This window comes from Pseudomonas sp. TWR3-1-1 (genome assembly GCF_049896545.1).
Lineage (GTDB): Bacteria > Pseudomonadota > Gammaproteobacteria > Pseudomonadales > Pseudomonadaceae > Aquipseudomonas > Aquipseudomonas weihenstephanensis.
Window position 1 is genome coordinate 228,467 of record NZ_JAFCUO010000003.1, and the last position, 56,371, is coordinate 284,837.

Here is a 56,371-nt window from a genome sequence, read left to right on the forward strand (position 1 = left end):
ACAACACTCGCTCAGCCTCTTTTGCTGAGGACGGCTATGACCGCACCAACGGCCACCGTTTGGGCTGATGCCCCCTGTGACTTAACGCCCGGTTTCGGCCGGGCTTAGTCCACCCCAGACACCCCCCGCCTCCTTCTGCACCGCAGGTCACTCGACCGCTTAGCCATGCTGCAAAATAAATCCTCGCAGACAAACCCGCGCCCCGCCTAACCCAAGCGCAAGTCCAGGCCAAATTTAGGGCATTTCGTCGCATCGTCCGAAAAAAAACTGGCTGAAATACCCGGTACAAAACCCGTATACTGCGGCCGTCAAACGGGCTTGATATATCCCCTCTCTGGGCTATAAACCCACGCTGCTCCGGCTCCTCGGCCAGGTTGAGATGCACAAACCACTGCATCCCCTCAGCGACAGCGGGCCAACCCTACGAATACATTCATGTTTTTGCGTGCGCTTACCGCTGCTGCAAGCAACATTCCTTAGATCCAAGCGGCCTATGGCTGTGAAACAACCTGACCATAAGCGTTGTTACACGGGCATTGGCCCTCACGCAGGAGACGACACGTCATGCTGAGCTGGGACGAATTCGACAAAGAAGATGAAGGCGAAGCCGCCGTCAAAGGCGCCAACGCAGGCCACGCAACCGAAGCCAACATGGACCGGCTAGACACCGCCGGTGGCGTTGCAGCTCAGGAAGCGCGTGCCGTCACGGCCAACGACTCCGAAGCCATCAAGCGCGCCAAGGCCGCGCTGGACAACCTCGACATCGCAGAAGGCCTGGCCGAACTCGAAGGCGCCAGCGCCCGCGTCGCGGTTGACGAAAAGATGATGATCAACTGCCGCGCCGACCTTAACCAGCTCGTACCGTTCAAGTACGACTGGGCGTGGCAGAAGTACCTGGACGGTTGCGCAAACCACTGGATGCCGCAAGAAGTCAACATGACTGCCGACATCGCCCTCTGGAAAAACCCCGAAGGCCTGACCGACGACGAGCGCCGCATCGTCATGCGCAACCTGGGCTTCTTCTCCACCGCCGACTCCCTGGTTGCCAACAACCTGGTACTGGCCGTGTACCGCCTGATCACCAACCCCGAGTGCCGCCAGTACATCCTGCGCCAGGCTTTCGAAGAGGCGATCCACACCCACGCGTACCAGTACTGCATCGAATCGCTGGCCATGGATGAAGGCGAGATCTTCAACATGTACCACGAGATCCCGTCGGTCGCTAAAAAGGCCACGTGGGGCTTGAAGTACACCCGTTCGATCTCCGATCCGAAGTTCGAAACCGGCACTGTTGAAACCGACAAAGAACTGCTGCGCAACCTGATCGCTTATTACTGCGTGCTTGAAGGCATCTTCTTCTACTGCGGCTTCACCCAGATCCTGTCGATGGGCCGCCGCAACAAGATGACTGGCGTTGCCGAGCAGTTCCAGTACATCCTGCGCGACGAATCCATGCACCTGAACTTCGGCATCGATGTGATCAACCAGATCAAAATCGAAAACCCGCACTTGTGGGATGCCGACATGAAGGAAGAAGCGTCGCAGATGATCCTGCAAGGCACTCAGCTGGAAATCGAATACGCGCGTGACACCATGCCGCGCGGCGTATTGGGCATGAACGCGGCGATGATGGAGGATTACCTCAAGTTCATCGCTAACCGCCGTCTGTCGCAGATCGGCCTGAAAGAAGAGTACCCGGGCACCACTAACCCATTCCCATGGATGAGCGAAATCATGGACTTGAAGAAAGAGAAGAACTTCTTCGAGACACGGGTCATTGAGTACCAAACGGGCGGCGCACTGAGCTGGGATTGATTCCAGAGGTGATGATTCGCTAATCAAAAAGGCTGCCTGCGGGCGGCCTTTTTGTTGGCCAGCTTTTTTTGCGCAGCGTTTATATCGAAATTTTCGACGTATCACCTCTGCGCTAGGCAGCTGAATGGGTGGGCTGGGAGCGCTGCTGCACGAAGGCACAGATCAAAAAAATGGATTTGATCGCCCTTGAAAACAACTGTATAAAAACACAGTATTTTTTAAGCGACGAATCAACCACGGAGAATCCTCATGCCCAAATCAGCGATGCGCAGTACGCTTGAGCAAGTCATCATTCATCAATTCACCCCGGCCCACTGCACACAAGCCCGTCAAATGCTGGGCTGGAGCTTTGATCAACTCAGCCACGCCTCCAAGGTTTCAGTACCTGCCATTCAACGCTTTGAAGCGGGCGAGCCGATCAGGGATGTAACCCTGCTAGCGCTTGCGCACCGGCTCGAAGCTGAAGGCCTGGTGTTATTTCCGGGGTTTGCCCCCAGCAGAGGCGGGAACATTCGCGGCACAACACCGGACCCTGTAGGTCGCGAAGATTTCGCCATGATCGAATGAGTGTCAGCCTTTCTCAGCGCACCCGCTCAATACGCCTTGCATCAAACTTCAAACACCGCCCCATGTGAGACCGCATCAGGTTAAACGTCCCGCCCCTCTGTGGCGTTGTGATGAGCACGCTGTTGTGCTCGGCCAACGCCACAATGCGATCAAACGGCTCCAGCCGGCCATCGAAGGCCAGCTCTAAAGCGCCATCACCAAACGTGATAATTACGGCCGTTTTAAGAGCGATAGAAGGTCAATCGTCATTTTCCAGTCACGAAATCAAAACAGCGGCGCATTAGCGACTCCAACCCCCTCTGTTGATGGGTGCCCAGCAGCTACGCTTGAGCACAATGGCTGCAAATGCTTAAATTTTTGCTGAATATTACACACGTCATAATCGACAATGCCCGCTGAATAAAACAACACACGGCCGTGCCTCAAAACCCGCAGGCATGCACCGAACCCTTCCTTTAATGCAGACCCTTATGGACAATCAACGCGGCAAAGGCCTGTCATTCGCCAGACGTATCTACGTGCCGCGCACCGTGGGCCTGGGAATTGGTTGTTTCAGCGTCATGGCGGCTCTCTACCCGCTCGATATGCCCCTCTGGATCTGGGGGCTGTTGCTGTTCAATGGTTTTGTCTGGCCGCACGTGGCCCTCAAAATATCGACCCGCTCGGCTTATCCATTCCAGACCGAACGTCGCAACATGCTCATCGACTCGCTTTTCGGTGGTTTTTGGGCTGCCAGCTTTCAGTTCAACCCGCTGCCCACCGTGACGATTCTGTCGATGATGACCATGAATAATGTCGCCGCGGGCGGGCAAAAGATGCTGCTTCGCGGAGCGTTGGCACAAATAGCCGGTGTGCTGATCGCGTGGACGTTACTGGGCATCGACTTCACCCCGCACACAACGCCTCTGCAAATCTACGCCTGCTTGCCCATGCTGGCGCTCTACCCATTCGCAGTGGGCATGGTGTGCTATCGACTGGCCATCAAACTGGCAGAACACAAACGCACACTGCGCGCGTTAAGCCGCACTGACAGCCTGACGGGCCTGCTCAACCACGGATCATGGAAAGACCTGCTGCAACTAAGCTTCCACCAGTGTCAGCAAACAGGCGCAACAGCAACCTTGGCACTGATTGATATCGACCACTTCAAACGTATCAATGACACCTACGGCCATATCGTGGGCGACAGCGTACTGCGCAAACTCAGCAAACAGCTTAAAGACAACCTGCGCGCTGAAGACTTGGCCGGACGTTATGGCGGCGATGAGTTTTGTGTGATTGTGCCCAATCGCTCCCTGGAGCAAACGCAAGACATCATGGAACGCCTGCGTCAGGTCTTTAGCCAAGTGCTGGATGGCGATGAACCCGGCTTGCAGGTCAGCCTCAGCATCGGGCTGGCCTCGTACCGCCCCGACTTCGATGATGCTTCACAGTGGCTTAACGAAGCGGACAAGGCGCTGTACATCGCGAAAAATACCGGGCGCAACAAAATCAGCGTTGCCGCGGCCGACCTGCTTCCAGGCTCGGCCTTAAGTAACCCCGGCTAAGACACCCGAACGTCATGCATAAGGCGTCTTAGCTGTTGACGCAACGTCGGACGGCGCAGATTTCGGGCAACTCCCCGCGATTCATGTAAACGCGCAAAGGCTCGGTGATGTTCAAACGGTCATCGATATTTTGATCCAGCAATAACTGAATCAACGCCCGTTTAAGGGTCATGGTGTCGCCATCGCTTGCCTGCCAGACAAACTCGCACGTGGGCGTGATGTTGTCGTCGGCGACGTCCATTCCGAAAGAATCTTCACTGAAGCGGACAATGTGCTGGCCTGTCTTACGATTGAAACCAACAAAGCCGTTAAGTAGATCAGCGGCCTGACAGATGAGTTCTGAAGTGATGCGCATGGTAAACCCCACTAACGAGCCGGCAAGGCTCAAAGGACGATGGTTTACACACAAGGTTGAAGGCTGTTCCCTCTGCTGGGGACGCTCTAGAGCGCAAGAATACTGCGCCCAGGCCTAAAAAGCGCAGCAAATTAAACACGACGCACGTTTATGTCGGGTTCTCGATAGCCGCAATGGCTGACAGTTGTTAAAAAGACGTCCTTATTTTTCTGATCGAAAGGAATTCATCCCATGCCTGATATTTTTGGCAAAAGCGCCCTGCTCCTCAGCTTGCTACTGAGCACGAGTGGCGCACATGCCGCCAGCGCGTCGGACTCCGCACAAACGGTTCTGGCCAATGCTCATGGCATCCCGCACCCGGCGGTGATCGCCCACCGCGGTGCCTCTTTCGATGCCCCTGAATCAACAGCTGCGTCTTACACTCTGGCTCGCGACCTGGGCGCTGATTATCTGGAAATGGACTTGCAGCGCAGTAAAGACGGCGTGCTGTTTGCCTTGCATGACAACAGCCTGCTGCGCACCACAGACGTGGCTAAAAAATTCCCGGCGCGCAAAGACAGCCCGGCCAACGCCTTCACTATGGCGGAATTGAAAACCCTGGATGCCGGCAGCTGGTTCAATGAAGCGTACCCACAGCGCGCACGTCCTTCCTACAAAGGGCTGCAAATCCTCACGCTGGACGAAATCATTGATATCGCCCAAGCCAGCCCGCAGCACAAACCGGGCCTGTACATTGAAACCAAAGAGCCCAAGCAATTCCCGGGGCTTGAGCACGACCTGAAAAACAACCTGAGCAAACGTGGCTGGCTGCAACCTGCCACCGTCACCACTGGCGAACCGCAAGTAGGCCAGGGCAAAGGCCGAGTCGTGCTGCAAACCTTTGAAAAAAGCAGCCTGGAACTGCTGCAAAAAGAAATGCCCGACACACCTAAAATCCTCCTGCTGTGGGTCGGCGAAGGCGGCATGACCCCCAACAGCCAAGTGAGCTTCGCCGATTCGGGCGAGAAGGACAAAGCCGCTTACTACGCCAAACAGCAACCCAAAGACCACGCCGAGTTCCTGCAATGGCTGGACTTTGCCAAAGCCCACGGCGCAATGGGTACAGGGCCGTCAGCCGCACTGACACACGGCGGCGACCAAAGTTACTTCGACCTCGTGCAGCCCTGGATGAACAAGGCCACTCACGACAAAGGCATGCTGGTGCACGTATACACCATCGACGAGCCGGTGGACTTCACGAAAGTCATGGCGGCCGGGGTAGACGGCATCTTCACCAACCGCGCCTCTGAACTACTCAAGTACTATCAGCGCCCTGCACCTTTCACCGTCAATCAGCTCCTGGAAAAGAACGGCTACTGAGCGATTACACGTCTGTTTAAGCGTAAGGCCGAAAATTAAGCGTGAATTAAGTTGTAATGGTTAATCTGGCCCCACTTAAACAGCTCACCCCAGAGGAATTAATCATGAAAGCACTTAACGTATTGTTCGCTGCCACTGCTTTGACACTGACTGCCGGTCTGGCTCAAGCCGATGTTCGCCCGGACCATATTCAAGGCTTGCTGAACTCGGGTGAAATCACCTCGTTTGAAAAGCTCAACCAAGCGGCCCTGGACAAACATCCCGGCGCCACAATTCAAGACACTGAGCTGGATCACAAACTGGGCAAACTGGTTTATGAAGTTGAGCTGACCGATGCCAAAGGTGTTCAGTGGGATGTAGAGCTGGATGCTAAAACTGGCGCAGTATTGCAAGACAAACAAGACACCTGAGTTGTAACGCACCTCTAAAAGCCGCGCCCTTTATCAGACAGGGCGCGGCTTTTTTGTGCGTGCTACCGGTCTGGGGAATTCAACAATTTGTATACGGTTATGTACCACGCAGAGGGGTTCTCGCTAGAATTGCACCCATACCGACCACCCGAGACCCCGATCCATGACGCAAGGCGTAGAAACTGACATCGCGACGATCAATCGCATCAGTGCAGTTCCAGCTATTTTGCAAGTCATCAGCGAAATGACCGGGATGCGTTTTGCCGCAGTCGCGCGCGTCACGCCCACCAGTTGGACAGCGTGCGCAGTGCTGGACAATTTGGGGTTTGGACTCAAGCCAGGCGGCGAGCTGGATCTGGTCAGCACCTTGTGCTTTGAAACCTTGGGCTCGCATCAGCCGATCATCATCGACAACGTGAGTGAAGACCCGCTCTACCACGACCATCACACGCCAAAAATCTATCATTTCGAAAGCTACATCACGATCCCGGTGTTTCGCACCGACGGCAGTTTTTTCGGCACTATTTGTGCGCTCGACCCCGAGCCGGCCCAACTCAAAAGCAGCACCATCCAAACCACGATGGAGTCCTTTGCCCGCTTGCTGTCGCTGCAACTGGACGCCGAAGAAAACTTGCAACGCACTGAAACCGCCTTACTGCTGGAACGTGAAACCGCCGAGCTGCGCGAACAATTCATTGCCGTATTGGGCCACGACCTGCGTAACCCGCTGTTCGCCATCACCACCGCCTCGCAGCGGTTATTGCGTAAACACCCCAACCCGGACACTGAAACGCTGGTGCAGCACATATTCAGCTGTGGGCAGCGCGCTTCGCGACTGGTCGAAGACGTGCTGGACTTTGCTCGCGGGCGTTTGGGCGCCGGTATTCCGCTGACGCGGCACGCCGCCTGCGATCTGGACAAGGTGTTCACGCATGTGATCAGCGAAGTCCAACATGTACACCCCGAGCGCGTGATCAATGCGCAGATAGGGGTAATAAACGACGTCTATTGCGACAGCGGGCGGCTTGCGCAGCTGCTCTCCAACCTGCTCGCCAATGCCATTGCCCACGGTGCAAAAACCGGCGCGGTTGACGTCCAGGTGCAAGTGATCGAACAGGTATTCAGCCTCACCGTCACCAACCAGGGCCAAGCCATCCCTCTTAAGGTGCAGGCTCAGCTGTTCCAGCCCTACTCACGGCCCGCCAATGACACGCCGCAAGCCGGACTGGGGCTGGGTCTCTACATTGCCAGCCAGATTGCCAAGTCCCACGGCGGCAACATTGAAGTGGCCTCGTGCGAACAGCACGGCACCGTGTTTACCTTTCGCATGCCCATGCCCCAAGAGCATCAGATCTGACGCCAAACGTCGTCTCTCTCACCTCCTGATGTATGAAGCACGACATTTTTTCGAACTGACCATCGGCAATGGCCGCTCACTCTTTGTGGGCTAATGTGAGTATTGAAAGCGCTAACATTGCGACTTTGCCATGTTCGAAAGGAGTCGATCATGCACACCAAAACGCACCTTAAACCTGCCACTACCCGCCTGCCCGGCAAACTCGCCTGTTTGGCGTACAGCGTGCTTTGTTACCTCTTCTTTTTGCTGGTGTTTGCGTACCTCATAGGCTTTGTCGGCACTATCGGCGTTCCCAAAGGGATTGATACAGGCATCAGCCCGCTGCCTTGGGCGTGGGCTGCGTTCGTCGATGTGCTGCTCATTAGCCTGTTTGCCGTGCAACACAGCGGCATGGCGCGCAGGTCTTTCAAGGCGTGGCTGCTCAATTACGTGCCAGCGCCGATTGAACGCGCCACGTATGTCCTCTTGAGCAGCCTCGTGTTGGTACTGATGTTCTGGCTATGGCAGCCCATTGGCACCACCGTCTGGAATGTTGAGTCGCCCATCGGCCGAACAGCGCTGACAGGGGTGTATTGGCTGGGATGGGGAATGATTTTGCTGGCTACTTTCCTGATCAGCCACTTTGAATTATTCGGCCTCAAACAAGCGCTGGAACCTATCAGACCGGGCAAACCGGGCAACCACTCATTCAGAACCCCGCTGCTCTATAGATTCGTACGCCACCCCATGTACCTCGGGTTTCTGCTGGCCTTCTGGGCAACCCCGCACATGACTGTCGGGCATTTGGTGTTCGCACTGATGAGCACGCTGTACATCATCATCGGCACGCAGTTTGAAGAGAAGGATTTGGTCGCAGTGTTTGGTGACCACTACCGCCATTACCAAAAACGGGTCGGCATGCTGGTGCCTTTTATCGGACGCAAAAAAGAACCGCGCAAATGAGCACGCGAAAACGATGTATTTGACGCAAGGATGAGTAGAAACTGGCGCACTGCTTCAGGGTTGCAGGCACAGATTGCCTGCGAACCCTCCGATCGCGCCACGACAGACACTCCACATGCTCTATCGCCTTTGTACTTATCACGACCTGACGCCTGGCCAAAACCGGCAACTGCGTGACCTTCAGGTTCATCCTGAGCAGATCGCCTTTTGTGGCGACATTGAGTCGGCACTCTATTCCCTGCCCGCTCAACCAGTTGCCGGGGTAAAAGGCTTCGTCATGCTCAGCGATGAAGTGCCCGTGGCATTTTTGCTGCTAAAGCGTGAGCCGCTGTTGGCACACTGGGCTGAACCTCAAAGCGCCACATTGCATGCCTTGCAGGTCGACAAGCGCGTTCAGGGCCAAGGCGTAGGCAAGCAGTGCTTGCAGTTGCTCGCGCAACAACTCAACGAGCACTGGCCTGACATTCATCAAATCATGCTCTCGGTCAGCCCCTTCAACGCCTCTGCCCTGGCGTTTTACCTGAGCCAGGGCTGGGTTGAGAGTGGCGAAGCGTATCGAGGCGAACGCCGCTTGATACGGTCGTTGGCGTGCTCACAGCCCGCGCGACACGCCTGCTGAGTCACCCTACCGCGGCTTTTTAATCGGCAACCAAATCTCCAGCACACCTGTGCCGGTGCCTGGATTAAAGTCGGCGCTGTAGCGCTCGAACTCCGGAGCATCGGCCGCACTGTAGCCTGAGGCTGGCAGCCACTGCTGCCAAATGGCTTGAAAGGTTTGGCTCAAACTGGCCAGCGCGCCACGATGTTCAAAAATCGCGTACTCCTGAGGTTGCAGCTCCACCCAGCGAAAACGCTCGGGCAAGTCGTCCAGCTTGCTGATGGCCACCCCGGCGATATATTCGAAACCACCCTGACCATCCGGGTTGCAACACACACCGTAGGTTTCTTCACCCTCCTGGTTCGCGATACCGCCCATGTCGCGGATAAACCGTTCCCACAGTTCAGGGATGTTGCCTGAGGTGTCCTGGTTAAAACGGCCGCCTAAACCTGCGATCAATTGAAATTGACCCTTGGCAAAACGGGGTGCTGTCAGGGTGAAAGTCTGTGCTTCGTTCATGGCGCGTGCTCGTCAAGTCAGTAGGCAACGTCGCGATGCAGTATAGGAACAAATACAAAACCAGCCTGTTTTGCCCAAAAATAGCGACTAACTGTAACTGGACACACCGCCCTCATCGCCCGTATTGTTTCGCCCAGACCACCGCAGTGGTCAACGTCGCTCGGACGGTTCCGGGCGCTTACGTTCCAGAGGCATACATGGCAGACCAAGGTTCGCCGCGCCGCTTTGCGCGCATAGATCGACTCCCCCCTTATGTTTTCAACATCACCGCCGAGCTGAAAATGGCCGCGCGGCGTCGTGGCGAAGACATCATCGACTTCAGCATGGGCAACCCTGACGGCCCGACACCCCCGCATATTGTCGAAAAACTGTGCACCGTCGCACAGCGTGAAGACACCCACGGCTACTCCACTTCACGCGGTATCCCGCGCCTGCGGCGGGCAATTTCTCGTTGGTACGCTGATCGCTACAACGTCGAAATCGACCCCGAAGAAGAAGCCATCGTTACCATCGGCTCCAAAGAAGGCTTGGCGCACTTGATGCTCGCCACCCTGGATCAGGGCGACACGGTGCTGGTGCCCAACCCCAGCTACCCGATTCATATCTACGGTGCCGTGATTGCCGGTGCTCAAGTACGCTCAGTGCCGTTGATTCCCGGCGTGGACTTTTTTGCAGAACTGGAAAAAGCCATCCGCGGGTCAATTCCCAAGCCAAAAATGATGATTTTGGGCTTTCCGTCCAATCCGACGGCGCAATGCGTTGAGCTGGATTTCTTCGAGCGCGTGGTGGCGCTGGCCAAACAGTACGACGTGCTGGTGGTACACGATTTGGCATACGCCGACATCGTCTACGACGGCTGGAAAGCGCCTTCGATCATGCAAGTGCCGGGGGCCAAAGACATCGCCGTGGAGTTTTTCACCCTGTCCAAAAGCTACAACATGGCTGGCTGGCGCATTGGCTTTATGGTGGGCAATCCCGAATTGGTCAACGCGCTGGCACGGATCAAGAGCTACCACGACTACGGCACCTTCACGCCCCTGCAAGTGGCGGCCATTGCCGCTCTTGAAGGCGATCAGCAGTGCGTAAAAGACATTGCAGAGCAGTACCGTCAACGCCGTAACGTCTTGGTCAAAGGCTTGCATGAACTGGGCTGGATGGTCGAGAACCCGAAGGCTTCGATGTATGTGTGGGCGAAAATCCCTGAAGCGTACGCCCACTTGGGGTCGCTGGAATTTGCCAAAAAACTGCTGGCCGACGCCAAAGTCTGTGTGTCACCGGGCGTTGGCTTTGGTGAATACGGCGACGACCATGTGCGCTTTGCCCTGATCGAAAATCAGGACCGTATCCGACAGGCCCTGCGCGGCATTCGCGCGATGTTCCGCGCAGATGGCTTGAACGCCAGTTAAAACACCTCATCCATCGGTGGGGGCGAGTTAGCTCACGCCCACCGATGGATGTGGTTTAGACCACCAACGACAGCAGCAAGATAAAGATCAAACCGACGACCGACAGGATGGTTTCCATCGCAGTCCAGGTTTTGAACGTTTCGGCCACGGTCATGTTGAAGTACTGCTTGACCAGCCAGAAACCGGCGTCGTTGACGTGGGACAGGATCAACGAACCCGCACCGGTCGCCAGCACCAGCAACTCGCGATTCACGCCCGGAATCAAGTCCACCACCGGCAACACAATCCCCGCCCCGGTAATCGTTGCAACGGTCGCAGAACCGGTGGCGATACGAATCACTGCCGCCACCAGCCACGCCAACAGAATCGGCGAAATCTGCGCGTTGACCGCCATATGCCCGATCACGTCACCCACACCACTGGCCACCAGCATTTGCTTGAAGCCACCACCGGCACCGATGATCAGAATGATCGCCGCCGTAGGCGCCAGGCTGGCGTCGAGCAGTTTAAGGATGCGTTTGGAGTCGATGCCCTGACGCGTACCAAAGGTGTACAGCGACAACAACAGCGCCAACAACAGGGCGGTGATCGGGTGACCGATCATGTCCATCCAGCCGCGGAAGAAGTTGCCATCCGGCAGCGCCACATCGGCAAAGGTCTTGAGCAGCATCAGGAACACCGGCAACAGCACAGTGGCCAAGGTGATGCCAAAACTCGGCAAACTGCTGGATTCCGGCTCACTGGCCAGTTGGTCTACCAGCTCCTGCGACGGGTTGCCGGGGATGTATTTGGAGATAAAGGTGCCGTAAATCGGCCCTGCAATAATCGCTGTCGGCAGCGCCACGATCAGACCATACAGAATGGTTTTGCCAATATCGGCACCAAACACGCCAATCGCCAGCAGCGGGCCAGGATGCGGCGGCACCAGACCGTGAACGGCGGACAAACCGGCCAGTAACGGAATGCCGATTTTAATCAGCGACACACCTGTGCGACGCGCCACGATGAACACCAGCGGGATCAGCAACACAAAACCGATCTCGAAAAACAGCGGGATGCCCACCAGGAACGCCGCGAACATCATCGCCCACTGCACGCGTTCTTTACCGAATGCCCGAATCAACGTGCGGGCAATTTGATCTGCACCGCCGGAGTCGGCCATCATTTTGCCAAGCATGGTGCCCAGCGCCAGGATGATGCCGACAAAGCCCAACACCCCCCCAAAACCGTCCTGAAACGATTTGATGATCTTGTCAGTCGGCATGCCCGAGGTCAGCCCCAGGAAAGCCGAGGCAATGATCAGTGCGATAAACGGATGCAACTTGAAACGGGTGATCAGCACGATCAGCCCGATGATGGTCACCACTGCGTCAATCAGCAGAAAGGTATTTTGCGACATGCCTAGCATGGGGCGTCTCCTGGCTTGTTTTTGTTATGACATGCGAATGTGCAGCCGAGGCTGGTGCGGATAGCGCTATCTGTTTCAAGAAAAATCATGAGGTTGCCAGCAAAGAATGAGCGTGCCACCAATCGCGGGCCTGGTTGGCCAACTGCTGGATGTCATGGGTTGCCGCATCGAGCGTCAGCACCAACGCTTCCGCTTCGGGTGATTCAAGGGCCGCGAACTGGCTGTCGATCAGCGTTTTAGGCATAAAGTGCCCTGGACGATGCGCCACACGGTCAGCGGCCACCTCAGGCGTTAACTCAAGAAACACGAAGCCTAGACCGTCGACCGCACTGCGCAAGCGCTCGCGATAGCGCAACTTGAGGGCTGAGCAGGTCAATACCGGTCGTTGACCCCGCTCAACGGCAAGCCGCAATTCGTTAGCCAGGCTGTCTAACCAGCCAGCACGGTCGTCATCGGTCAGGGGAATACCGGCGCTCATCTTGGCGATATTAGCCGCGGGGTGAAACGCGTCGCCCTCAATCGGGGTCGCGCCATTAAGCTGGCACAACGCCTGGCTCACGCTGGATTTGCCGCAGCCGGCAACACCCATGATGACCAGGGCAGTGATAGGTTGACTCATGAAACACCTCAGTCCGTAGACAGCGCTGTCTTTGTCGATGCGTACACTCGGTGAAAGCAAAGCACAAAGCCGGAGCTACCGACGTCTATTTCTCATTTTTGTGGGGAGACGCGGTGACGCTCTCGACATACAAAGCTGGGGTAATCGCAGTCCCGACAATCAGGCAATTGCGGGTCTCCGTGGACAGCGCTACCTTAGTGGCTTGTTTTTTGTTTGGCAAGCCGCGATGACCTCCTTCAAAAACGATAAAAATACCCGTACCACGGGGCGTCCAACCCTTAACGAAGTGGCCCGATTGGCGGGCGTCAGCCCTATTACGGCCTCTCGCGCCTTGCGCGGTATCAGTAGCGTGGCCACCGAACTGGCCGAAAAAGTGCGCCAGGCCGCTACTGATTTGAACTACGTGGTCAACCCTGCTGCTCGTGCACTGGCGTCTGCGCAGAGCCATTCGGTGGTGGTGCTGGTGCCCTCACTGTCCAACTTGCTGTTTATTGACACCCTGGAAGCCATCCACGCCGTTTTGCGGCCCAAGGGCTTTGAAGTGTTGATCGGTAACTTTCACTACTCGCGCGATGAGGAAGAAGACCTGCTGCGCAACTACATGGCCTACCAGCCACGCGGCTTGTTACTGACCGGGTTTGATCGCTCCGAAAGTTCGCGCCTTATGATCGAGTCCAGCAATGTGCCCTGCGTGTACATGATGGAGCTGGACGCCGGTGCCGGCTTGAACTGTGTGGGTTTCTCCCAGCTACAGGCGGGCGAAACCGCTGCCCATCATTTGATTGGCAGCGGGCGCAAGCACTTGGCCTATATAGGCGCACAACTCGACCAGCGCACCTTGTTACGCGGCGAAGGTTATCGCCGCGCACTGCAAGAAAAGGGCTTGTACAACCCCGACCTGGAAGTGCTGACGCCGCGTCCCTCGTCTGTGGGCCTGGGTGGTGAGTTGTTTTTGCAATTAATCGCCGCTCACCCGCAGGTGGACGCGATTTTCTTTGGCAACGACGACCTGGCTCACGGCGCCTTGCTGGAAGCGGCGCGCTTCGGCATCAAGATCCCCGAGCAAATTGCCATATTGGGGTTCAACGACCTGCCCTCCTCCGAGTTCATGGTGCCGCGCCTGAGCAGCATTCGTACGCCGCGAGAAGCAATTGGACGTCGCGCCGCTGAGCAAATGCTGACACTCATGGCCGGCAATCAAGTCGCCAATCCCGTACAAGACATGGGTTTTGAACTGATGGTGCGCGAAAGCAGTTAAAGCTGCCTTTGGCCACAAAGCGGCAGGCGGGCGGCAAGGGTTGTCCGCCTGACGCGGCCTTCAAACCGGAAAACCCAATAAAACGGGGTGCTGCACGCTGGGCACAGTATTTGCTCATGAGTTGCCTATCAATGATTTGAACAGGGCCAACTCATGCTGATTACTACGCAAAACACTCCATCTATCTTCAAAGCCCAGCGCCCGGATCTTGATCCGGTTACCGGCGCCGCCAGCGCGCTGTACAGCGGGCAATTGCAAAACGCTCAGCCCCTGACCAACCTTCAAGCCACGCCCGCCTCGGCCGCAGGCAACGCTCAAGCGGATAACGTGAATGCGGCGTTCGCCAAAACCCGCGTACTGCTGCAATCCAGCGTGCCTGAAGCCGCTGCCGTGCAAAGCACTGGCACCCAAAACACCCAGGCCACGGCCCAGGGTTCTGCAACTGAAGCGTTCAAGGACTACATGAGCAAGCCGGTTGCGCAGCGGATTCGTGAGCAATTGCTGAAAGAGATGGGCTTGACCGAAGACGACGTAAAAGCCATGCCGCCAGAGAAACAGCAGGCGATCAACGACAAAATCAGCGATTTGATGCAACAGAAAGAAGCGATCAAGCAGGCTGAAATTGCCCAGCAGAAACAGCAAAGCCAGCTGTAAACCCCACCGGTAGTCGCTGGCGCACGTTACAAACGGCTAATCCTGCAAGGCCATCGCAGCCTGCGCCAGCGACTACACGGTGAGACTCAGTGCAACTGCAACGTGGAGTTGAACTGGCTGATGGCATCGACCACATGCCGGGAACCTTGCTGGATCTCCAAAATAGCCTCGCCCGCTTCATTCGCCAGTTCAACCCCAAGCCCGGTTCGGCTCAAGCTCGACTGCATGCTGTTCACGGCACTGAGTGACAGGTCGTGGTTTTTGCGCACCACCTCGACGATTTCTATCGTGGCGGCACTGGTGCGGGCAGCCAGGCTTCTGACCTCATCGGCGACCACGGCAAAACCGCGCCCATGCTCCCCTGCCCTGGCGGCTTCAATAGCCGCATTCAAGGCCAGCAAGTTGGTCTGATCGGCAATCCCGCGAATGGTTTGGACGATTTTGCCAATGATGTCCGACTGTTTACTCACCGCATCAATGCTCTGCGCAGCCTCGTTCAAGTCCCTGGAGATGGCCTCGATGATCTGCACGGTTTGTTGAACCACCTGCGAACCTTTCTGCGCACAGGCATCGTTTTGCACTGACGTGGTGTGGGCTGACTCCGCGGCTGTTTGCAGATTGGTCACTTGGGCGGTGATGTCACTGGCAAACTTCACCACTTTGTAGAGGCGGCCCTTGGCATCGAAGATCGGGTTGTAGGACGCCTCCAGAAAAACCGTATGCCCGTATTTGTCCACCCGCTCAAAACGCCGGGAGTGCACTTCGCCACGATTGAGTGACGCCCAGAACGCTTTATAGGCGGCTGACTCACGCTCGCTGGGTTTGCAAAACATACTGTGGTGCTGGCCAACAATTTCGCCCAACGAATAATGCATCGTGTTGAGGAAGTTCTGGTTAGCGTTAATCACGTGCCCGTCCGGCGAAAACTCGATCAAGGCCATAGAGCGGCTCAAGGCATTCACGATGCTTTCGTTTTCATGCTCTTTGTGGATGCGCTCGGTGATATCTGACGCCACTTTGATCACGCTGGTGACCTGCCGGTCCGCACCAACGATTGGCATGTAACTGGCTTCAAGCCACACCTCACGACCCGATTTATCGAGACGCAGGTAAGTACCGCTCATGGGTTCCCCGCGCGCAAGGTCACGCCAGAACTGGGCGTATTCTGCGGTTCGGGTGTAAGGCTCTTCACAAAACAGCCGGTGATGTTTGCCACGGATCTCGTCCGCGGGATAACCCATCACCCGGCAAAAGTTGTCGTTGGCTTCGAGGATGGTGCCATCGGGGGCAAATTCAATAATGGCCATCGATCGACTGATGGCCAATACCTTGGCCTTCATATCGCTCAGAGAACAACTCAGGCGTTGATTTTCAAGCAGGTCGGCTTTGCGATGTAAATCAAACATGGCTCAATCCCTGGAGATGCTGTCTATTGATAATTCATACGCTTCAAGACACAACAAACCGCCTGCGCTTTTAGCCCGTGACGCGAGAGCCGTACGCAACCCCGGGATTGAAGCAATGAATGTTCAAGCCCCGTAAATACGGAGCATAGCCAGTCAACATTAGGCTGCAAGCCAATTGCCATCAGAATGCGACGGAACGCCCACTCTGAAGAAAGTTCGCACTTGGACGATGCGTCACATGCGTGGGTGCTTTGGTTATACTGCGCCGCCTTCAACCCATGACGCTTGACCATGACCGCAATTACTTATGCCCCGCTTGAAGCCCCTCAGTGGCCCTTGCTGAACAAGTTTTACCGCAGCCACCAATCGTCGATGAAAGCCGTCAAAGACGCTCAATTATGGGTCGCCCGTGGAGATGAGATCATTGCCGGCTTGTGCCTGCGCACCCAGGCGCATGGCTTTTGGTTGACGGGTTTATTCGTCGCACCGCTGTCGCGTAAACAAGGGGTGGCAGCTGCGCTGGTGAACCGGGCGGTCACAGCCTGCGACGGGCCTGTGTGGTTATTCTGCGACCCTGAGCTGCAAGGTTTTTATGAAGGGCTGGGATTTACGCTGGAGGCCGAGTTGCCGCAGGCATTGCACGAGCGGTTGGTTCGCTACCAGCGCAACAAGGCAATGATCGCGCTGGGGATTGGCCTGTAGTCGCTGTTGAGTCGCGCGAGGCTGCGAGTGCTGAACGGCTCGCAGCCTGCGCCAGCGACTACCAATTACGAGGTTTACTCCTGAGTGCCGGCTTCCAGTTCCGGGAACAGCACGTCGATGAAGCCAAACTTATTGAAGTCCTTGATGCGTGACGGGTACAGACGGCCAATCAGGTGATCGCACTCATGCTGCACCACCCGCGCATGAAAACCCTCGGCTTCACGCACAATCGGCTCGCCTTTAGGGCTGAACCCTTCGTAGCGAATGCGCTGATAACGCTGCACTGCGCCACGCAAACCCGGTACGGACAAGCAGCCTTCCCAGTCCTCTTCAAGTATTGGGCTCAATGGCGTGATCAATGGATTGATCAAGATGGTTTGCGGTACCGCTTCGGCATCGGGGTAGCGTTCGCTGTGCTCAAAGCCAAAAATCACCAATTGCAGATCAACCCCGATCTGCGGCGCCGCCAAACCCACGCCGCCCGCATGCTCCATGGTCTGCAACATGTCATCGATCAGCTGCCAGAGTTGCGGGCTGTCGAACATGTCATCCGGCACCGGCTTGGCAACGTGCAGCAGGCGCTCATCGCCCATTTTCAGAATTTCACGAATCATAGTCAGGCTTCATCAGAAGTGGGTTTGAGGGAGTGATCGCGGCCAAGGCCGCTGACATGCTGCTTGGGATCAGGGTCATCTGCTTCATCGAAGCTCTTTTCCCCGGGGTCCTTGCCTTCGGCCGACATGTGCTCAATCACTGCATTCATTTCAGCGCCTAACAACAACACGGCCGCCGAGATGTAGAAGTACAGCAACAGCACGATGATGGCCCCGATGCTGCCATACATGGCGTTGTAGTCGGCAAAGGTCTTGACGTAAAAGGCGAAGCCCAATGACGCCACAATCCATACCACCACCGCCAGTACCGAACCCGGCGTAATGAAACGAAACTTCTGCTCGACGTCGGGCATCACGTAATACATCACGGCCACGGCCACCATCAACAGCAGCACAATCACCGGCCAACGCAAAATCGTCCACAACGTCACGACAAACTCTTCCAGCCCCACCTGCCCGGCCAGCCAGCTCATGACTTGCGGGCCAAGCACCATCAACGCCGCTGCCGCCAGCAACATGCCGGCGATGCCGATGGTGTAGAAAATCGACAGCGGAAAACGCTTCCAGATGGGTCGCCCCTCGACCACGTCGTAGGCCGCATTCATGGCGCTCATCATCAGGCGCACGCCAGCGGAGGCCGTCCACAAGGCAATCACGATACCAACCGAAAGCAACCCGCCCTTGGACTGCTGCAACTGGTCGATGACAGGGTTGACCTGCTCCAGCGCCTGAGGCGGCAGCACCAGCTCAGATTGCAAGCGCAGCCAGGTGAAGAAGTCTGGCAGATGCAAAAAGCCGATCAGTGCAATCAAGAACAAAATGAACGGAAACAACGAAAACAACATTTGATACGCCAACGCAGACGCGTAGGTCGACATTTCGTCGTCAATGAATTCCTTGACCGTGCGGATCAGTACTTTGCCCAACGGCAGGCCATTCAAGACCGGAAATAACATAGCGTCTCCTTTCGCCGCTCTAATGAGGGTATTTAACAAGCCATTCAACGACTTCAACTCAGGGGTTTTACCTCAAAAGTAGTCGAGTTGGCGACTTTGGAAACATGTGCAATTCAAACATATGAAAACGGCCATCACAGGATGGCCGTCTATCACTTCCTCAGGCCCGCTTGGCGCCTTATGGACAGGTGCACTCTCAGGCTTTGTCGACGGTATTTTTTACCGCATCTTTGGCTTTGCCGACCGCCTGCTGGCCTTCGCCTTTGAGCTCCTGAGCCTTGCCTTCTGTGCGCAGCTTGTCGTTGTCAGTGGCTTTGCCTACCGTTTGTTTGACATTGCCTACTGCTTCGTTCGCCATGCCTTTGATCTTATCGCCAGTGCTGCTCATGGGATTTCTCCTAGTGAAATTTCGGATGTCATAACCTCGACACAAAGATTGACCTGAGCTGCTTGAACAGAGTTTCATTTATTTTCTGTCACTCATTTCATCGCTCAGCGCAGGTTGGGCTTTATGTTTGCCCGCTAACCCCCGAGAATGCGCGACGTATTCAGGCTATGGCGCTGAAGATCCAGAATTGTAGGAAGGTTATGAAACTCGATAAAAAGCAGGCCATTGCCCGCAGAAACCAGGAACTGGGCGGTGCCGTGATCGGCGTCAACAACGGTCATTTCGCAGCGCTGAATACCAACAAAAATATTTGGTGGTTCGACATTCCGCTGGCCCGCCTGGCGGTTGGTCAATATGAATGGGTGCATTTGCTGCTGCACACGCCGAGCACAGATGAACTGCTGCACTTGAAAGTGACCACCGCGTTCTTGCGTGAAAAGCGCGAAGGCATGGTGGTACGCGCGACCCACAAGCGCACGCCGACCATGAGCCTGGAGCTCAGTGCTGACAAGGACTCGTACCTGCAAGACGTACGTCCTGCGGGTACAGGCGTAAACTTCGCGCAGTTTTTGCAGAAGTAAGCACAGCCTCAAAAGGCCGTCGTACCATCAGGAGCCGTCACGGCCCTGATTAAACGCGGATCCGCGTTGACGATCACCGCTGCAAAAACAACAAAGCCCCGCTCTGCGGGGCTTTGTTGTAGACGGGCCGTTACTTCTTCAGGCCGAGCTTTTTCAGCTCTTGATCACGTAACTCGCGGCGCAAGATCTTGCCCACGTTGGTGGTCGGCAAGGCATCACGGAACTCAACGATTTTTGGCGCTTTGTACGCCGTCAGGTTGGCGCGCATGTGAGCCATGACCTGATCCTTGGTCAACGTCATGCCCGGCTTGACCACAATGAACACCTTGATCAGTTCACCGGTTTTTTCATCCGGAATGCCGATCGCCGCCGATTGCAATACGCCCGGCAACGAGGCCATCACGTCTTCCAGCTCGTTGGGGTACACATTGAAGCCCGAGACCAGAATCATGTCTTTTTTGCGGTCAACGATGCGCATGTAGCCATCGGGCTGAATGACGGCGATATCGCCTGACTTCAACCAGCCATCGCTGTCCATGATTTCGTCGGTGGCGTCAGGACGCTCCCAATAACCCTTCATCACTTGCGGGCCTTTGATGCACAGCTCGCCAATTTCGCCCAACGGTAACTCTTCACCGGCGTCGTTGATGACTTTGCACAAAGTCGACGGCACCGGAATCCCGATAGTGCCCGCCTGGATGTTCTGGATCGGGTTCACCGAGGCCACCGGGCTGGTTTCGGTCATGCCATAGCCTTCACAAATCGGGCAACCGGTCACCGCTTTCCAGCGCTCAGCCACCGACAATTGCAAAGCCATACCGCCTGACAACGTCACCTTGAGTGCCGAGAAGTCGAGCTTGCGAAACGCCTCGTTATTGCACAACGCCACAAACAACGTGTTAAGGCCGACAAAGCCGCTGAACTTCCATTTCGACAGTTCTTTGACCATCGCAGACAGGTCACGCGGGTTGCTGATCAGCACGTTATGGTTACCGATCAGCATCATGGCCATGCAGTGAAAGGTAAACGCGTAGATGTGGTACAGCGGCAATGGCGTAATCAGGATTTCACAGCCTTCATTGAGGTTGGAACCCATCAACGCTTTGCATTGCAACATGTTGGCGATCAGGTTGCGGTGGGTCAGCATCGCACCCTTGGCCACGCCTGTGGTGCCGCCGGTGTACTGCAACACGGCCACATCACTGCTCAGCGGATTGGCTTCCTTGACCGGCTGACCATGGCCTTTGCTCAGTACATCATTGAACTTGATGGCATTAGGCATGTGGTAGGCCGGCACCATCTTTTTCACGTACTTGATGACGCTATTGATCAGCACACGCTTGAACGGCGAGAGCATGTCAGCCACTTCGGTGACGAATACATGTTTGACCGACGTTTTCGGCACGACTTTTTCAGCCAGGTGCGCCATGTTCGCCAGACACACCAGCGCCTTGGCGCCAGAGTCTTTGAATTGGTGTTCCATTTCCCGCGCGGTGTACAGCGGGTTGGTATTGACCACGATCAAACCGGCGCGGATGGCTCCGAACACAGCGACGGGGTATTGCAGCAAATTGGGCAACATGACAGCGATGCGATCGCCGGGTTGCAGGTCGGTGTGCTGTTGCAGGTAGGCCGCAAAGTCACCCGAGAGTGCGTAAAGCTCACCGTAGGTGATGGTTTTGCCCAGGTTGCTGAACGCCGGTTTGTCGGCGAAGCGCTGGCAAGATTGTTGCAATACCGTCTGGATATTTGGGTATTCGTCTGGATTGATTTCAGCAGCAATCCCAGCTGGGTACTTATCCTTCCAAAAGCCTTCAAACATGGAAGCCCACTCCTCAGCGACGCGAATTCTTCACCGCATTTGATGCGGTTATTATTTGTTTGATTTTTATAATTGATAACTCTGGCTTTTTACTTACCGAGAAGTCACAAAGCGCGCCGAGAGTAGCAGCTTTGCCAAAGGTCGCCTAGAGCCAAAAACGGCCTACAAAGTAACCAACCTGACTGTAGGACAATCCTAAGTCATCATTAGAATAAAAACTCAACATCGTATCTAAGCCCTCTATTACGGGCTTTTCAGGGCGATTCGCGCGGATATTCCAGTTTTATAAACACCCATAAAAACGCCCGCGAGCTCAAGGCAAGCGGGCGCTTGTCGCCTGGTTGAACGAATCAGGCGTTATCACGCAACTCGCGGCGCAGGATCTTGCCCACAGGGGTCATGGGCAGTGAATCGCGCAGCACAATTTGCTTGGGTACTTTGTAGCCGGTGAAGTTGTCTTTGCAGTAGGCCTTGAGTTCTTCGACCGTTACGCCACCGGCGCGCGCCACAACGAATAGTTTGACCGCCTCACCGGTGCGGTCATCCGGCACGCCAATCACCGCGCAGTTCGCCACCTTGGGGTGGGCCATGACGATGTCTTCGATCTCATTGGGGTACACGTTGAAGCCCGACACGATGATCAGGTCTTTTTTACGGTCGACAATGCGCACAAAGCCATCAGGATCAATCACCGCCACGTCACCGGTCTTGAACCAGCCTTCGGCGTCCAGCACTTCAGCCGTGGCCTGCGGATTTTGCCAGTAACCCTTCATCACTTGGGGGCCTTTAACGCACAACTCGCCCCGCTCACCCAGGCCCAAATCGACACCCTCATCGCTGATGACCTTCATCGCCGTGCCCGGCACAGGCATGCCAACCGTGCCCAGGCGCGCCAAAGAGCCACACGGGTTGGCACTGGCCACCGGCGAAGTTTCGGTCAGGCCGTAACCCTCGACGATGCGACAGCCGGTGAGTTTTTCCCAGCGTTCGGCCGTGGCTTTGACCAATGCCGTGCCGCCCGAATTGGTGACTTTAAGCCCGGAGAAATCCAGTGTCTTGAAGTCCGGGTGATCCATCAGCGCTACGAACAACGTGTTAAGCCCCAGAAACGCGGTAAAACGCCAGTTCTTCAGCTCTTTGATAAAGCCTTTGATGTCACGCGGGTTGGTGATCAATACGTTGTGGTTGCCCGTCACCATCATGCCCATGCAATTGGCTGTGAACGCATAGATATGGTAGAGCGGCAACGGCGCAATCATGATCTCGCGACCATCGCGCAGGATCGGCTGGCCCTGTGCGTCATGCTGCGACAGGCAGGCGCGCACTTGCTGCATGTTGGCGACCAGGTTGGCGTGGGTCAGCATCGCGCCTTTGGGCAGCCCTGTGGTGCCCCCGGTGTATTGCAGCACGGCAATATCATCGAGTGTCGATGTCACCGGCTGGATGGATTGCCCCGCGCCCAGATGCAGGACGCTCTTGAATGAAATGGCCCGGGGGACACTGTAAGGCGGCACCAGCTTTTTGACTTTATCGACCACCAGGTTGGTAACCCACCCTTTGACGGCCGGCATCATGTCGCCCATTTTGGCTTCAATCAGAAAGTCGATGTCGGTGTCTTCCAGCACTTCCTGCACGCGCTTGCCGAACATATTCAGATACACCAGCGCACGAATGCCCGCGCTTTTGAACTGATGGCGCATTTCGCGCGAGGTGTACAACGGGTTGGTGTTGACCACCACCAGCCCCGCGCGCAGCGCACCAAACACCGCTATCGGGTACTGCAACACATTGGGCATTTGCACCGCGATGCGATCGCCTGGTTTAAGGTCGGTGTGCTGTTGCAAGTAGCCGGCAAAAGCCGCGCTGTGACGCTCAAGTTCAGCGTACGTCAGGGTCACGCCAAGATTGCTGAAGGCCGGCCGGTCTGCAAACTTCTTGCAGGAGCGTTCAAACACATCGACGACTGACTTGAAGGCCGTCATATCAATGTCCAGCGGTACACCGGCCGGACGTTTGTCATTCCAGAAATCAGGTTGCATTATTTTTATCCTCTTACCTGAGCATGCCTGGCCGCCTCTTTCATGCAATCAAAAGCGGAACCTGCGGACGTTAACAGTTCTCAAGTTGTAGGCAAACACAGCGATCTTCGCCATTTACATCTTGAATCGTTTTGTTGCGAGCGGGTGCGCGCGCTGGTGAGCCTGTGAATGCGCTATACACTGCTAGGGTCTGCACGCAATGTTTTCGAGCAACGGTCAAGCGAGCCTGCGTTCTAGCCCGCATAACCGAGCGTAGATACATTTCGTACAGATCCCGGGACTCAGGACGAAGGAATCATCATGGCTTCTGACAGTTTTTGGCTGGATGCAAATGATCGCAGCAGTCTGTATGTCAGACGGTGGCTGCCTGCTGGCACGCCCAAAGCCATCGTGTTACTGGCACATGGCATGGCTGAGCACAGCGCCCGCTATGAACGACTGGGTAACGCCCTGTGCGCGGCCGGCTTTGCGCTGTATGCCCACGATCAGCGCGGGCATGGCAAAACGGCGGAACGCGGCACCTTGGGCTACTTTGCCGATGAGGATGGCTGGTGCGCCGTGGTCAGTGATGTCGCCAGCCTGCAACAGCACATCAATCAGACGCACCCTGGCATTGCAGTTTTTTTGCTGGGGCACAGCATGGGCAGTTACATCGCCCAATCGTATTTACTGCACCACAGCGCCAGCGTGCACGGCGCGATACTCAGCGCTTCAAACTATCAACCTGTCCTGTTGTATCGGGCCGCGCGCCTGATTGCCCGCGTTGAACGTTGGCGCCAAGGCCCCAAAGGCCGCAGCGCCCTGATCGAGTGGCTGTCGTTCGGCTCTTTTAACAAAGCGTTCAAACCCACCCGCACGCCCTATGACTGGCTGAGCCGCGATCCGGGCGAAGTCGATGCCTACGCGGCTGACCCACTTTGCGGGTTTCGCTGCACCAATCAGTTCTGGATTGATCTGCTGGGCGGCTTGCAGCAAATCAGCAAGGCCTCCAACCTGTCACAGATCGATCCGAACCTGCCAATACTGGTCATGGGCGGCGAATGTGATCCGGTCAGTGAGGGCAAGCGTCTCACTGATCTGACCCATGCGCTGCGCAAGGCGGGCAACCGCCATGTGCAATTGAAGGTTTACCCGCAGGCACGGCACGAACTCTTTAATGAGACCAATCGCGACGCTGTCACCAGCGATGTGATCGCCTGGTTGAACCAGGCCCTGATGCACCCGCGGCCCACGCGCAGCGAATGAGTCGTCACAAAAACTATTAAAGCCTTTAAAATCAAACATTTGAAATTAAACACTCGTCACAGGACATGCGCTACATGACCCAGGTTACCAACACCCCGTACGAAGCCCTCGAAGTCGGCCAGACGGCCAGCTACAGCAAAACCGTCGAAGAGCGCGACATTCAGTTGTTTGCGGCCATGTCCGGCGACCACAACCCGGTACACCTGGACCCTGAATTTGCCGCCGCTACCATGTTCAAAGAGCGCATTGCGCACGGCATGTTCAGTGGTGCTTTGATCAGCGCTGCCGTGGCCTGTGAATTACCGGGACCGGGCACCATCTATATCGGCCAGCAAATGAGCTTTCAAAAGCCGGTAAAGATTGGCGACACCTTGACCGTGCGCCTGGAAATTCTCGAAAAGCTGCCCAAGTTTCGCGTACGCATTGCGACCCGCGTGTTTAACCAGCGCGATGAGTTGGTGGTGGATGGCGAAGCCGAGATCCTGGCACCGCGCAAACAACAAACGGTCACGCTGCCAACCCTGCCGGCCATCAGCATTGGCTGATTCGAGGCATAAAAAAACGCCGGCTAGCCGGCGTTTTTCATGCTTTCAGTTAGCACTCAAGAACGAGCACGGGCCTGATTGCGCAGCGCTTTAACCTGATCGTGATTACGTTGTACGCCGTGGTATTGGCGCTCTACCAGGTCACGGATCCCCACCAGGTTGTGTTTTTCAATTTTTGCCAGCGCCTCTTTGTAAGCTTTCAGCGCATGGTCTTCACCGCGCTCAGCTTCATTGAGCACCGCCTCTTCGTCTTTGCCCGTGAAGATAGATTTCACATCCACCCAACGGCGGTGCAAGTCACCGGCCACGCTGGTGCTGGTTTCAGGATCCCCACCCAACGCACGCACCTGGGCTTGCAGTTCAGCGGCAGCAGTGGCGCAATCAGCCGAACGTTTCACAAACAGTGCTTTGAGTTCCGGGTGCTTGATGTCTTCAGCGCAAGATTTGAAACCTTCCTGGCCATCCTTGCTGGTTTCGATCAGATCGTTCAGGACGCTAATGGCTTCTTTATTGTGGTCAGTCATTGTTCAATTCCTTACAAGGTTGAGGATCGTGCAATAGAGATTGCATGCCCCGTGCCAGCTTGGAATTTAAAATAAATACCTTATAAAACAATAAGTTAAAAATAATACATAAAACTGTATCCGGTTTTTTTGCATGAACTGTCAATTGGCCTGCATGCAGAATGCCTGTATTTTCCATTCACACGTTTCACGTACTCGAAGGCTGGCGCATGAACCCCGAAAAACTCGAACTGCTGGTAACCCGCGAAATGCCGTTTGGCAAATACAAAGGCCGGATCATTGCTGACCTCCCCGGCCAGTACCTGAACTGGTTTGCGCGTGAAGGCTTTCCACACGGCGAGTTGGGCGGCCTGCTGGCCTTGATGCAAGAAATTGATCACAACGGTCTGTCAGACCTGCTGGACCCGTTGCGCGCTAAACACGGAAAACCCAAACCTCGCCATTGATAGAGCGCCTCCCATGCCAAGGATTGAAGACAACGCCCGCGACGAACACTTCTGGCACGCCATTACACAGCGCTACGACCTGGCACCCGGCCCCATCAACCTGGAAAACGGTTATTTCGGGCGCATGACCCGTGGGGTCGCACAGGATTACCAACGCAATATCGAGTTTATTAACCGCAGCAACTCAGTGCATGTGCGCCAGTGCTTCGATCACACGCAAAACCTGGACATTCGTAATCAACTTGCGGACATGCTCAAGGTCAATCACGCCAGCATTGCACTGACCAACTGCGCGTCAGATGCCCTGCAATCGCTTATCCGCAACTACCAAGGCTTGCAGCCCGGCGATCAGTTGTTGATCTGTGATCTGGAGTACCACAGCGTTGAGTACGCCATGCGCTGGGTGGCACAACAGCGCGGGCTTGAAGTGATTGAAATCACCCACCGTCATCCCGCCACCTATGAAAGCCTGCTGGAGAGCTATCGCCAGGCGTTCGCCCAGCACCCGCGCATCAAACTGATGGCATTGACCCATGTCACCCATCGCACCGGACTGGTGTTGCCAGTGCAAGCCATTGTCGAACTGGCCAATGCGCACGGGGTTGACGTGATACTCGATGGCGCCCATGCACTGGGGCAAATCGATTTTGACCTGCCTGCGATGGGTGTAGCGTTTGCAGGTTACAACCTGCACAAATGGATCGGCGCACCGCTGACGCTGGGTTTTATGTACATCGACCCGCAGCGCTTGGCCGACATTGCGCCGGACATGGGCAACCAGCGTTATCCCGAACCCGACATCCGTAACCGCTCGCCCTACGGCACCGCCAACATTGCAGCCTGGCTGACCTTGCCCAAAGTGTTGCAAGAGCACACCGATCTGGGCGGGGCGAAAGCCAAGGGGGCACGGCTCAAGTATGTGCGCGACCTGTGGGTGGGTGAAGCACGCAAACTGCCTGGCATTGAAGTGCTGACGCCAGACGACCCGCGACTGAACTGCGCCATCACTTCGCTGCGCTTTACCCATATGGACGACCAACAGCCGATGGTCGAGCGCCTGCTCAAGGACTACAACCTGTTCACGGTGGCGCGTGAGGGGTCTGCCTGTGGCAGTTGCATCCGTATTACCGTGGGTTTTGCCACCACGCTGGATGACATCAACCAGTTGATCCGCGCGTTGCGCGAGCTGGCGCAAGGCTAGAATCCCCCTCACCCACCGGGCCAGGGTTGGGTGAGGGCTTTGGTAACGCACGTAAAATGCAGGCAAAAAAAAGGTGCGCCGACCAAGCGCACCAAAAACCGTAGATCACACAACAAACCTGTTACAAAACACTCAATCGAGCAGCGCCAATGCCTCGGCCGTGCATTCCTGAATGCGCGCCCAGTCACCGTTTTTGATCCATTCGCTGTCTAGCATCCAGCTACCGCCCACACACATTACGTTTTTCAACGCCATGTAGCTGCGGATGTTGGCCGGACTGACGCCGCCTGTCGGGCAGAATTTCACCTCGCCAAACGGACCGCCCAGCGCCTTGATGGCCGCCACTCCGCCGCTGACTTCAGCCGGAAACAATTTAAAACGGCGATAGCCCAAGCCATAACCTTCCATGATCCCCGACGCGTTGCTGATGCCCGGCAACAGCGGAATGTCGCTGGCAACGCTGGCCTCTAGCAAGTCGCGGGTAATACCCGGCGTGACGATAAACTGCGAGCCCGCTTCTTCTGCCGCCGCCAGCATGTGGCGATCCAGAATAGTGCCTGCACCCGTCGTAAGCTCCGGGCGCTGATCACGCAGCACGCGAATCGCTTCCAGACCAAACTCCGAGCGCAAGGTGACTTCAAGGGCATTGAGGCCACCGGCAGCCAACGCATCCGCCAGCGGCAGGATGTCCTGCTTACGGGCGATGGTGATCACCGGCAAAATACGAGCCTTGGCACACAGCGCGTCGATCAGGGCGACTTTCTCGGCCATCGACACGTTCGGGGTGGTTATTTTCATGGCAGCTGATCCTTGGCTCATGGGCACCAGTAAATCTCTAACGTAGGTTGCAAAAAGGCACGAATCGGCAAAGCAGCAACATCATCGCCCGCCAACGCATCGGTAAGAGTGTTCAATTTGGCCTGCCCCTGTACCGACAGCACCGTGTGCTTTGCAGTGCTCAACAGGTGGCGGCTCATGCTCAGACGCTGATGCGGTACCGTCGGCGCCAGCATCGGCCAGCAACGACGCGGGTTATCAAGGTCCAGGGCTTGCTTGAGGTTCGGGCTGGCAGGAAACAGCGAGGCGGTATGCCCGTCATCGCCCATGCCCAGAATCAGCACGTCGATTGGTGGCAATTCGGCCAACTGGCGGTCAGCCTGTTCGGCTGCCGCGTCCAGTGTGGGGGCAACGTTGTACAAACCCACAAAACGCGCTTTGGCTGCCGGGCCTTTAAGCAAATGCTGCTTGAGCAGTCCGGCATTGCTGTCGGCATGCTCCACTGGCACCCAGCGCTCATCTGCCAGGCTGACCACCACCTTGGACCAATCGACAGGCTGCTCGATCAGGCGCTGGAAAAACGCCACCGGACTGCGACCGCCCGACACCACCAAGGTGGCAACACCCTGTGCAGTGATCGCGTCATTCAGTTGCCCGGCGACCGTTTTAGCCAACGCCTCAGCCAGCACCGCTGGTGTGTTGAACGTGTGCGCCGTTACACCCGCAGGCAGTTTCAAATCAGATATCGCCATACCAGGACCTCCCGTCTCGCGTAATCAATGCAATGGAACTCATCGGCCCCCAGGACCCCGCCGCGTAGGGCTTGGGCGCATCGCCCGACTTCTTCCAGCCCGCGATCAACTGGTCGCACCAGGTCCATGCCGCTTCAATTTCATCTTTGCGTACAAACAGGTTCTGATTACCGCGCATCACTTCGAGCAACAGACGCTCGTAGGCATCCGGCACCCGCGAGCTGCGATAAGTGTCAGAAAAATTCAACTGCAACGGGCCGCTGCGTAGCTGCATGCCCTTGTCCAAACCTTGGTCTTTGGTCATCACCCGCAAGGAAATGCCTTCGTCCGGTTGCAGACGAATGATCAGCTTGTTGCCGATTTGCAGACGCTGCTCGGGGGCAAAGATGTAGTGCGAAGGCTCTTTGAAGTGAATGACGATCTGCGACAGCTTCTGCGGCATGCGTTTGCCGGTGCGCAGGTAAAACGGCACGCCCGCCCAACGCCAGTTGCGAATGTCGGCACGCAGGGCGACGAAGGTTTCGGTGTCGCTCTGGGTGTTGGAGTTTTCTTCCTCCAGATAACCCGGCACCGACTGCCCTTCGCTGTAGCCCGCAATGTACTGGCCGCGCACCACTTGTGTGGTCAAGCCTTCGGCCGTAATGGGCGCCAGCGCCTTGAGCACCTTGACCTTCTCGTCGCGGATGCTGTCGGCCGAGAGGTCCGCAGGCGGGTCCATCGCAATCAGGCACAAGAGCTGCAACAGGTGGTTTTGAATCATGTCGCGCAGTTGGCCAGCCTTGTCGAAATAACCCCAGCGCCCTTCAATGCCGACTTTCTCGGCCACGGTGATTTCTACGTGGGAGATATAGCGCTGGTTCCACTGGGTTTCAAACAGGCTGTTGGCAAAACGCAGCGCAATCAGGTTTTGTACGGTGTCTTTGCCCAGGTAGTGGTCGATGCGGTAAATGCGCGTCTCAGGGAAGAACTGCGCCACGGCGTCGTTCACCTTGCGCGAGGACTCGAGGTCCGAACCGATGGGCTTTTCGAGCACCACACGGGCGTTGTCCGTCAGGCCGACCTTCGACAGGTTTTCGCAAATGGCCCCGTACACCGCCGCAGGCGTGGCGAAATAGGCGATCAGGCGTTGTGCCGTCCCGGCCTGTTCGGCCAACGCGACGTAGTCTTGTGCCTTGAGAAAGTCCACATGCAGGTAGCTCAGGCGGGCCACAAAGCGGCTGAGTGCTGCGTCTTCGATTTCCTTGTCGCCGACGTACTGACGCAGTTGGCTGTCGATATGGGCCAGGTGCGTGAGCGCATCGCCCGGCTCGCGAGCCAGTGCCAGAATGCGCGTGTCGTCATGCAGCAGACCGGCGCGATCCAGTTGATATAAAGCAGGGAACAATTTGCGCAGTGCCAGATCGCCCAAGGCGCCAAACAAGGCAAAGGTGCACGGTTCAACCGTAATCGAAGACATGATGTTGGTTCTTTTATCAAGTTAAGCTACAAATACCTTTTTTCAAGGCATCACTCAAGGAGAAATGTAGTAATAAACACAACATTTTCTCTAAATACAGATTGCTACTAGTGGTCGTATCGGGCCATCAGTAGGATAGGCCACCTTCCAGAGCCGCATTACAGCCAGGCTCTTGCATCGACGCCCCAAGGAACATAAATGGACCGCGTGCGAAATTTACTTGAACAAATCAAAGGCCGCCTCGAAGAGCTGAACAAAGCCGAGCGTAAAGTGGCCGAAGTGATTCTGCAAAACCCGCAGCAGGCGACGCGTTTCAGCATCGCGGCGCTGGCGCAGGCCGCGTCGGTCAGTGAACCGACGGTCAACCGGTTTTGCCGCTCGTTTGGTGTCAGCGGTTACCCGGAGCTCAAACTGCAACTGGCGCAAAGTCTGGCCAGTGGCGCCGCCTATGTCAGCCGCGCGGTTGAAGCCGACGACAACCCTGAGGCCTACACACAAAAGATTTTCGGCAGTGCCATCGCCTCGCTCGACAGTGCCTGCCAGGCGCTGGACCCCAACCTGATCAGCCGCGCCGTGGACTTGCTGATTCAAGCGCGGCAGATTCACTTTTTCGGGCTGGGTGCCTCAGCGCCCGTAGCACTGGATGCACAGCACAAGTTCTTTCGCTTCAACCTGGCTGTCACGGCGCATGCCGACGTACTCATGCAGCGCATGATTGCCTCGGTGGCCCACACGGGTGAGTTGTTTGTGATTATTTCCTACACCGGTCGTACCCGCGAACTGGTTGAAGTGGCTCGTATTGCACGGGCCAACGGCGCCTCGGTATTGGGGCTGACCGCCGAAAATTCGCCACTGGCCAAGGCCAGTACATTGAGCCTGAATATCCCGCTGCCCGAAGACACGGACATTTACATGCCCATGACCTCGCGCATTATCCAGCTCACCGTGCTGGATGTGCTGGCCACCGGCATGACGTTGCGCCGTGGCGTGGACTTCCAGCCGCACTTGCGCAAAATCAAGGAAAGCCTCAACGCCAGCCGTTACCCCGTGGGGGATGAACTGCAATAGAGTCAACTGTGGCGCCGCTGCCGCAAGCGGCGTCCGGCAGCGTAACCGTCGCATAACCGATGATCAGGCGCTGCACAGCCCCGCCCGCGCGTGCAGGCTCAAATGCGCTTGCTCGCCGGGGGCCAGGCTTTGCTGGCGGGTGCTGCCGCTGGTGGACTCGACACACACAAAGCCCATCACCTCACTCCAACTGACGCCCAGCAACGGCCGTCTGCCGGGATGCCAGACCACGGTGTTGGCGTTGTCTCCCGTATCAATACTCAAGGCCCGGTGCCAGGCGTGATCGTTGAGCTGCATTTCACCGTCATGCTGGAACACCCGCTGACAACCGCCGTCCACCCGCAACTCGCCTTTTTGCTCGCAAGCTTCGCGGTTCAGTTGGTCATAACCGATCACGCCATCCAGCCCAGACAGCGCTACCTCGGCAACATCACCAATACGCCAGTAAGCACGCAGCGCCTGACTCATTTGGCAGGGCTCGTCGTCCTGATGCTCGGTACTGAGGCGCAACTCCATGCTCTCGCCCAAGCGCGCATGCAAATCCACCTGCCAATCGCACAGCGTTAAACGCCAGTGCAGGCTCACGCCCTCTTCATCTGTTTGGCTGTCCAGCAGCTTCCAGTCGATCAACCGGGCCCAGCCATGAGACGGCCACGCATTCTCGCTGGGATGACGGCCATACCAGGGCCAGCAAATCGGCACCCCGCCCCGAATGGCGCCCACCTGCGGCCACTTCTCGGCGCACCACAGCCACGGTTTTTGCCCGGTTGGCTTGAAGTGCAACAGTTGCGCACCTTGACGGCTGAACACCGCCTGGCAATGCGGATGGTTAATCACCAACACGTCACGCTGCTGAAAGCGCTCCCATTGGAAGATCGGCTGTTCTCGTTTGAATTTAAAAAATCGATGAAGCGGATGCTCGTGCATGTGCCGCAATCCTGAAAATCATGCGTCGGGTAGTGCCGACCCGAAAAAAAGCGGATAGCCCGGGCTACCCGCTAGAAAAGCAAGGAGCTTAGCGCACTTAGAACGTCGACTGAATTTTCAGCCCGGCCACCAATGCGTTATCAACCTTGTCCACACCACCTGGGTGCGCGATGTACTGCAAGTTTGGACGCACTGTCAGCCAGTTGGTCACGTGGAAGCCATAGTTGAGTTCGTAGTTGTACTCAGTGGAGCGCAACGGCGAGTACGACGCGTCGCTGTAGTCGGTGACACCGATCGAGGCGTTGATCAGCTCGGCGCTTTTTTTCACGTCATCGTTGACGTGGATACGGGCGGCACCGATGCCGATGTCATCTTTGGGGCGGGCGTCGAACGGACCTTTGTACACCAACATCAGCGACTGGTAGTTGTCGACGATATTGGTGGCCTTGTCGTGGAAGGTGGCGTTGGCGGCGATATGCAAGCCGCGCGATGCATCACCGTTGTGCGTGGTGAGTTGCTGCTGCACCACGAACCAGTAACCGTGCTTGCTGTCACGTACACGGTAGTCTTTGCCGGTGCTGGTGATGTCGACACTCACGTCATCGGCAGGCGCCGTGCTTTTGTAGTAACCGACACGGTATTCGCCCGGCAGATCGTTGACCTTCGGCGACCACACCAGCTCTACCGGCAGCACCGTGCCCTTGGTGCCGCTACCACTGAGCTTGAAGCCGTTGCCGTGCTCAAGCTGCGACGGGTTCTGGTTGTACGCGCCGATCTGTGCATAAAACTCGGGGCTAATGTTGTACTTCACCCGCAGTGCCGCCTGGCTGACCGGCCAGTTGTACCAGATGTTGGTGGCCCAGTTGCCCACCTGAGAACCACAGAACGCCAGGTTCTGGAACTCGCAGGGGAACGTGTTGAAGTCTTCGCCTTCGCCGAAGTAACCGGCCTTGACGTCCAGCTTGCCGTCGAGGAACTGATGCTGGATCCACAATTGGGTCAAACGCACCATGTGCCCACGGCCGTAGACTTCCTGGGAGGAACTCAGGGTGCCAGCACGCGGATCGCCCACGCGGTCGTTGGAGATGTTCTGGCCATTACGGTTGGTGAGCTGGATTTTGGCCTGGGTGTTATCCCAGCCCCACAGCTTTTGCAGGTCGAGCGCCACGCCCAGACCGAACTGGTCGCTGTAGCGCGCCGTCTTGTCGTTGTTGTAACCCCCGTGCAGGTTGGCCCCCATTTCACCGACGTAATCGGCCTTGATGTCGATGCCCTGCTCGATCAGTCTGGTCCGTTCACCGCCCCAGTCGCCGGTCATCCATTTCGAATCAGCGCTGAAAGCGTCGTCGGCATAGACACTGCTCGCCCCCAGTCCTAACGCAACAATAGCCGACAGCTGGCAAGCCAGACGGGTGCGGGTCATTCTGTTGTTCATCCCTTGGATCCTCGTTGTTTTTTTATTGGCTTTGTTTAACGCGGCACCGCTCAAGGAGCACCTCAAACAGGCTCCCTGTACAGAATCAACGACCCTTGAAATGCGCCACGTTATCCGCCCGGCTCTGGGCCTGGGGCGAACTCATCGCCCCCAGACGCTCGCCTGTGTTTGCATCAAACAGTAGCACTTTCGCAGGATCGAACTGCAAATTGAGACTTTCGCCCACCTGAGGCGCGTCATCCGGAGCCAGACGGCAGCACACTTTGCTGCCATTGAGGTTCACAAACACCAGCGTGTCCGGGCCGGTGGGCTCCACCACCTGAACTTCGGCACGAAGGGTCGGCAACCCGTTCGGCTCATGGCCCGCCAGCACGATTTGTTCGGCGCGAATGCCGATGATCACGTCACGGTCTTCAAGACCCTCGTCGCGTACGCCTAACGGCAGCTCACAGCGCGCCTGGCCACTGTCGAGCAGCGCCAGCAGGCGCCCTTCCTGGCGCTGCAAACGCAGCGGGATGAAATTCATCGGTGGCGACCCGATAAAACTGGCGACAAACAAATTGGCCGGATCGTTATAGATCTGCTTCGGCGTCCCGAACTGCTGAATGATCCCGTCTTTCATCACCGCCACCTTGTCGCCCAGGGTCATGGCTTCGATCTGATCGTGGGTGACATAAACCGTGGTGGTTTTCAGGCGCTGGTGCATCAACTTCATTTCGGTGCGCATCTCGACCCGCAATTTGGCGTCGAGGTTGGACAGCGGTTCATCAAACAGATAAATCTTCGGCCGCCTCGCCAGCGCCCTGCCCATCGCCACCCGCTGCTGCTGGCCACCCGACAACTGCCCCGGCTTGCGCGTGAGCAGGTGTTCGATTTGCAGCAGCTTGGCCACCCGCGCCACCTCTTCATCAATGGCTGCGGTGCTCATCTTGCGGATCTTGAGGCCAAACGCGATGTTGTCCCGCACGTTCATGGTCGGGTACAGCGCGTAGGACTGAAACACCATGGCGATGTCCCGATCCTTGGGGCTCATGCCGCTGATGTCGGCGTCGTCCACCAGAATCGAACCACCGCTGATGCTTTCAAGCCCGGCGATGCAGTTCATTAAGGTGGATTTACCGCAACCCGAAGGCCCGACCAGAATCAGAAACTCGCCGTCGTTGATTTTCAGTTCAATGTTTTTCAGCGTGTCGGGCAAACCTTTGCCGTAGGTTTTGTTGACGTTGCGTAATTCGAGCGTTGCCATGCCTTACCCCTTGACCGCGCCGGACGTCAGCCCGCGCAGGAAATACTTGCCCGCAAAAATGTAGACCAGCAGTGTCGGCAGCCCGGCAATCATGGCCGCGGCCATGTCGACGTTGTATTCCTTGGCGCCGGTGCTGGTGTTGACCAGGTTATTGAGCGCCACGGTGATGGGCTGCGCGTCGCCACTGGCAAACACCACGCCGAACAGAAAGTCATTCCAGATTTGAGTGAACTGCCAGATCAGGCACACCATGATGATGGGCACCGACATGGGCAGCAGAATGCGCCCGAAGATCGTGAAGAACCCTGCGCCGTCGAGCCGCGCAGCCTTGACCAGCGCATCCGGGATGCTGACGTAGTAGTTGCGGAAAAACAGCGTGGTGAATGCCAGCCCGTACACCACGTGCACCAGCACCAGGCCGGTGGTGGTGTTGGCCAGCCCCAGTTTGCCGATGGTGAACGAGGCAGGCAGCAAGACCGTCTGGAAGGGCAGAAAGCAGCCGAACAACAGCAGACCGAAAAACAGCTGCGAGCCGCGAAAGCGCCACATCGACAGTACGTAGCCATTCATGGCACCGATGAAGGTGGAGATCAGCACGGCAGGGATCGTAATTTTGACCGAGTTCCAGAAGTACCCGCCCACCGTGTCCCACGCCTTGATCCAGCCAATGCCATCAATCACTTGCGGCCAACTCAGCAGGTTACCGGTGCGAATGTCTTCCGGGCTTTTGAAGCTGGTGAGCAACATCACCACCAACGGCACCAGATACACCGCCGCCGCCAGGATCAATGTGGCGTAGATGGCCAAACGACTGAAGGTCAAACGCTGTGCGTTAATCATGGCGTTTATTCCTCAGCTCGGAGTACAGATAAGGCACAAGAATCGCCAGAATCGCCCCCAGCATCATGATGGCACTGGCCGAGCCAACGCCCATTTGCCCACGGCTGAAGGTAAACGAATACATGAACATGGCAGGCAAGTCAGACGAGTAGCCCGGCCCGCCTGCGGTCATCGCCGACACCAGGTCAAAGCTCTTGATGGCGATGTGCGCCAGAATCATGAACGCGCTGAAAAACACCGGGCGCAGGCTCGGCAAGACAATGCGCAAATAAATGGTCGGCAAGCTCGCGCCGTCCACCTGAGCGGCACGAATAATCGACTGGTCCACCCCGCGCAACCCGGCCAGAAACATGGCCATGACAAACCCCGAGGCCTGCCACACTGCCGCGATGACCAGGCAGTAGACCACGCGATCCTGGTCCAGCAGCCAGTCAAACCGAAACCCTTCCCAGCCCCAGTCACGCAGCATTTTGTCCAGCCCCAGCCCGGGGTTGAGCAACCACTTCCAGGCCGTACCGGTGACGATCATCGACAGCGCCATCGGGTACAGGTAAATGGTGCGAATGAAGCCTTCCTTGCGAATACGCTGATCGAGCAGCACCGCCAGGAATACGCCAATCACCAGGCTGATCGCGATAAACATGCCGCCAAACACGGCCAGGTTTTTACTCGCCACCCACCAGCGATCGTTTTCCATCAGGCGTGCGTATTGCTGCAAACCCACCCATGTGTAGCTGGGCATGAAGCTGGAGTTGGTAAACGAAAGCAGGAAGGTCCAAAAGATGTAGCCATAAAAGCCAACCAACACGATCAACATGCTGGGTGCCAATACCAACTTGGGCAACCAGCGTTGCAACGCGTCAAACGGCGAGGCTTTGTGGAACACAGCCACAGCGCTCATCGAAATTCTCCCGCAAGGGTGTGTCGGCATTCGCTTGCGCAAATGCCGGACGATCCGAAATTAAAGGAGCCGCGCGAGCGCGGCGGGTATCAGACAATCACCGGGCAGACTTGATCGCCGAGGCCAGTTGCTTGCCGGCTTTGGCCGGGTCGGCATTTTTGTCGCTCATGAAGTTGGTCACCACGTCAAAAATCGCGCCCTGAACGGCCAGAGAAGTGGCCATGTTGTGCGCCATGCTTGGCAACTGACCTTTCTCACCTGCCGCAGCAAAGTCTTTGGCGGACGCTTGTGCGCAGCTGTCGAACTTGCTCATGTCCAGGTCATTGCGAACCGGAATCGAGCCTTTGTTCTGGTTGAACACGTACTGGAACTCAGGTTCCAGCGCGACTTTGGCTAAATCGTCACGCGCGGCATTGTTGCCGGGGGTGTCGTTCTTTTTGGCCAGTTTGAACATCGCCAGCGAGTCGATGTTGTAGGTGAAGCTGCCTTGAGTACCCGGAAATGGCACGCACTCATAATCATTGCCGGCTTTTTTACCCGCCGCAGTCCATTCACTTTTCGCCCAGTCACCCATGATCTGCATGCCCGCTTTGCCGTTGATGACTTTGGCGGCTTCCAGGTTCCAGTCCTGACCACTGCCATCGGGGTCCATGTAGCCCTGAAGCTTTTTCAACTGAGTGAACACATCAGTCATTTGCGGGCCGGTCAAGGTGGCCTCATCGTTTTCGACAAACACTTTTTTGTAGCCTTGCGGGCCCATGATGCTCAGCACCATGTCCTCAAAGACCGTGCTGTCTTGCCACGGCTGCCCGCCGTGGGCCAACGGGATGAAACCTGCGGCCTTGAGCTTGTCACCTGCGGCATAGAGTTCATCGAGGGTGGTCGGGGCTTTGTCGATACCGGCTTTTTTGAACGCTTGCGGGTTGATCCACAACCAGTTCACGCGATGGATGTTCACCGGTACGGCGACATAATGGCCATCGAACTTCATGGTGTCAGACACCGTTTTGGGCAGCAGTTTGTCCCAATTGTTGCTCTTGGCGACCTCATCCACGTTGGTCAGCAGGCCCAGTGCGGCCCAGTCCTGGATGTCCGGCCCTTTGATCTGCGCAGCCGAAGGCGGGTTACCGGACACCGCGCGGGTTTTAAGCACGGTCATGGCCGCAGCACCGCCGCCGCCTGCCACTGCACTGTCTTGCCAGGTGTAACCGTCTTTTTCGATCAGTTTTTTCAGTACATCGACGGCTTTTGCTTCGCCACCCGAGGTCCACCAATGCACCACTTCAACGCTGCCTTGGGTATCGGCTGCATAGGCATTGAGGGGAAGTAGCGAAGCGAGAGAAATAACAAGGGCGAGGCGGTTGAATGCATTCATCGAAGGACCTTTCTTGTTGTTATGACTGTGCAAGTCTGTTGCTTGCGCTTACAAAGAGTCTACTCACCTGCCGCAAGGCTCATGTAACGAAAAGACGTTCATTTGTCACCATTGCGTGACAAAACTTCCAAGGTTTTCGCCAGCACTATTTATTCTCCTGCAAGTGGTGAAATCGGATACATCCCAGAATTCTTGCTATCAAACCTGTAAAGCAATTTCCGCATTGCTTGTAGGACGCATCCCTAAGTCGTTTTCCCACGTTGTACACGCAAATTACTTCGGCGAATCTGTTGAACATCGTTACAACTTATGAACGGATGCCGACGCCCATCAGGAGATACACGCCATGTCCAAATGCAATCCTTTCCTTCCCAATCAACACTTCATTTACCCCCTCAAACATCAGAACGGAGAGATTTACGCGTGGAAAGTGGATATTCAGCGCTCTGGCAAAGTGCATATCCAAGTCTTTGAGATCAGCGAATATGGCGGCGAAGAAGCCGCATTACTGGCGGCCGAGCGCGTGCGTAATCAGTGGGTGCTGAAAATGCCCCTGTCCTTTAGCTATGAACACCGCCAGCGCCTGATGCCCCATAACACCAGCGGTCATCCGGGGGTTTATCGGATTCAATCAAACAACATCGAGTACTGGCGAGCGACCACGCGTATTCATGGCTACAACTTGAGCAAGAGTTTTCGCATTGATCGCTATGGCGATGAACAGGCCAAACTCATGGCGCTACAAGAACGCGAGCGCCAATTAACGTTGTGCAACGAACCGTATGAAGTGGCCATGGAAAAGCTACAACAGCATTTCAGCCAAACCAGTGCGCGCGTGCGTGAAAATCGCATCAAAGCCGCAATGATTAAAAAGGCGCCCGAACCCGTCGTCGAGCCATCGCCCAACCCGTTTCTGGAGCCGCTACTGCCCATTAGCGCCGAACAGGCCAGCTTGTCGATCAGCCGGCACTTGGCGGCCAACAGTAAAGAAAATACCCACTGATGAGGCGCACACCGGTCACTCATCCCGCCACGCGCGGTAAACACAAGGTCACCCGCAAGCCGCCACCGCGCAGGTTTTGCAAACTGACCTCGCCGCCGTGGCTATGCGCAATATTGCGCGCGATCCCCAAGCCCAGACCATAACCCTGCTGCTGCCCAGAGAGCCGAAAATGCGGCTCAAACACTTGCTCCAGCCGCTGCTCGGGCACGCCAGGGCCTTCATCGTCTACGTGCAGCACAAACGCGTGCGCGTCATCTTCAATCAGTAAATGCGCGTTGTGGCCGTATTTGAGCGCGTTGTCTATCAAGTTGCCCATGCACCGGCGCAGCGCCAGGGACTTGCCTGCATAGGGCCAGCGTGCCCGCCCGGTGAGTGTCACGCGGCCATTACCGTGTGGGAGCACGTAAGGCTCAATCAAACAGTCGAGCAACAGATTCAGGTTCACCGGCTCGATGTTTTCGTGAATATCGGTGTCTTTTACACATTGCAGCGCGCCTTTGACCAACAGCTCCAACTCATCCAGATCGCGACCGAACTTATGTTGCAACTGCTCGTCTTCAAGCAACTCAACCCGCAGACGCAAACGGGTGATGGGCGTGCGCAGATCATGGGAAATAGCACTGAACAGTTGGCTGCGCTCAGTCAGGTAGCGACTGATGCGCGCACGCATGGTATTGAACGCCCGTGCGACTTCCACCACCTCACTGCCACCGCCGATTTCGATGGGTTCAACCTCTTCCTCACCCAACGACAAATCCCGCGCAGCCCGCGCCAAGCGCTTGAGCGGGCGGCTTTGCCAGTGCACCAGCAAACCGATGGAAAGCAGCAAAAAAACACTGCTCAGCGCAATGAACCACAGTTGCATGGCCGGCAGCCCTTCTTCTTCCAGGCTGGTATAGGGCTGTGGCAGCAGTGAAGCGATGTACAGCCATTCGCCGGGCGCCATCTGGATTTGCGTCACCAGCACCGGCGGGTTGACAGGTTCCAGGGTCAAGGCAAAGTGCGCCCAGGAGCGTGGCAGTTCATCGAGTTTGAGCCCTGCGTTGAAAATACGCAGGTCTTGGGGGCTGACGAACTTGACCGACATGTCGACATCCGGCCCCAGCGATTTACGCAGGACCTGATCCACTGCACGGATCACAGCTTCCTTGCGCTGCGTGGTGGGTAATACCTGCATGTCCAGGGGGCGCTCATTGAGGCTTACGACAAACCGCGTACCGCCCATGCTGCGCATTTGATCGAGCACCAACGGTCGATAGGCCAACGGCAGGGAACGCAAGTAACTGACCGTGGCATTCATCGAGTGCGCCAGGCTGCGGGCACTGGTCACCAGCCCCTCAAGTTGCGTGGCGCGCAATTGTGAGAGCCAGATCACGCTGGATAACGTTTGCGCCAGCAAGATGGCCAGCAACGTGAGCAGCAACATGCGCCCCAGCAATGAACGGGGCACACGCACCTTGCGCAACCGCTTAATGGTCATGCCCGTGGCTGACCTCGGCCGCCAATTGATAACCGCTGCCGCGCACGGTACGAATCAGCCGTGAGGGTTTTTCGGTGTCACGCAGGCGTTGGCGCAAACGGCTGACGGCCATGTCGACGATGCGGTCCAGCGGCATCAGGTCACGTCCGCGCGTGGCATTGCCGATGGTGTCGCGATCCAGAATTTGTTGCGGATGATCGAGAAACAGCTTGAGCAGCGCAAAGTCGGCGCCCGACAGAATCACTTCTTCGCCATCGGCATGGAACAGCCGGTGGGACACGGTGTTCAGGCGCCACGCGTCAAACATCATAATCGGGTTGCCGCCCTCCGGGCTGACACTGGCAAATTGCGCACGCCGCAATAACGCCTTGATCCGCGCTTGCAATTCACGCGGGCTGAAGGGCTTGCCGAGGTAGTCGTCTGCCCCCAATTCAAGCCCCAAAATCCGGTCGGTTTCGTCGGAGCTGGCAGTGAGCATGATGATGGGAGTCTGGGCACAGCGCGGATGTTGCCTGACCCAACGGCACAAACTGAAACCGTCCTCGTCGGGCAGCATCACATCCAGGATCAATAAGTCGCTGGGGGCCTGTTCCAGTGCCTGCCGAAACCCCGCTCCCTCACCCACGGTGCGCACCTGAAACCCCGCCCGGGTGAGATAGAGATCAAGCAGTTCGCGGATTTCCTGATCGTCGTCGACCAGCAAAATGGATTTGCCCAGAGCACTCACAGTGGCGTTCCTTATTGTTTTTATCGATCAAACAAACAACCGTAGACGGATTACGCCTCCTGGCCAAATGCTTGTTGCAATGCTACGCCTGCGCCCATCAAGCCCGGATACGGCGCCGTCACCAGCCACACCGGAATGCCATTAAGGTAATCGCTCATGCAACCTTTATCGGCAAAGCTTCGGGCAAAACCGCTGGCCAGAAACAGATCGGCAAAACGCGGGATCACGCCACCCACGATGTACACGCCGCCGCGCCCGCCCAGGGTCAAGACGTTATTGCCCGCCACGCGTCCCAACCAGCAACTGAATTGCTCCAGCACTTGACGCGCAACGGGATCACCCGCCAGCGCTGCGGCCGTGATGGCGCGATCGCTGTCGAGTACCGGTGTATGACCATCCACCGCGCAAATAGCGCGATAAACACGCGGCAGGCCGCTGCCACTCAACACCGACTCCGCGCTGACATGCCCGATTTCGTTGTAGATGTGCTGCCATAACTGGACTTCGCGCGGGTTACTCATCGGCAAGTCGACGTGGCCGCCCTCCCCCGGCAAGGCCATCCAATGCCCTTCGCCCAGATTGAGCAAGGTGCCGACGCCAAGACCGGTGCCAGGGCCGATCACCACCGCAGGGCGAGTCGGCTCAGCGACACCGGCACACACCTGACGCACATCCTCAGGCTGCAAGCGCGTCATGCCAAGCGCCATCGCACTGAAATCGTTGATCAACAGCAGGCTATCAACCTCAAGCATGCGGCAAAACGCCACGCGGCTCAGGCGCCAGTGATTGTTGGTAAAGCGAAACTCATCGCCACTCACCGGCCCCGCGACCGACAGGCACACCGCACCCACAGCCCCTAATGGCAGGCCCAACCCGTGCAGATAGACCGTGATCGCGTCTTCGGGGCACGCATAGTCGGCAGTGGCCAACACACTGACTGCACGCAACTGGTCGTTTTCCCACAATGCAAACCGCGCATTGGTGCCGCCAATGTCACCGACCAAAGCTAACTTCATTTGAGGTTTTCCAGAGACAAGGTGAAGGTGCTGGCGCCCTGTTCAGCCGAACTGAAGGCCTGGCGCATAAACGCAAACAACTCACGCCCGGTGCCCACCGCGTTGCTCAAGGTGCCGACGGCCGGGGTGCGTGCGGCGAATTCTGCCTCATCCACCAACAGTTGCAACGTGCCTTTGACGCCGTCGACACGAATCATGTCGCCATCCTGCACCCGCGCCAGTGCGCCGCCGATGGCCGCCTCGGGGCTGACGTGAATCGCCGCCGGGATTTTGCCGGAAGCACCCGACATGCGCCCGTCAGTAATCAACGCCACTTTGAAACCACGGTCCTGCAGCACACCCAGAAACGGCGTCATCTTGTGCAGTTCAGGCATACCGTTGGAGCGCGGCCCCTGAAAGCGCATCACCGCTACAAAATCGTGCTCCAGCTCCCCGGCCTTGAACGCATCGGCCAGTTGCTGCTGATCCTGAAAGACCCGGGCCGGGGCTTCGACGATTTGGTGTTCAGGTGCAACCGCCGAGACTTTCATCACCCCGCGTCCCAAGTTGCCCTCCATCACCCGCAACCCGCCTTCGGGCGAGAATGCACGGGCCACCGGGCGCAAGATACTTTCATCGAGGCTTTCAATCGGGCCTTCACGCCACACCAACTCACCGTCCACCAGGAACGGCTCGCGGGTATAACGGCTCAGGCCGCGACCGGCCACGGTGTTGACGTCTTCATGCAGCAAGCCAGCTTCGAGCAGCTCACGAATCAGGAACGACATACCGCCTGCCGCCTGAAAGTGGTTGATGTCGGCTTTGCCGTTTGGATAAACGTGGGACAAGGTCGGCACCACCTCGGACAAGTCGGCCATGTCTTGCCAGGTCAATTGAATACCTGCCGCTTGCGCAATCGCGGGCATGTGCAGCGTGTGGTTGGTGGAGCCACCGGTGGCGTGCAAGGCGACGATGGAATTGACCAGCGAGCGCTCATCCACAATTTCACCCAGCGGGATGAAGTTGCCGCTTTGTTTGGTCAGACGCGTCACCTGATGAGCCGCCTCGCGGGTCAGGGCATCGCGCAATGGCGTGTAAGGATTAACGAAAGAGGCACCTGGCAAGTGCAAGCCCATCACTTCCATCAGCAGCTGGTTGGTGTTGGCAGTGCCGTAGAAGGTACAGGTGCCGGGGCTGTGATAGGACTTCATCTCGGATTCGAGCAGTTCTTCGCGGCTGGCTTTGCCTTCGGCGTAACGCTGGCGCACATCGGCTTTTTCTTTGTTGGAAATACCCGATGGCATGGGTCCGCCCGGTACAAAAATCGTCGGCAGATGACCAAAGCGCAGCGCGCCCATCAGCAGCCCCGGTACGATTTTGTCGCAAATGCCCAGCATCAGCGCGGCATCGAACATGTTGTGCGACAGCGCCACAGCGGTCGACAAAGCAATTACCTCACGGCTCAGCAAGCTGAGTTCCATGCCCGCCTCGCCTTGCGTCACGCCATCGCACATGGCTGGCGTGCCACCGGCGAATTGCCCGACCGAGCCCATTTCACGCAGGGCTTGCTTGATTTGCTCGGGAAAGTGCTCGTAGGGCTGATGCGCCGAGAGCATGTCGTTATAAGACGAAACAATTGCCACGTTGGCGGCATTCATCAAGCGCAGGTTGTTTTTATCGTCGGTGCCACATCCGGCCACGCCGTGGGCGAAGTTGGCACATTGCAGCTTGCCGCGTTGCGGGCCGTCACTGGCGGCGCCGCGAATGAGCGTCAGGTATGCCTCACGGGTAGCTCGACTGCGGGCAATAAGACGCTCGGTGACTTCAAGAACGCGGGGATGCATGTGTTGAACTCCAGGCTAACGGATGTGGCGACCTGTGCGTGTCCTATGCTGATCGAAGGGCCAGACACGCAACTTCGATCATTTGGACCCGTTGATTCAGGTCACTCGTTGTAGATAAAACAAAATATTGCCACCAAAATGGCTTGTTTTCTATTTCTATGCGAATAATCTTGTAATTCCAACAACAAATCGATGGCAGGCGCTTTCCATGACTCTACGAATCGCAATCAATGGTTTTGGCCGAATCGGCCGTAACGTCCTGCGCGCACTGTATACCCAAGGCTACCGCCAGGACTTGCAGATCGTCGCCATCAACGATCTGGGTGACAGCGCTATCAATGCTCACCTGCTCAAATACGACACCGTTCACGGCACCTTCGAGGCCAGCGTTGAACACGATCAGGAAAGCCTGACCGTTAACGGCGACCACATTGCTGTCACAGCCATTCGCAACCCGGCCGAACTGCCGTGGGCCGCGTTGAAGATCGACGTGGTGTTCGAATGTACCGGTTTGTTCACCGAACGCAGCAAGGCTGCGGCGCATATTAGCGCTGGCGCACGTAAGGTGATCATCTCCGCACCGGGCAAAAATGCCGACGCCACTGTGGTGTACGGCGTAAACCACGACATTCTGCGTCAATCGCATCAAATTATTTCCAGTGCATCGTGCACCACCAACTGCCTGGCACCGATCGCGCAAATTCTGCACCGCGAGCTGGGCATTGAAAACGGCTTGATGACCACCATCCATGCCTACACCAACGACCAGAACCTGACCGACGTTTACCACACCGACCCGTACCGCGCGCGTTCGGCCACGCAGAACATGATCCCGAGCAAAACCGGAGCCGCTGAGGCCGTGGGCCTGGTACTGCCGGAACTGGCCGGTAAATTGACCGGCATGGCAGTACGCGTACCGGTGATCAACGTGTCGCTGGTCGACCTGACGGTTGAGCTCAAGTGCGAAACCACTGCGGCGCACGTCAACGCGCTGTTCAAAGAAGCCAGCCAACATTCCAGAGTCTTGGGCTACAACAGCCTGCCGCTGGTCTCGAGCGACTTTAACCACAACCCGCTGTCGTCGATTTTCGATGCCAACCACACCAAAGTCAGCGGCAAGATGCTCAAAGTGCTGGCCTGGTACGACAACGAATGGGGCTTCTCCAACCGTATGCTCGATAACTGCCTGGCGCTGTGCAACGCGGAGTAACGCGATGATCGGCATCAGCTTTACGACGGCCACCCTGGCGGCGCGCAAACGCATCGCCCTGGTGGCCCACGATCACTGCAAAGGTTTTTTGCTCGATTGGGCCGAACGCCACAAAGCGACCCTCAGCCAACATGACCTGTGCGCCACAGGCACCACCGGTTTGTTGCTGGGCCAACGATTGGGGCTGCCCGTCGAAAGCATGATCAGCGGCCCCTTGGGCGGCGATCAGCAGGTGGGGGCGCGCATTGCCGAGCAACAGGTCGACATGCTGGTGTTTTTTTGGGACCCGTTCGAGCCGCAACCTCACGACCCGGACATCAAGGCACTGTTACGCGTGGCAGCCGTGTGGAACATCCCCGTGGCGTGCAATGAGTGCAGTGCCGATTACCTGCTCAGCAGCCCGTTGATGAGCCAGCCCCACCAACACCGCATTCCCGATTACAGCGCTTACTTGAAGGGCCGCGTGTAAACACGTCCTCCACTGCGCAGTCACTGCCGCAGCCGTCATCAAACCGGCGTTCACTCGACGCGCGCGGCGTGATCAGACGACGCCTTCGGCAGGGGTTACGAGGTGGGGCGTGCCACTCAAATGCGCGCTGACAAAAACAGCACTTGACCAAACACACAGATGATAAGCATTATCATTCGCTCAAAATCGGTCTGGTAGCACTGTGAGTCAGTCCCACTTCAATCACGTCTTCCTCACGCAGCGGGTCATCCTGTTGCGCACCTTGCAGCGTATGGTCAATAACCCAAGCACCGCCGAGGATCTGTTGCAGGAGACGTACCTGCGCGTGACCCGAGCCTTGAGCGAACGCACGGTTGAACACCTTGAGCCATTTGTGTTTCAGACCGCCCGCAACCTGGCGCTGGACCATTTGCGCGCCCGACGTATCCAGTCGCGTACGGTGCTCGAAGACGTGCCCATCGAGGTGATCGAAGGGATCGCCTCCCCTCTCAGCACCCCGGAAGAAGCCCATCAAGCCGCGCAATTACTGGAGCGTTTGAGTGTGAGCCTGAGCCAGTTAAGCGCGCGTCAGCAGCGCATTTTCATCCTCAGCCGCCTGCATGGCTGCAGCTATCAAGAGATCGCCGAAGAACTTGACGTGTCACTGAGTACGGTTCAAAAGGAACTCAAATTGATCATGGCAATCTGTGTCGGGGTAGCCGAGCGACTGAATCGGCCTTAACCTTTACGGGATCTATCCGTAAGCAAGATCCGATTTGGCCGCATCGCGCCCAGGATTCCACGACGTTGAACACGACCGCACCCCAGATTGCCAAGGAACACCCGTGAAGGACACTCAACCACCTGCGGTGCCAAAAGTGGCACAGGACGTTCTGCAAGACAGTGCCATGGATCAGGCGCTGGATTGGCTGATCGTGCTGGAGTGTGCCGACGATTGCGAAAAAGCGGCGTTCCAGGCGTGGCTCAAGGCAGATCCCGCCCATGCGCAAGCGTTCGCCAAAGCCAATGCCGTGTGGAACGGCCAACCGTTGATTGAAGCGGCACAAACCCTGAATACCCCTCGCGCACCCAGCGTGATACGGCGCATCGCCCGCCACTGGAAACACTTGGCCACAGCGGCCGTGCTGGTGCTCTGTGTAGGCGGCTACAACAATGTGCCGCTGCGTTTGCAAGCCGATCACCTGACCGTAGTGGGTGAGCGCCAGCGCCTGCAACTCGAAGACGGCTCCAAGGTGCTGCTCAACACCAACTCCGCGTTCTCCAGCCGCATGGTCAACGCCCAAAGCAGTGCGCGCCTGTATCAGGGCGAAGCCTATTTTGAAGTGCCGGCCAATCTGGAATTCCCCCTCGTACTGGAGGCTGGCCCGGTGCGAGTCAGCGTGCGGGACACCGCGTTCGCCGTGAGCTACCTCAATGGTCAGGCACAAGTGCGCGTGCAACGGGGCGATGTCGATTTACGCATGAACAGCGTCGGCACCCAGATGCGCTTGTCCGCGGGCAACAGTGTGAGCATTGGTCCCAACGGGTTCGGACAACCGGTCAAGCTCAATCCGCAAACCGACCTGGCCTGGGTTCAAGGGCGCCTGGTGTTTGAAAACTGCCCGATGGGCAAGGTGCTCGATGAAGTGCGGCGCTATTACCCCGGCTGGATCGTCAACAACAATGAGCAACTGGCCAGTGTTGCAGTCACTGGCAACTACCGCCTGGACCAGCCGCTGGACATCGTGCGTTCGCTGGCCCACATCACCTCTTCGAGCCTTTCGGAGTTCCCGGCGCTGGTGATTCTCAATTAATTACGTTTTTTTTACTCGATAGCCTAAGGTCATACGTCTCGTTGTAGTCAATGCAACTGATTCGCATTTTGAGTCAGCTTCGCAACTATAAGATTCGTTCACCACGGAGCGCTATCAATGCCCACTCGTTTCAACAGCCGGTCCTCTTCCAACGTCCGCACACGTCCCAAGCACCCGTGCACGTTATCGTTGTTGACCGTCGCCGTGCTGATGGCCGGCGCACATGCGGTACCGGCCATGGCCGCGACCGATGCGCAGCCAGCCAGTCGCTCCGTGGGCAATTACACCTTTGCAATTTCGCAACAGCCCCTGGTGGCCGCGCTTAACGACTTTACCGCCGTGACCGGCTGGCAAGTGGGCCTGCCCGCCGAACTGGGGCAGAACGTCTCGTCGCCGGGCGTGCGCGGTTCGCTGTCCCCGGAAAAAGCCTTGGAGCGCCTGCTGATCGGCACCAATTTGGGCTATCGCAAACTGGGCACAAACAATATCGTCCTCGAAAAGCGCGCTGGCAGCAGCGGCACCCTTGCCCTGCAGCAAGTGACCATCAGCGCCACGCGTCAGGAACAAGACGTGATCACAGTGCCCAGCACCGTGACCGTGCATGACCGCCAGCAACTGGACCGCCAGAACGTCAATACCATCAAAGAACTGGTGCGCTATGAGCCAGGCGTCTCGGTGGGCGGTGGCGGCCTGCGGGGTGGCATCAGCGGTTACAACATTCGCGGCATCGACGGCGATCGCATCCTGACTCAGGTCGATGGCGTTGAGATCCCCAACTCGTTCTTCAACGGCCCATTCGCCAAGACCCAGCGCAACTACGTCGACCCCGAAATCGTCAAACGCGTGGAGATCCTGCGCGGTCCGGCGTCTGTACTGTACGGCAGCAACGCCATTGGTGGCGCAGTGAGCTACTTCACGCTCAACCCAGACGACATCATCAAGCCGGGACAAGACGCTGGCGCACGCCTTAAAACCGGTTACAGCTCGGCCGACCGCAGCTGGCTCAAGTCTGCGACCGTCGCGGGCCGTGCCGACCAGTTCGATGGTTTGCTGCATGTGAGCCGCCGCGACGGTCACGAAACTGAATCCTATGGCAATCACGGCGGCACCGGCCTGAGCCGTACCGCCGCCAACCCCGAAGACGTGCGCACCACCAACGTACTGGCCAAGGCTGGCTGGAACTACAACGACGATGACCGCCTGGCGTTCACCTACGAGAACTACAAAGACGACCGCGACATCAATCAAAAGAGCGTGGTAGGCGGCCCGTTCAACCTCGGCGCACCGCTGGGCATGTACAAATCGCGTAACGGCAACGACACCGTCACCCGCGAGCGTTTTGGCATAGAAAACACCTTTGTGCTCGACAGCTTGCTGGCTGACCACGGCAAGTGGAGCCTCAATTATCAAGTCGCCAAGACCGACCAGAGCACCGAAGAGCGCTACTTGCCGTTTGTGCGTGACGTGTATCGCACCCGCGACACCCTCTACAAAGAGCAGCAATGGGTGTTCGATGCGCAATTTGACAAAGCCTTTGCCATTGGCCCCACCGACCACTTGCTGACCTACGGCACCACGGTCAAACACGACAAAGTGACGGGTTCGCGCAGTGGCAGCGCGGTGTGCCTGGCGGTCGGCAGTGGCTGTAAAGCGGTGGGCGCACTCAGCACGGCCAAAGGCGATGTGTTCGCTAAAATCAGCGACTTCCCGGACCCGACCATCAACACCTACAGCCTGTTTGCCCAGGATGAAATCAGCTGGAACCAGTGGACGTTCATGCCGGGCGTGCGCTACGACTACACCCGCCTCAAGCCAAAAATCACCCAGGAGTTCCTCAGTGCAGTGAACCCCGGCGGCACCGATCCCGTCAGCGATGATGAAAAAACCTGGCACCGTCTGTCGCCAAAACTGGGCGTGACCTACGCGTTCAACGATCACTACACCTGGTTCGGCCAATACTCCGAAGGCTTCCGTACCCCGACCGCCAAGGCGCTGTATGGCCGGTTCGAGAACCTGCAAGAAGGCTACGTGGTAGAACCCAACCCCGATCTGGAACCGGAAAAAAGCAAAAGCTACGAAACCGGCCTGCGCGGTCACTTCGATGAGGGTTCGTTTGACGTTGCCGTGTTCTACAACAAATACCGCGACTTTATTGACGAAGACAACGTCAAGCCCGGCTACGACCTCGACAGTTTCCAGAGCCGCAACATCAAGCATGCCACCATCAAGGGGGTTGAACTCAAAGGCCAACTGCAACTCGACGCGTTCGGCGCGCCACGCGGTCTCTACACCAAAGGTTCGATTGCTTACGCCTATGGTCGCAACGATGACAACGGTCAACCGCTCAACAGCGTCAACCCGCTGACGGGCGTATTCGGTCTGGGTTACGACCAGGATAACTACGGAGGTTTGGTGAGCTGGACCGTGGTGAAGAAAAAGAACCGGGTCGACGACACGGCGTTCAAAGCGCCCGACATCGAGGGCAAACAATTCAAGACCCCGGGCTTTGGCATTGTGGATGTGAGCGCCTATTACAAAGTCACCCAAGACGTGACCGTGAGCGCGGGCGTGTACAACCTCACCGACAAGAAATACTGGTTGTGGGATGACGTGCGCAGCTACGACGGCGTGGGCGAAGCCTCGGCAGTCAACCCGGCCAACCTGGATCGCTTGACTCAACCGGGTCGCAACTTCGCGATCAACCTGGTCTGGGACATCTGATTCGGCCCCTCACTGCGCAGCATTTTTACCTGTGCGGTGAGGATTTTTTACTGTGACGCGTCTTCTTGTTCGTCTAGTTACAAAGCGCATCTCATTCTCAAGGACATCTTCATGACCCCTCAAGACACCGCACAGCGTCCTGCCCTGCGTTCACAACGCCTGAACCAGATCACCAACGAGCCGCATCAAAAGCTCGACGCGCTGGTCAAAGCTCACAAGCCGTTTGAAACCCGGGAAAACTTCGCCCGTTTTGTGGTGGCTCAATACCTCTTCCAGGCCGAACTCCAGGCGCTGTACACCGACCCGGCCCTGCAAGAAATCGTGCCTGACCTGCCCCAGCGTTGCCGCGCCGAGCACGCCAAAGCTGACCTGGCCGACCTCAACACCGAAGTGCCCGCACCTGTCGCGGGTGCGGTCAACGCGCCGAGCAAGGCCCAAGCACTGGGCTGGATCTTTGTTTCGGAAGGTTCCAAGTTGGGTGCCGCCTTCCTGATCAAACGTGCGGTGGCCCTGGAGCTGAGCGAAACCTTTGGTGCGCGCCACCTGGGCGAACCGGCCGGTGGTCGTGCTGAAGGCTGGAAAAGCTTCGTCAAAACCCTCGACGGCCTGCAATTGAGCGCCGAAGAAGAAGCCGACCTGGACAAAGGTGCAGTTGCCGCCTTTGAGCGTTTCACCGTATTACTGGAACACGCCTACGCGGCTGAGCCAGAACTGGCTTAAGCTAGACCTGCCCGGTCAGCATGTGCTGGCCGGGCATTTTTTTATGCGTCTTGAGCTTATGACCCGCCAAACCCAATCCTCGTCGAAAATAGCCCAAATCCTCTTTGGCCTGCTGGCCTACGTCAGCCTGGGCATTGGATTGATTGCCATCGTGATACCGGGGCTACCGACCACAGAATTCATTTTGCTCGCCGCCTGGGCCGCGACCAAAAGCTCCCCGCGCCTGAGTGCATGGCTAGAAAACCACCGGTTGTTTGGCCCGATCCTGATCAACTGGCGCAATGGCAAGATCATTCAGCGCAAAGCCAAAGTCAGTGCCACCATCAGCATGCTGATATGTGCGGGGTTGATGTTGTATGTGCTTGAGCATCAATGGCCGGTGTTTTTGGCCATTGCGGGCATGAGTGTGGGCAACCTGTGGATTTGGTCGCGGCCGGAACGGCTGCCTTCGGCGCTGTAGGCGCCGTAAGGCTTACGCCGCCTCAAGTTCCCGCGCTCCGGTCCCGCTCCGTGGGCACGCCGTCACGGGCCATCCTTGACCCAGCACGGCTATCCCGAAGGCGCAGGCAGATCAAAAACCACGTCAACGGCCAGATCCAAAGCAGGCCAATGCTTTTACAAGGTTAACGCGCCGCTATAAAGCGCATACGCCGCCGCCAGCGCTGCAATCACCACTGCCCCGAAGATCACCTGTTCAATGGCCTTGAACAGCGGCTCACCCTGCTCATGCTTGGCTTTGGCAAAGAACAGGACACCCGGTGCGTAGAGCAACGCCGACAGCAGTAAATATTTCGGTCCCGCTGCGTAGAGCAACCAGATGGCGTAGACAAGGGCCAGCAGCCCCACCACCAGGTCCTTGATCCTGCGTCGGCTTGCGTTCGAGTAAGTCTCGCCTTTTACACACAGCAACACCGCATAGGCAGCCGACCACAAGTAAGGCACCAGAATCATCGAGGACGCGAGGTAGATCAGGCTGGTGTAGGTGCCCGCAGACACCAGGGTGATGAGCAGAAATATCTGAATCATCCCGTTGGTCAGCCACAGCGCATTGACCGGCACGTGGTTGGCGTTTTCCTTTTTCAGGAACGCCGGCATGGTGTTGTCTTTGGCCGTGGCGTACAAAATCTCAGCACACAGCAAGGCCCACGACAGCAACGCGCCCAGCAATGAGATGGCCAGCCCGATACTGATTAAAATCGCCCCCCACTCTCCAACTACGTGCTTGAGCACGCCCGCCATTGACGGGTTTTGCAGCTTGGCCAGTTCTGGCTGGGTCATGATCCCCAGCGACAGCACATTGACCATCACCAACAGCGCCAGCACGCCGATAAAACCAATGACGGTGGCTTTGCCCACGTCCGAGCGTTTTTCTGCGCGACCGGAGTACACACTCGCACCTTCGATGCCGATAAATACAAACACCGTCACCAGCATCATGTTGCGCACCTGGTCCATCACGCTGCCAAGGCTGGGGGTTTCGTGGCCCCAGAAGTCCGTGGTGAAAATATCGGCTTTAAACGCGACACCCGCCAACACAATAAACATCACGATGGGGACGATTTTCGCCACCGTGGTCAGTTGGTTGATAAAGGCTGCTTCCTTGATGCCCCGCATGACCAGAAAGTGCACGCCCCACAGCAACAGCGAGGCGCAACCAATGGCAATCGGCGTATTGCCCTGCCCAAATACCGGCACGAAATAGCCCAAAGTGCTGAACAGCAGGACGAAGTAGCCGACATTGCCCATCCAGGCACTGATCCAGTAACCCCAGGCCGATGAGAAACCCATGTAATCGCCAAAACCGGCCTTGGCGTAGGCGTAGACACCTGAGTCGAGTTCAGGCTTGCGGTTGGCCAGGGTCTGAAACACAAACGCCAGCGCCAGCATGCCTACGGCTGTAATCCCCCACCCAATCAAAACAGCGCCACCCGCTGCCCGTTCGGCAATATTTTGCGGCAGCGAAAAGATCCCCCCGCCAATCATGGACCCGACCACTAACGCAATTAATGCATTAAGCCGAAGCTTCTGGGTGTTTTGCGACATCGCCACCTCGTTATACGGTTTCGTACATTTCATTGTTCACAGTTAATAGGCTACAGCTGTTCACTGACTAAATACATGTCGCATTTATACGTCTATTAGCCCCCGCAATAAGCCCCTTTTTTTTAATCGCTAGTGCATCTATTGAAACCCAGAACACTCCCCCTATGTGAACCAAGGTTTAATTTCATGGCGTGGTTCATGAAACATGAAAGCCACATTTGCAAATCTTCAAATAGTGACTAGCTTCAATCCCCACGACCTCGTGGCTATCCACGTATTAACCACCTTTAAGACCTCTGGAGCGGGCCTTTGAGGAAGCGTCAAAAAAATACGTGATTGCGACCTTCCCGCTCTATTAACAATGGAATGTAGTAATGCCCTGATCTAAGTCAAACGGCTGAAATACCCACGCAATTATCTTAAGGCCTCACTTCTCCTAGATTGGAGTCACCACAAATGTCTGATACTCCCGGAAAACTACGATTGGGTGCGTTGGTTGCTCTGGTAGTCGGTTCTATGATTGGCGGCGGAATCTTTTCGTTGCCACAAAACATGGCCGCCAGTGCCGATGTTGGAGCCGTACTTATCGGTTGGGCAATCACCGCCGTCGGCATGCTGACCCTCGCTTTTGTATTCCAGACCCTGGCTAACCGCAAACCCAACCTGGACGGTGGCGTGTACGCCTACGCCAAGGCCGGTTTCGGCGATTACATGGGTTTCTCATCAGCCTGGGGTTATTGGATCAGTGCCTGGCTGGGCAACGTCGGCTACTTCGTCCTGCTGTTCAGCACCTTGGGGTACTTCTTCCCGGTCTTCGGCGAAGGCAACACCCCGGCCGCGATCATCGGCGCTTCAGTGTTGCTGTGGGCCGTCCACTTCCTGGTACTGCGGGGCATCAAAGAAGCGGCGTTCATTAACCTGGTGACCACGGTTGCCAAGATCGTGCCGCTGGTGCTGTTCATTCTGATTGCCGTGTTCGCGTTCAAACTGGACATCTTCACCAGCGACATCTGGGGCTTGAAAAACCCGGACCTGGGCAGCGTGATGGATCAGGTGCGCAACATGATGCTGGTCACCGTGTGGGTGTTCATCGGTATCGAAGGCGCGAGCATCTTCTCTTCCCGTGCCGAGAAACGTTCAGATGTGGGTAAAGCCACTGTGATCGGTTTCATCACCGTGCTGCTGTTGCTGGTACTGGTGAACGTGCTGTCGCTGGGCATCATGACTCAGCCTGAACTGGCCAAACTGCAAAACCCGTCGATGGCGGCCGTGCTTGAGCATGTGGTCGGTCACTGGGGTGCGGTATTGATCAGCGTCGGTTTGATCATCTCCTTGCTGGGTGCCCTGCTGTCATGGGTGCTGCTGTGCGCCGAAATCATGTTCTCGGCCGCTAAAGACCACACCATGCCGGCGTTCCTGAAAAAGGAAAATGCCAACCATGTACCGGTCAACGCCCTGTGGCTGACCAACGCCATGGTGCAGGTGTTCCTCATCATCACGCTGTTCTCGGCCAGTACTTATCTGTCGCTGATCTACCTTGCGACGTCGATGATCCTGGTGCCATACCTCTGGTCTGCGGCCTATGGCTTCTTGCTGGCGGTGCGCGGCGAAACCTATGAAAACGCGCTGGCTGAACGCAAAAAAGACCTGATCATCGGCGGCATCGCGTTGATCTACGCCATCTGGCTGATCTATGCCGGCGGCCTGAAATACCTGCTGCTCTCGGCTCTGCTGTACGCACCCGGCGCCATTCTGTTCGCCAAGGCGAAGCTGGAAAGCGGCCAACAAATCTTCACCAACATCGAAAAAGTTATTTTTGCTGCCGTAGTGATCGGCGCCCTCGTGGCGGCTTATGGACTCTATGACGGCTTCCTGACCCTGTAACTCCCTGTTTATGTACTTTGGAGGATGACTGTAATGACCACGGAAAAAGTGAAATACGGCGTACATTCCGAAGCCGGCAAGCTGCGTAAAGTGATGGTTTGCTCCCCTGGCCTGGCTCACCAGCGCCTGACGCCCAACAACTGCGACGAGCTGCTGTTTGATGACGTGTTGTGGGTCAACCAGGCCAAGCGCGACCACTTCGACTTCGTGACCAAGATGCGCGAGCGCGGCATTGACGTGCTGGAAATGCACAACCTGCTGACTGACATCGTTGCCATTCCAGAAGCGCTGGACTGGATTCTGGACCACAAAGTGACCCCCAATCAGGTGGGCGTGGGTCTGGTCAACGAAGTCAAAGCCTGGATCAAAAGCCTGGAACCGCGCAAAGCCGCCGAGTACCTGATTGGTGGCGTGTCCGCTGACGATCTGCCTGACAGCTTCGGTGGCAAAACCATCGAAATGTTCCGCGACTTCCTCGGCCACACCAGCTTTATCCTGCCACCACTGCCCAACACTCAGTTCACCCGTGACACCACCTGCTGGATTTACGGTGGCGTGACGCTGAACCCGATGTACTGGCCAGCGCGCCGTCAGGAAACCCTGCTGACCACTGCGATTTACAAGTTCCACCCTGAGTTCACCAACGCCGACTTCCAGATCTGGTACGGCGATCCGACGGCGGATCATGGCAACGCCAGCCTCGAAGGCGGTGACGTGATGCCAATCGGCAAAGGCGTTGTTCTGATCGGCATGGGCGAGCGCACCTCGCGTCAGGCCATCGGCCAACTGGCACAGAACCTGTTCAAGAACAAAGCGGTCGAGCGCGTCATCGTTGCCGGCATGCCTAAATCCCGCGCCGCGATGCACCTGGACACCGTGTTCAGCTTCTGCGACCGCGACCTGGTCACCATCTTCCCGGAAGTCGTGAAACAGATCGTTGCCTTCTCGCTGTACCCCGATGAAAGCAAGCAGGGCGGCATTGACGTGCGACGCGAAGAAAGCAGCTTCCTCGACGTGGTGGCCAAAGCACTGGGCGTCAAAACCCTGCGTGTGGTTGAAACCGGCGGTAACTCCTTCGCGGCAGAGCGTGAGCAGTGGGACGACGGCAACAACGTGGTGGCACTGGAGCCTGGCGTGGTGATCGGCTACGACCGCAACACCTACACCAACACCCTGCTGCGCAAGGCCGGTGTAGAAGTCATCACCATCAGCGCCTCTGAGCTGGGACGCGGCCGTGGCGGCGGTCACTGCATGACCTGCCCAATCATCCGCGACCCAATTGACTATTAATTCATCCATTTGAATGCTTGCGCTGGCCCTTACAAAGGGCGGCGCAAGCCGGTTACCAGAAACCCAGGAGATCCCCATGGCGTTTAACATGAAAAACCGCAGCCTGCTCAGCTTGGTGCACCACACCCAACG

55 protein-coding genes and 1 pseudogene (2 of these 56 cut by a window edge) are annotated in these 56,371 nt (G+C 57.0%); 30 read left to right on the forward strand and 26 right to left on the reverse strand.

Annotation, left to right across the window (positions count from 1 at the left end):
- The 4 genes from ACP7A4_RS09690 to ACP7A4_RS09705 all read left to right on the forward strand — a co-directional run.
- Positions 1 to 68, forward strand: the final stretch of a protein-coding gene (locus ACP7A4_RS09690; RefSeq protein ID WP_203303269.1) for a heme utilization protein. 151 nt of this gene lie to the left of the window's left edge; the window shows 68 of its 219 coding nt (coding positions 152-219); its start codon lies off the left edge, out of view; its stop codon occupies positions 66 to 68.
- Between the two features lie 496 nt (positions 69 to 564).
- Positions 565 to 1,815 (forward strand): ribonucleotide-diphosphate reductase subunit beta, encoded by a 1,251-nt coding sequence (locus tag ACP7A4_RS09695; RefSeq protein WP_048363468.1) that lies wholly within the window; start codon positions 565 to 567, stop codon positions 1,813 to 1,815.
- A gap of 249 nt (positions 1,816 to 2,064) precedes the next feature.
- Positions 2,065 to 2,382 (forward strand): helix-turn-helix domain-containing protein, encoded by a 318-nt coding sequence (locus tag ACP7A4_RS09700; protein WP_426246570.1) that lies wholly within the window; start codon positions 2,065 to 2,067, stop codon positions 2,380 to 2,382.
- Positions 2,383 to 2,852: 470 nt separating this feature from the next.
- The gene (locus ACP7A4_RS09705) at positions 2,853 to 3,929 is read left to right on the forward strand and encodes a diguanylate cyclase (RefSeq protein WP_426246572.1); all 1,077 of its coding nucleotides are present in this window, start codon (positions 2,853 to 2,855) and stop codon (positions 3,927 to 3,929) included.
- A 28-nt stretch (positions 3,930 to 3,957) separates the two neighbouring features.
- Here the strand turns inward: ACP7A4_RS09705 and ACP7A4_RS09710 are convergent, their stop codons facing one another.
- Positions 3,958 to 4,284, reverse strand: a complete 327-nt coding sequence (locus tag ACP7A4_RS09710; RefSeq protein ID WP_426246574.1) for a DUF2025 family protein — start codon at positions 4,282 to 4,284, stop codon at positions 3,958 to 3,960.
- A 231-nt stretch (positions 4,285 to 4,515) separates the two neighbouring features.
- Between ACP7A4_RS09710 and ACP7A4_RS09715 the strand changes: the two genes are divergently transcribed.
- The 5 genes from ACP7A4_RS09715 (at position 4,516) to ACP7A4_RS09735 (ending at position 8,971) form a co-directional block, all read left to right on the forward strand.
- Positions 4,516 to 5,643 (forward strand): glycerophosphodiester phosphodiesterase, encoded by a 1,128-nt coding sequence (locus ACP7A4_RS09715; RefSeq protein ID WP_059764757.1) that lies wholly within the window; start codon positions 4,516 to 4,518, stop codon positions 5,641 to 5,643.
- Positions 5,644 to 5,747: 104 nt separating this feature from the next.
- Positions 5,748 to 6,053, forward strand: a complete 306-nt coding sequence (locus ACP7A4_RS09720; RefSeq protein WP_059764755.1) for a PepSY domain-containing protein — start codon at positions 5,748 to 5,750, stop codon at positions 6,051 to 6,053.
- A 163-nt stretch (positions 6,054 to 6,216) separates the two neighbouring features.
- Positions 6,217 to 7,410: a GAF domain-containing sensor histidine kinase gene (locus tag ACP7A4_RS09725; RefSeq protein WP_426246577.1), complete on the forward strand. Its 1,194-nt coding sequence runs from the start codon at positions 6,217 to 6,219 to the stop codon at positions 7,408 to 7,410.
- Between the two features lie 150 nt (positions 7,411 to 7,560).
- Positions 7,561 to 8,352 carry a methanethiol S-methyltransferase gene (gene mddA, locus ACP7A4_RS09730; RefSeq protein WP_059764751.1) on the forward strand — a complete coding sequence of 264 codons (792 nt, stop codon included), beginning with the start codon at positions 7,561 to 7,563 and terminating at the stop codon, positions 8,350 to 8,352.
- 115 nt (positions 8,353 to 8,467) lie between these two features.
- A complete protein-coding gene (locus tag ACP7A4_RS09735) occupies positions 8,468 to 8,971 on the forward strand; it encodes a GNAT family N-acetyltransferase (RefSeq protein ID WP_426246580.1) in 504 nt (167 codons plus the stop codon).
- 6 nt (positions 8,972 to 8,977) lie between these two features.
- Here ACP7A4_RS09735 and ACP7A4_RS09740 read toward each other — a convergent pair whose 3' ends face one another.
- Positions 8,978 to 9,469, reverse strand: a complete 492-nt coding sequence (locus tag ACP7A4_RS09740) for a GyrI-like domain-containing protein (RefSeq protein WP_059764747.1) — start codon at positions 9,467 to 9,469, stop codon at positions 8,978 to 8,980.
- 197 nt (positions 9,470 to 9,666) lie between these two features.
- Between ACP7A4_RS09740 and alaC the strand changes: the two genes are divergently transcribed.
- On the forward strand, positions 9,667 to 10,875 hold the full coding sequence (gene alaC, locus ACP7A4_RS09745; RefSeq protein ID WP_048363459.1) for an alanine transaminase: 1,209 nt from the start codon (positions 9,667 to 9,669) through the stop codon (positions 10,873 to 10,875).
- 55 nt (positions 10,876 to 10,930) lie between these two features.
- Here alaC and ACP7A4_RS09750 read toward each other — a convergent pair whose 3' ends face one another.
- Together ACP7A4_RS09750 and ACP7A4_RS09755 are read right to left on the reverse strand one after the other, a co-directional pair.
- Positions 10,931 to 12,283 carry a GntP family permease gene (locus ACP7A4_RS09750; RefSeq protein WP_059764745.1) on the reverse strand — a complete coding sequence of 451 codons (1,353 nt, stop codon included), beginning with the start codon at positions 12,281 to 12,283 and terminating at the stop codon, positions 10,931 to 10,933.
- Between the two features lie 85 nt (positions 12,284 to 12,368).
- A complete protein-coding gene (locus ACP7A4_RS09755) occupies positions 12,369 to 12,902 on the reverse strand; it encodes a gluconokinase (protein WP_048363457.1) in 534 nt (177 codons plus the stop codon).
- Positions 12,903 to 13,128: 226 nt separating this feature from the next.
- On the opposite strand from ACP7A4_RS09755, the gene ACP7A4_RS09760 reads away from it, so the two are divergent.
- Both ACP7A4_RS09760 and ACP7A4_RS09765 read left to right on the forward strand, forming a co-directional pair.
- Entirely contained in the window at positions 13,129 to 14,160 is a 1,032-nt protein-coding gene (locus tag ACP7A4_RS09760) for a LacI family DNA-binding transcriptional regulator (protein ID WP_059764744.1), read from the forward strand.
- Positions 14,161 to 14,313: 153 nt separating this feature from the next.
- Positions 14,314 to 14,814 carry a hypothetical protein gene (locus tag ACP7A4_RS09765; RefSeq protein WP_426246585.1) on the forward strand — a complete coding sequence of 167 codons (501 nt, stop codon included), beginning with the start codon at positions 14,314 to 14,316 and terminating at the stop codon, positions 14,812 to 14,814.
- An 86-nt stretch (positions 14,815 to 14,900) separates the two neighbouring features.
- Here the strand turns inward: ACP7A4_RS09765 and ACP7A4_RS09770 are convergent, their stop codons facing one another.
- The gene (locus ACP7A4_RS09770; protein ID WP_420877438.1) at positions 14,901 to 15,473 is read right to left on the reverse strand and encodes a methyl-accepting chemotaxis protein; all 573 of its coding nucleotides are present in this window, start codon (positions 15,471 to 15,473) and stop codon (positions 14,901 to 14,903) included.
- A pseudogene (locus ACP7A4_RS09775) lies at positions 15,450 to 16,220 on the reverse strand (PAS domain-containing protein); the annotation flags it as partial. The pseudogene ACP7A4_RS09775 and the gene ACP7A4_RS09770, both read right to left, overlap by 24 nt.
- A 291-nt stretch (positions 16,221 to 16,511) precedes the next feature.
- Here ACP7A4_RS09775 and ACP7A4_RS09780 point away from each other — a divergent pair.
- The gene (locus ACP7A4_RS09780; RefSeq protein ID WP_048363453.1) at positions 16,512 to 16,922 is read left to right on the forward strand and encodes a GNAT family N-acetyltransferase; all 411 of its coding nucleotides are present in this window, start codon (positions 16,512 to 16,514) and stop codon (positions 16,920 to 16,922) included.
- A gap of 74 nt (positions 16,923 to 16,996) precedes the next feature.
- Here ACP7A4_RS09780 and def read toward each other — a convergent pair whose 3' ends face one another.
- From def to ACP7A4_RS09795, 3 genes are all read right to left on the reverse strand, one after another.
- Entirely contained in the window at positions 16,997 to 17,536 is a 540-nt protein-coding gene (gene def, locus ACP7A4_RS09785) for a peptide deformylase (RefSeq protein WP_059764740.1), read from the reverse strand.
- 2 nt (positions 17,537 to 17,538) lie between these two features.
- The gene (locus ACP7A4_RS09790) at positions 17,539 to 18,492 is read right to left on the reverse strand and encodes a YihY/virulence factor BrkB family protein (RefSeq protein ID WP_059764738.1); all 954 of its coding nucleotides are present in this window, start codon (positions 18,490 to 18,492) and stop codon (positions 17,539 to 17,541) included.
- Between the two features lie 196 nt (positions 18,493 to 18,688).
- Positions 18,689 to 18,880: a CsbD family protein gene (locus ACP7A4_RS09795; protein WP_059764736.1), complete on the reverse strand. Its 192-nt coding sequence runs from the start codon at positions 18,878 to 18,880 to the stop codon at positions 18,689 to 18,691.
- A gap of 200 nt (positions 18,881 to 19,080) precedes the next feature.
- On the opposite strand from ACP7A4_RS09795, the gene ACP7A4_RS09800 reads away from it, so the two are divergent.
- Complete coding sequence (locus tag ACP7A4_RS09800) at positions 19,081 to 19,461, forward strand: hypothetical protein (RefSeq protein ID WP_048363449.1); 381 nt, start codon at positions 19,081 to 19,083, stop codon at positions 19,459 to 19,461.
- A gap of 130 nt (positions 19,462 to 19,591) precedes the next feature.
- Here ACP7A4_RS09800 and fadD1 read toward each other — a convergent pair whose 3' ends face one another.
- Positions 19,592 to 21,283: a long-chain-fatty-acid--CoA ligase FadD1 gene (fadD1, locus tag ACP7A4_RS09805; protein ID WP_426246589.1), complete on the reverse strand. Its 1,692-nt coding sequence runs from the start codon at positions 21,281 to 21,283 to the stop codon at positions 19,592 to 19,594.
- Between the two features lie 350 nt (positions 21,284 to 21,633).
- Entirely contained in the window at positions 21,634 to 23,322 is a 1,689-nt protein-coding gene (gene fadD2 / locus ACP7A4_RS09810) for a long-chain-fatty-acid--CoA ligase FadD2 (RefSeq protein ID WP_059764733.1), read from the reverse strand.
- A gap of 300 nt (positions 23,323 to 23,622) precedes the next feature.
- On the opposite strand from fadD2, the gene ACP7A4_RS09815 reads away from it, so the two are divergent.
- Positions 23,623 to 24,567, forward strand: a complete 945-nt coding sequence (locus ACP7A4_RS09815) for a lysophospholipase (RefSeq protein WP_426246591.1) — start codon at positions 23,623 to 23,625, stop codon at positions 24,565 to 24,567.
- Between the two features lie 74 nt (positions 24,568 to 24,641).
- A complete protein-coding gene (locus tag ACP7A4_RS09820) occupies positions 24,642 to 25,112 on the forward strand; it encodes a MaoC family dehydratase (protein WP_047277033.1) in 471 nt (156 codons plus the stop codon).
- A 56-nt stretch (positions 25,113 to 25,168) separates the two neighbouring features.
- On the opposite strand, the gene ACP7A4_RS09825 is transcribed toward ACP7A4_RS09820, so the two are convergent.
- Positions 25,169 to 25,636: a ferritin-like domain-containing protein gene (locus ACP7A4_RS09825; RefSeq protein WP_426246593.1), complete on the reverse strand. Its 468-nt coding sequence runs from the start codon at positions 25,634 to 25,636 to the stop codon at positions 25,169 to 25,171.
- 209 nt (positions 25,637 to 25,845) lie between these two features.
- Between ACP7A4_RS09825 and ACP7A4_RS09830 the strand changes: the two genes are divergently transcribed.
- Together ACP7A4_RS09830 and ACP7A4_RS09835 are read left to right on the forward strand one after the other, a co-directional pair.
- Entirely contained in the window at positions 25,846 to 26,082 is a 237-nt protein-coding gene (locus ACP7A4_RS09830; protein WP_019693207.1) for a DUF3820 family protein, read from the forward strand.
- Positions 26,083 to 26,095: 13 nt separating this feature from the next.
- The gene (locus ACP7A4_RS09835; protein WP_426246595.1) at positions 26,096 to 27,283 is read left to right on the forward strand and encodes an aminotransferase class V-fold PLP-dependent enzyme; all 1,188 of its coding nucleotides are present in this window, start codon (positions 26,096 to 26,098) and stop codon (positions 27,281 to 27,283) included.
- 132 nt (positions 27,284 to 27,415) lie between these two features.
- Here ACP7A4_RS09835 and ACP7A4_RS09840 read toward each other — a convergent pair whose 3' ends face one another.
- From ACP7A4_RS09840 to zwf, 3 genes are read right to left on the reverse strand one after another with little or no spacing between them, the layout of a single operon-like run.
- On the reverse strand, positions 27,416 to 28,081 hold the full coding sequence (locus tag ACP7A4_RS09840; protein ID WP_059764725.1) for a bifunctional 4-hydroxy-2-oxoglutarate aldolase/2-dehydro-3-deoxy-phosphogluconate aldolase: 666 nt from the start codon (positions 28,079 to 28,081) through the stop codon (positions 27,416 to 27,418).
- A gap of 17 nt (positions 28,082 to 28,098) precedes the next feature.
- Entirely contained in the window at positions 28,099 to 28,812 is a 714-nt protein-coding gene (pgl, locus tag ACP7A4_RS09845) for a 6-phosphogluconolactonase (RefSeq protein ID WP_059764723.1), read from the reverse strand.
- On the reverse strand, positions 28,799 to 30,268 hold the full coding sequence (zwf, locus tag ACP7A4_RS09850) for a glucose-6-phosphate dehydrogenase (protein WP_059764721.1): 1,470 nt from the start codon (positions 30,266 to 30,268) through the stop codon (positions 28,799 to 28,801). Before zwf ends, pgl begins: the two co-directional genes overlap by 14 nt.
- Before the next feature lie 207 nt (positions 30,269 to 30,475).
- Between zwf and ACP7A4_RS09855 the strand changes: the two genes are divergently transcribed.
- Complete coding sequence (locus tag ACP7A4_RS09855) at positions 30,476 to 31,336, forward strand: MurR/RpiR family transcriptional regulator (protein WP_173426974.1); 861 nt, start codon at positions 30,476 to 30,478, stop codon at positions 31,334 to 31,336.
- A gap of 63 nt (positions 31,337 to 31,399) precedes the next feature.
- Here ACP7A4_RS09855 and ACP7A4_RS09860 read toward each other — a convergent pair whose 3' ends face one another.
- The 6 genes from ACP7A4_RS09860 to ACP7A4_RS09885 form a co-directional block, all read right to left on the reverse strand.
- Entirely contained in the window at positions 31,400 to 32,263 is an 864-nt protein-coding gene (locus ACP7A4_RS09860; RefSeq protein WP_048363439.1) for a D-hexose-6-phosphate mutarotase, read from the reverse strand.
- Positions 32,264 to 32,360: 97 nt separating this feature from the next.
- Positions 32,361 to 33,698, reverse strand: a complete 1,338-nt coding sequence (locus ACP7A4_RS09865) for a carbohydrate porin (protein WP_059764719.1) — start codon at positions 33,696 to 33,698, stop codon at positions 32,361 to 32,363.
- A gap of 85 nt (positions 33,699 to 33,783) precedes the next feature.
- The gene (locus ACP7A4_RS09870) at positions 33,784 to 34,944 is read right to left on the reverse strand and encodes an ABC transporter ATP-binding protein (protein ID WP_059764718.1); all 1,161 of its coding nucleotides are present in this window, start codon (positions 34,942 to 34,944) and stop codon (positions 33,784 to 33,786) included.
- A gap of 3 nt (positions 34,945 to 34,947) precedes the next feature.
- Positions 34,948 to 35,784: a carbohydrate ABC transporter permease gene (locus ACP7A4_RS09875; RefSeq protein WP_048363436.1), complete on the reverse strand. Its 837-nt coding sequence runs from the start codon at positions 35,782 to 35,784 to the stop codon at positions 34,948 to 34,950.
- Positions 35,777 to 36,685 carry a carbohydrate ABC transporter permease gene (locus tag ACP7A4_RS09880; protein WP_048363435.1) on the reverse strand — a complete coding sequence of 303 codons (909 nt, stop codon included), beginning with the start codon at positions 36,683 to 36,685 and terminating at the stop codon, positions 35,777 to 35,779. The genes ACP7A4_RS09875 and ACP7A4_RS09880 overlap by 8 nt, the downstream gene beginning before the upstream one ends.
- Positions 36,686 to 36,782: 97 nt before the next feature.
- Positions 36,783 to 38,060, reverse strand: coding sequence for an ABC transporter substrate-binding protein (locus ACP7A4_RS09885; RefSeq protein WP_426246600.1), 1,278 nt, complete (start codon positions 38,058 to 38,060; stop codon positions 36,783 to 36,785).
- Positions 38,061 to 38,406: 346 nt separating this feature from the next.
- Between ACP7A4_RS09885 and ACP7A4_RS09890 the strand changes: the two genes are divergently transcribed.
- Positions 38,407 to 39,063, forward strand: a complete 657-nt coding sequence (locus ACP7A4_RS09890) for an AP2 domain-containing protein (RefSeq protein ID WP_059764708.1) — start codon at positions 38,407 to 38,409, stop codon at positions 39,061 to 39,063.
- Between the two features lie 19 nt (positions 39,064 to 39,082).
- Here ACP7A4_RS09890 and ACP7A4_RS09895 read toward each other — a convergent pair whose 3' ends face one another.
- Genes ACP7A4_RS09895 through edd form a run of 4 tightly spaced genes read right to left on the reverse strand, consistent with a single transcriptional unit; the run spans position 39,083 to position 44,109 of the window.
- Positions 39,083 to 40,543 (reverse strand): ATP-binding protein, encoded by a 1,461-nt coding sequence (locus ACP7A4_RS09895; protein WP_238938420.1) that lies wholly within the window; start codon positions 40,541 to 40,543, stop codon positions 39,083 to 39,085.
- Positions 40,533 to 41,270 carry a response regulator gene (locus ACP7A4_RS09900; RefSeq protein ID WP_059764703.1) on the reverse strand — a complete coding sequence of 246 codons (738 nt, stop codon included), beginning with the start codon at positions 41,268 to 41,270 and terminating at the stop codon, positions 40,533 to 40,535. Before ACP7A4_RS09900 ends, ACP7A4_RS09895 begins: the two co-directional genes overlap by 11 nt.
- A 50-nt stretch (positions 41,271 to 41,320) precedes the next feature.
- Positions 41,321 to 42,286 (reverse strand): glucokinase, encoded by a 966-nt coding sequence (locus tag ACP7A4_RS09905; RefSeq protein ID WP_426246603.1) that lies wholly within the window; start codon positions 42,284 to 42,286, stop codon positions 41,321 to 41,323.
- Positions 42,283 to 44,109, reverse strand: a complete 1,827-nt coding sequence (edd, locus tag ACP7A4_RS09910; RefSeq protein WP_426246605.1) for a phosphogluconate dehydratase — start codon at positions 44,107 to 44,109, stop codon at positions 42,283 to 42,285. The genes ACP7A4_RS09905 and edd overlap by 4 nt, the downstream gene beginning before the upstream one ends.
- A 208-nt stretch (positions 44,110 to 44,317) precedes the next feature.
- On the opposite strand from edd, the gene gap reads away from it, so the two are divergent.
- The 7 genes from gap to ACP7A4_RS09945 all read left to right on the forward strand — a co-directional run bounded on the left by gap (position 44,318) and on the right by ACP7A4_RS09945 (position 51,482).
- The gene (gap, locus tag ACP7A4_RS09915) at positions 44,318 to 45,319 is read left to right on the forward strand and encodes a type I glyceraldehyde-3-phosphate dehydrogenase (protein ID WP_203303200.1); all 1,002 of its coding nucleotides are present in this window, start codon (positions 44,318 to 44,320) and stop codon (positions 45,317 to 45,319) included.
- Between the two features lie 4 nt (positions 45,320 to 45,323).
- Positions 45,324 to 45,788: a methylglyoxal synthase gene (locus ACP7A4_RS09920; protein ID WP_426246608.1), complete on the forward strand. Its 465-nt coding sequence runs from the start codon at positions 45,324 to 45,326 to the stop codon at positions 45,786 to 45,788.
- A 202-nt stretch (positions 45,789 to 45,990) separates the two neighbouring features.
- Complete coding sequence (locus ACP7A4_RS09925; protein ID WP_426246610.1) at positions 45,991 to 46,509, forward strand: RNA polymerase sigma factor; 519 nt, start codon at positions 45,991 to 45,993, stop codon at positions 46,507 to 46,509.
- A 166-nt stretch (positions 46,510 to 46,675) separates the two neighbouring features.
- Positions 46,676 to 47,581 carry a FecR family protein gene (locus ACP7A4_RS09930; protein WP_120752349.1) on the forward strand — a complete coding sequence of 302 codons (906 nt, stop codon included), beginning with the start codon at positions 46,676 to 46,678 and terminating at the stop codon, positions 47,579 to 47,581.
- 117 nt (positions 47,582 to 47,698) lie between these two features.
- On the forward strand, positions 47,699 to 50,302 hold the full coding sequence (locus ACP7A4_RS09935; RefSeq protein WP_059764690.1) for a TonB-dependent receptor: 2,604 nt from the start codon (positions 47,699 to 47,701) through the stop codon (positions 50,300 to 50,302).
- A gap of 111 nt (positions 50,303 to 50,413) precedes the next feature.
- Entirely contained in the window at positions 50,414 to 51,022 is a 609-nt protein-coding gene (locus ACP7A4_RS09940) for a biliverdin-producing heme oxygenase (RefSeq protein ID WP_059764689.1), read from the forward strand.
- Between the two features lie 58 nt (positions 51,023 to 51,080).
- Entirely contained in the window at positions 51,081 to 51,482 is a 402-nt protein-coding gene (locus tag ACP7A4_RS09945) for a YbaN family protein (RefSeq protein WP_048363422.1), read from the forward strand.
- 155 nt (positions 51,483 to 51,637) lie between these two features.
- Here ACP7A4_RS09945 and arcD (ACP7A4_RS09950) read toward each other — a convergent pair whose 3' ends face one another.
- On the reverse strand, positions 51,638 to 53,065 hold the full coding sequence (gene arcD / locus ACP7A4_RS09950) for an arginine-ornithine antiporter (RefSeq protein ID WP_059764687.1): 1,428 nt from the start codon (positions 53,063 to 53,065) through the stop codon (positions 51,638 to 51,640).
- A 456-nt stretch (positions 53,066 to 53,521) separates the two neighbouring features.
- Here arcD (ACP7A4_RS09950) and arcD (ACP7A4_RS09955) point away from each other — a divergent pair, with 456 nt between their 5' ends.
- From arcD (ACP7A4_RS09955) to ACP7A4_RS09965, 3 genes are all read left to right on the forward strand, one after another.
- On the forward strand, positions 53,522 to 54,949 hold the full coding sequence (arcD, locus tag ACP7A4_RS09955) for an arginine-ornithine antiporter (RefSeq protein WP_426246613.1): 1,428 nt from the start codon (positions 53,522 to 53,524) through the stop codon (positions 54,947 to 54,949).
- Between the two features lie 33 nt (positions 54,950 to 54,982).
- A complete protein-coding gene (gene arcA / locus ACP7A4_RS09960; RefSeq protein WP_059764683.1) occupies positions 54,983 to 56,239 on the forward strand; it encodes an arginine deiminase in 1,257 nt (418 codons plus the stop codon).
- Positions 56,240 to 56,315: 76 nt separating this feature from the next.
- On the forward strand, positions 56,316 to 56,371 hold the beginning of the coding sequence (locus ACP7A4_RS09965) for an ornithine carbamoyltransferase (RefSeq protein ID WP_059764681.1). The gene runs 955 nt beyond the window's last position; 56 of the gene's 1,011 nt are visible here — the first part of the coding sequence; it begins with the start codon at positions 56,316 to 56,318; the stop codon falls past the right edge of the window.

Bases quoted from the DNA above. Each gene is read 5' to 3' on its own strand.
- ACP7A4_RS09695 (WP_048363468.1), top strand. From the start codon at position 565: ATGCTGAGCTGGGACGAATTCGACAAAGAAGATGAAGGCGAAGCCGCC.
- ACP7A4_RS09700 (WP_426246570.1), top strand. From the start codon at position 2,065: ATGCCCAAATCAGCGATGCGCAGTACGCTTGAGCAAGTCATCATTCAT.
- ACP7A4_RS09705 (WP_426246572.1), top strand. From the start codon at position 2,853: ATGGACAATCAACGCGGCAAAGGCCTGTCATTCGCCAGACGTATCTAC.
- ACP7A4_RS09710 (WP_426246574.1), bottom strand. From the start codon at position 4,284: ATGCGCATCACTTCAGAACTCATCTGTCAGGCCGCTGATCTACTTAAC.
- ACP7A4_RS09715 (WP_059764757.1), top strand. From the start codon at position 4,516: ATGCCTGATATTTTTGGCAAAAGCGCCCTGCTCCTCAGCTTGCTACTG.
- ACP7A4_RS09720 (WP_059764755.1), top strand. From the start codon at position 5,748: ATGAAAGCACTTAACGTATTGTTCGCTGCCACTGCTTTGACACTGACT.
- ACP7A4_RS09725 (WP_426246577.1), top strand. From the start codon at position 6,217: ATGACGCAAGGCGTAGAAACTGACATCGCGACGATCAATCGCATCAGT.
- mddA (WP_059764751.1), top strand. From the start codon at position 7,561: ATGCACACCAAAACGCACCTTAAACCTGCCACTACCCGCCTGCCCGGC.
- ACP7A4_RS09735 (WP_426246580.1), top strand. From the start codon at position 8,468: ATGCTCTATCGCCTTTGTACTTATCACGACCTGACGCCTGGCCAAAAC.
- ACP7A4_RS09740 (WP_059764747.1), bottom strand. From the start codon at position 9,469: ATGAACGAAGCACAGACTTTCACCCTGACAGCACCCCGTTTTGCCAAG.
- alaC (WP_048363459.1), top strand. From the start codon at position 9,667: ATGGCAGACCAAGGTTCGCCGCGCCGCTTTGCGCGCATAGATCGACTC.
- ACP7A4_RS09750 (WP_059764745.1), bottom strand. From the start codon at position 12,283: ATGCTAGGCATGTCGCAAAATACCTTTCTGCTGATTGACGCAGTGGTG.
- ACP7A4_RS09755 (WP_048363457.1), bottom strand. From the start codon at position 12,902: ATGAGTCAACCTATCACTGCCCTGGTCATCATGGGTGTTGCCGGCTGC.
- ACP7A4_RS09760 (WP_059764744.1), top strand. From the start codon at position 13,129: ATGACCTCCTTCAAAAACGATAAAAATACCCGTACCACGGGGCGTCCA.
- ACP7A4_RS09765 (WP_426246585.1), top strand. From the start codon at position 14,314: ATGCTGATTACTACGCAAAACACTCCATCTATCTTCAAAGCCCAGCGC.
- ACP7A4_RS09780 (WP_048363453.1), top strand. From the start codon at position 16,512: ATGACCGCAATTACTTATGCCCCGCTTGAAGCCCCTCAGTGGCCCTTG.
- def (WP_059764740.1), bottom strand. From the start codon at position 17,536: ATGATTCGTGAAATTCTGAAAATGGGCGATGAGCGCCTGCTGCACGTT.
- ACP7A4_RS09790 (WP_059764738.1), bottom strand. From the start codon at position 18,492: ATGTTATTTCCGGTCTTGAATGGCCTGCCGTTGGGCAAAGTACTGATC.
- ACP7A4_RS09795 (WP_059764736.1), bottom strand. From the start codon at position 18,880: ATGAGCAGCACTGGCGATAAGATCAAAGGCATGGCGAACGAAGCAGTA.
- ACP7A4_RS09800 (WP_048363449.1), top strand. From the start codon at position 19,081: ATGAAACTCGATAAAAAGCAGGCCATTGCCCGCAGAAACCAGGAACTG.
- fadD1 (WP_426246589.1), bottom strand. From the start codon at position 21,283: ATGTTTGAAGGCTTTTGGAAGGATAAGTACCCAGCTGGGATTGCTGCT.
- fadD2 (WP_059764733.1), bottom strand. From the start codon at position 23,322: ATGCAACCTGATTTCTGGAATGACAAACGTCCGGCCGGTGTACCGCTG.
- ACP7A4_RS09815 (WP_426246591.1), top strand. From the start codon at position 23,623: ATGGCTTCTGACAGTTTTTGGCTGGATGCAAATGATCGCAGCAGTCTG.
- ACP7A4_RS09820 (WP_047277033.1), top strand. From the start codon at position 24,642: ATGACCCAGGTTACCAACACCCCGTACGAAGCCCTCGAAGTCGGCCAG.
- ACP7A4_RS09825 (WP_426246593.1), bottom strand. From the start codon at position 25,636: ATGACTGACCACAATAAAGAAGCCATTAGCGTCCTGAACGATCTGATC.
- ACP7A4_RS09830 (WP_019693207.1), top strand. From the start codon at position 25,846: ATGAACCCCGAAAAACTCGAACTGCTGGTAACCCGCGAAATGCCGTTT.
- ACP7A4_RS09835 (WP_426246595.1), top strand. From the start codon at position 26,096: ATGCCAAGGATTGAAGACAACGCCCGCGACGAACACTTCTGGCACGCC.
- ACP7A4_RS09840 (WP_059764725.1), bottom strand. From the start codon at position 28,081: ATGAAAATAACCACCCCGAACGTGTCGATGGCCGAGAAAGTCGCCCTG.
- pgl (WP_059764723.1), bottom strand. From the start codon at position 28,812: ATGGCGATATCTGATTTGAAACTGCCTGCGGGTGTAACGGCGCACACG.
- zwf (WP_059764721.1), bottom strand. From the start codon at position 30,268: ATGTCTTCGATTACGGTTGAACCGTGCACCTTTGCCTTGTTTGGCGCC.
- ACP7A4_RS09860 (WP_048363439.1), bottom strand. From the start codon at position 32,263: ATGCACGAGCATCCGCTTCATCGATTTTTTAAATTCAAACGAGAACAG.
- ACP7A4_RS09865 (WP_059764719.1), bottom strand. From the start codon at position 33,698: ATGAACAACAGAATGACCCGCACCCGTCTGGCTTGCCAGCTGTCGGCT.
- ACP7A4_RS09870 (WP_059764718.1), bottom strand. From the start codon at position 34,944: ATGGCAACGCTCGAATTACGCAACGTCAACAAAACCTACGGCAAAGGT.
- ACP7A4_RS09875 (WP_048363436.1), bottom strand. From the start codon at position 35,784: ATGATTAACGCACAGCGTTTGACCTTCAGTCGTTTGGCCATCTACGCC.
- ACP7A4_RS09880 (WP_048363435.1), bottom strand. From the start codon at position 36,685: ATGAGCGCTGTGGCTGTGTTCCACAAAGCCTCGCCGTTTGACGCGTTG.
- ACP7A4_RS09885 (WP_426246600.1), bottom strand. From the start codon at position 38,060: ATGAATGCATTCAACCGCCTCGCCCTTGTTATTTCTCTCGCTTCGCTA.
- ACP7A4_RS09890 (WP_059764708.1), top strand. From the start codon at position 38,407: ATGTCCAAATGCAATCCTTTCCTTCCCAATCAACACTTCATTTACCCC.
- ACP7A4_RS09895 (WP_238938420.1), bottom strand. From the start codon at position 40,543: ATGACCATTAAGCGGTTGCGCAAGGTGCGTGTGCCCCGTTCATTGCTG.
- ACP7A4_RS09905 (WP_426246603.1), bottom strand. From the start codon at position 42,286: ATGAAGTTAGCTTTGGTCGGTGACATTGGCGGCACCAATGCGCGGTTT.
- edd (WP_426246605.1), bottom strand. From the start codon at position 44,109: ATGCATCCCCGCGTTCTTGAAGTCACCGAGCGTCTTATTGCCCGCAGT.
- gap (WP_203303200.1), top strand. From the start codon at position 44,318: ATGACTCTACGAATCGCAATCAATGGTTTTGGCCGAATCGGCCGTAAC.
- ACP7A4_RS09920 (WP_426246608.1), top strand. From the start codon at position 45,324: ATGATCGGCATCAGCTTTACGACGGCCACCCTGGCGGCGCGCAAACGC.
- ACP7A4_RS09930 (WP_120752349.1), top strand. From the start codon at position 46,676: ATGGATCAGGCGCTGGATTGGCTGATCGTGCTGGAGTGTGCCGACGAT.
- ACP7A4_RS09935 (WP_059764690.1), top strand. From the start codon at position 47,699: ATGCCCACTCGTTTCAACAGCCGGTCCTCTTCCAACGTCCGCACACGT.
- ACP7A4_RS09940 (WP_059764689.1), top strand. From the start codon at position 50,414: ATGACCCCTCAAGACACCGCACAGCGTCCTGCCCTGCGTTCACAACGC.
- ACP7A4_RS09945 (WP_048363422.1), top strand. From the start codon at position 51,081: ATGACCCGCCAAACCCAATCCTCGTCGAAAATAGCCCAAATCCTCTTT.
- arcD (WP_059764687.1), bottom strand. From the start codon at position 53,065: ATGTCGCAAAACACCCAGAAGCTTCGGCTTAATGCATTAATTGCGTTA.
- arcD (WP_426246613.1), top strand. From the start codon at position 53,522: ATGTCTGATACTCCCGGAAAACTACGATTGGGTGCGTTGGTTGCTCTG.
- arcA (WP_059764683.1), top strand. From the start codon at position 54,983: ATGACCACGGAAAAAGTGAAATACGGCGTACATTCCGAAGCCGGCAAG.